General features: G+C 53.5%; 53 protein-coding genes, 2 tRNA genes and 1 other annotated feature (1 of these 56 only partly in view). Of the genes, 26 read left to right on the top strand and 29 right to left on the bottom strand.

Annotated features, from left to right (window positions below):
• A protein-coding gene (locus KGP16_RS14340; RefSeq protein WP_223499886.1) for a DUF1496 domain-containing protein crosses the window boundary here: on the top strand, positions 1-110 show its end. 172 nt of this gene lie to the left of the window's left edge; 110 of the gene's 282 nt are visible here — the last part of the coding sequence; its start codon lies off the left edge, out of view; its stop codon occupies positions 108-110.
• Positions 111-140: 30 nt separating this feature from the next.
• On the opposite strand, the gene KGP16_RS14335 is transcribed toward KGP16_RS14340, so the two are convergent.
• The 7 genes from KGP16_RS14335 to KGP16_RS14305 form a co-directional block, all read right to left on the bottom strand.
• Positions 141-536, bottom strand: a complete 396-nt coding sequence (locus KGP16_RS14335; protein ID WP_223499885.1) for a pyrimidine (deoxy)nucleoside triphosphate diphosphatase — start codon at positions 534-536, stop codon at positions 141-143.
• A 44-nt stretch (positions 537-580) separates the two neighbouring features.
• Positions 581-1,384 carry an exodeoxyribonuclease III gene (gene xthA / locus KGP16_RS14330; protein ID WP_021806607.1) on the bottom strand — a complete coding sequence of 268 codons (804 nt, stop codon included), beginning with the start codon at positions 1,382-1,384 and terminating at the stop codon, positions 581-583.
• A 102-nt stretch (positions 1,385-1,486) separates the two neighbouring features.
• Positions 1,487-2,059 carry a TIGR00730 family Rossman fold protein gene (locus KGP16_RS14325; RefSeq protein WP_179247562.1) on the bottom strand — a complete coding sequence of 191 codons (573 nt, stop codon included), beginning with the start codon at positions 2,057-2,059 and terminating at the stop codon, positions 1,487-1,489.
• 620 nt (positions 2,060-2,679) lie between these two features.
• Positions 2,680-2,764: transfer RNA gene (locus tag KGP16_RS14320), tRNA-Tyr, on the bottom strand.
• Between the two features lie 127 nt (positions 2,765-2,891).
• Positions 2,892-2,976 (bottom strand) — tRNA-Tyr (locus tag KGP16_RS14315).
• 212 nt (positions 2,977-3,188) lie between these two features.
• Positions 3,189-4,037: a formyltetrahydrofolate deformylase gene (gene purU / locus KGP16_RS14310; protein WP_021181219.1), complete on the bottom strand. Its 849-nt coding sequence runs from the start codon at positions 4,035-4,037 to the stop codon at positions 3,189-3,191.
• Between the two features lie 37 nt (positions 4,038-4,074).
• Positions 4,075-4,533 carry a YchJ family protein gene (locus tag KGP16_RS14305; protein WP_059200970.1) on the bottom strand — a complete coding sequence of 153 codons (459 nt, stop codon included), beginning with the start codon at positions 4,531-4,533 and terminating at the stop codon, positions 4,075-4,077.
• Between the two features lie 146 nt (positions 4,534-4,679).
• Here KGP16_RS14305 and rssA point away from each other — a divergent pair, with 146 nt between their 5' ends.
• The 4 genes from rssA to KGP16_RS14285 all read left to right on the top strand — a co-directional run bounded on the left by rssA (position 4,680) and on the right by KGP16_RS14285 (position 9,455).
• Positions 4,680-5,591 carry a patatin-like phospholipase RssA gene (gene rssA, locus KGP16_RS14300; RefSeq protein ID WP_223499884.1) on the top strand — a complete coding sequence of 304 codons (912 nt, stop codon included), beginning with the start codon at positions 4,680-4,682 and terminating at the stop codon, positions 5,589-5,591.
• 105 nt (positions 5,592-5,696) lie between these two features.
• Positions 5,697-6,710: a two-component system response regulator RssB gene (gene rssB, locus KGP16_RS14295; RefSeq protein ID WP_037376114.1), complete on the top strand. Its 1,014-nt coding sequence runs from the start codon at positions 5,697-5,699 to the stop codon at positions 6,708-6,710.
• A gap of 381 nt (positions 6,711-7,091) precedes the next feature.
• Positions 7,092-8,435: a UDP-glucose/GDP-mannose dehydrogenase family protein gene (locus KGP16_RS14290; protein ID WP_021806602.1), complete on the top strand. Its 1,344-nt coding sequence runs from the start codon at positions 7,092-7,094 to the stop codon at positions 8,433-8,435.
• Between the two features lie 9 nt (positions 8,436-8,444).
• A complete protein-coding gene (locus tag KGP16_RS14285; protein ID WP_021806601.1) occupies positions 8,445-9,455 on the top strand; it encodes an NAD-dependent epimerase in 1,011 nt (336 codons plus the stop codon).
• A 169-nt stretch (positions 9,456-9,624) separates the two neighbouring features.
• Here the strand turns inward: KGP16_RS14285 and hns are convergent, their stop codons facing one another.
• Positions 9,625-10,032: a histone-like nucleoid-structuring protein H-NS gene (gene hns / locus KGP16_RS14280; protein ID WP_021181225.1), complete on the bottom strand. Its 408-nt coding sequence runs from the start codon at positions 10,030-10,032 to the stop codon at positions 9,625-9,627.
• An 880-nt stretch (positions 10,033-10,912) separates the two neighbouring features.
• Between hns and KGP16_RS14275 the strand changes: the two genes are divergently transcribed.
• Positions 10,913-11,497 (top strand): thymidine kinase, encoded by a 585-nt coding sequence (locus tag KGP16_RS14275; RefSeq protein ID WP_021806600.1) that lies wholly within the window; start codon positions 10,913-10,915, stop codon positions 11,495-11,497.
• A gap of 164 nt (positions 11,498-11,661) precedes the next feature.
• Here KGP16_RS14275 and adhE read toward each other — a convergent pair whose 3' ends face one another.
• Positions 11,662-14,337, bottom strand: a complete 2,676-nt coding sequence (adhE, locus tag KGP16_RS14270) for a bifunctional acetaldehyde-CoA/alcohol dehydrogenase (RefSeq protein WP_021806599.1) — start codon at positions 14,335-14,337, stop codon at positions 11,662-11,664.
• A gap of 519 nt (positions 14,338-14,856) precedes the next feature.
• Between adhE and KGP16_RS14265 the strand changes: the two genes are divergently transcribed.
• The 7 genes from KGP16_RS14265 to oppF all read left to right on the top strand — a co-directional run bounded on the left by KGP16_RS14265 (position 14,857) and on the right by oppF (position 23,531).
• Positions 14,857-15,501 (top strand): YchE family NAAT transporter, encoded by a 645-nt coding sequence (locus KGP16_RS14265; protein ID WP_021181228.1) that lies wholly within the window; start codon positions 14,857-14,859, stop codon positions 15,499-15,501.
• Positions 15,502-16,180: 679 nt separating this feature from the next.
• Entirely contained in the window at positions 16,181-17,818 is a 1,638-nt protein-coding gene (locus tag KGP16_RS14260; protein WP_223499883.1) for an ABC transporter substrate-binding protein, read from the top strand.
• A gap of 152 nt (positions 17,819-17,970) precedes the next feature.
• Entirely contained in the window at positions 17,971-19,608 is a 1,638-nt protein-coding gene (gene oppA / locus KGP16_RS14255) for an oligopeptide ABC transporter substrate-binding protein OppA (RefSeq protein WP_094981329.1), read from the top strand.
• A gap of 82 nt (positions 19,609-19,690) precedes the next feature.
• On the top strand, positions 19,691-20,611 hold the full coding sequence (gene oppB, locus KGP16_RS14250) for an oligopeptide ABC transporter permease OppB (RefSeq protein ID WP_021181231.1): 921 nt from the start codon (positions 19,691-19,693) through the stop codon (positions 20,609-20,611).
• A 15-nt stretch (positions 20,612-20,626) separates the two neighbouring features.
• Positions 20,627-21,532, top strand: a complete 906-nt coding sequence (oppC, locus tag KGP16_RS14245) for an oligopeptide ABC transporter permease OppC (protein WP_021181232.1) — start codon at positions 20,627-20,629, stop codon at positions 21,530-21,532.
• Positions 21,533-21,543: 11 nt separating this feature from the next.
• Positions 21,544-22,536, top strand: a complete 993-nt coding sequence (locus KGP16_RS14240) for an ABC transporter ATP-binding protein (RefSeq protein WP_021806595.1) — start codon at positions 21,544-21,546, stop codon at positions 22,534-22,536.
• The gene (oppF, locus tag KGP16_RS14235) at positions 22,533-23,531 is read left to right on the top strand and encodes a murein tripeptide/oligopeptide ABC transporter ATP binding protein OppF (protein WP_021181234.1); all 999 of its coding nucleotides are present in this window, start codon (positions 22,533-22,535) and stop codon (positions 23,529-23,531) included. Before KGP16_RS14240 ends, oppF begins: the two co-directional genes overlap by 4 nt.
• 60 nt (positions 23,532-23,591) lie before the next feature.
• Here the strand turns inward: oppF and KGP16_RS14230 are convergent, their stop codons facing one another.
• Complete coding sequence (locus KGP16_RS14230) at positions 23,592-23,915, bottom strand: HI1450 family dsDNA-mimic protein (RefSeq protein ID WP_021181235.1); 324 nt, start codon at positions 23,913-23,915, stop codon at positions 23,592-23,594.
• Positions 23,916-23,971: 56 nt separating this feature from the next.
• Positions 23,972-25,432, bottom strand: coding sequence for a cardiolipin synthase (gene cls, locus KGP16_RS14225; RefSeq protein ID WP_021806594.1), 1,461 nt, complete (start codon positions 25,430-25,432; stop codon positions 23,972-23,974).
• A 236-nt stretch (positions 25,433-25,668) separates the two neighbouring features.
• On the opposite strand from cls, the gene KGP16_RS14220 reads away from it, so the two are divergent.
• The gene (locus KGP16_RS14220; protein ID WP_004945296.1) at positions 25,669-25,845 is read left to right on the top strand and encodes a YciY family protein; all 177 of its coding nucleotides are present in this window, start codon (positions 25,669-25,671) and stop codon (positions 25,843-25,845) included.
• 48 nt (positions 25,846-25,893) lie between these two features.
• Here the strand turns inward: KGP16_RS14220 and KGP16_RS14215 are convergent, their stop codons facing one another.
• Together KGP16_RS14215 and KGP16_RS14210 are read right to left on the bottom strand one after the other, a co-directional pair.
• Positions 25,894-26,385 carry a Dps family protein gene (locus KGP16_RS14215; protein ID WP_021181236.1) on the bottom strand — a complete coding sequence of 164 codons (492 nt, stop codon included), beginning with the start codon at positions 26,383-26,385 and terminating at the stop codon, positions 25,894-25,896.
• A gap of 214 nt (positions 26,386-26,599) precedes the next feature.
• Positions 26,600-28,084, bottom strand: coding sequence for an MFS transporter (locus KGP16_RS14210; RefSeq protein ID WP_021806593.1), 1,485 nt, complete (start codon positions 28,082-28,084; stop codon positions 26,600-26,602).
• 121 nt (positions 28,085-28,205) lie between these two features.
• Between KGP16_RS14210 and KGP16_RS14205 the strand changes: the two genes are divergently transcribed.
• Complete coding sequence (locus tag KGP16_RS14205; RefSeq protein ID WP_021806592.1) at positions 28,206-28,763, top strand: TetR/AcrR family transcriptional regulator; 558 nt, start codon at positions 28,206-28,208, stop codon at positions 28,761-28,763.
• A gap of 115 nt (positions 28,764-28,878) precedes the next feature.
• Here KGP16_RS14205 and KGP16_RS14200 read toward each other — a convergent pair whose 3' ends face one another.
• Positions 28,879-29,175 carry a YciI family protein gene (locus KGP16_RS14200; RefSeq protein WP_021806591.1) on the bottom strand — a complete coding sequence of 99 codons (297 nt, stop codon included), beginning with the start codon at positions 29,173-29,175 and terminating at the stop codon, positions 28,879-28,881.
• 318 nt (positions 29,176-29,493) lie between these two features.
• On the opposite strand from KGP16_RS14200, the gene tonB reads away from it, so the two are divergent.
• Entirely contained in the window at positions 29,494-30,240 is a 747-nt protein-coding gene (gene tonB, locus KGP16_RS14195; protein WP_223499882.1) for a TonB system transport protein TonB, read from the top strand.
• A 48-nt stretch (positions 30,241-30,288) separates the two neighbouring features.
• Here the strand turns inward: tonB and yciA are convergent, their stop codons facing one another.
• Positions 30,289-30,711 (bottom strand): acyl-CoA thioester hydrolase YciA, encoded by a 423-nt coding sequence (yciA, locus tag KGP16_RS14190; RefSeq protein WP_021181241.1) that lies wholly within the window; start codon positions 30,709-30,711, stop codon positions 30,289-30,291.
• Entirely contained in the window at positions 30,711-31,250 is a 540-nt protein-coding gene (locus tag KGP16_RS14185; RefSeq protein ID WP_021181242.1) for a septation protein A, read from the bottom strand. Before KGP16_RS14185 ends, yciA begins: the two co-directional genes overlap by 1 nt.
• 222 nt (positions 31,251-31,472) lie before the next feature.
• Here KGP16_RS14185 and KGP16_RS14180 point away from each other — a divergent pair, with 222 nt between their 5' ends.
• Entirely contained in the window at positions 31,473-33,176 is a 1,704-nt protein-coding gene (locus KGP16_RS14180) for a SulP family inorganic anion transporter (RefSeq protein ID WP_059200958.1), read from the top strand.
• Between the two features lie 49 nt (positions 33,177-33,225).
• Here KGP16_RS14180 and KGP16_RS14175 read toward each other — a convergent pair whose 3' ends face one another.
• Both KGP16_RS14175 and KGP16_RS14170 read right to left on the bottom strand, forming a co-directional pair.
• On the bottom strand, positions 33,226-34,020 hold the full coding sequence (locus KGP16_RS14175; protein WP_039996069.1) for a YciC family protein: 795 nt from the start codon (positions 34,018-34,020) through the stop codon (positions 33,226-33,228).
• Between the two features lie 41 nt (positions 34,021-34,061).
• Positions 34,062-34,502: a YkgJ family cysteine cluster protein gene (locus KGP16_RS14170; protein WP_024529249.1), complete on the bottom strand. Its 441-nt coding sequence runs from the start codon at positions 34,500-34,502 to the stop codon at positions 34,062-34,064.
• 296 nt (positions 34,503-34,798) lie between these two features.
• Here KGP16_RS14170 and ompW point away from each other — a divergent pair, with 296 nt between their 5' ends.
• Positions 34,799-35,440, top strand: coding sequence for an outer membrane protein OmpW (gene ompW, locus KGP16_RS14165; RefSeq protein WP_021806586.1), 642 nt, complete (start codon positions 34,799-34,801; stop codon positions 35,438-35,440).
• Positions 35,441-35,482: 42 nt separating this feature from the next.
• Here the strand turns inward: ompW and KGP16_RS14160 are convergent, their stop codons facing one another.
• From KGP16_RS14160 to KGP16_RS14130, 7 genes are all read right to left on the bottom strand, one after another.
• Positions 35,483-35,797, bottom strand: a complete 315-nt coding sequence (locus KGP16_RS14160; RefSeq protein WP_021806585.1) for a BON domain-containing protein — start codon at positions 35,795-35,797, stop codon at positions 35,483-35,485.
• 224 nt (positions 35,798-36,021) lie between these two features.
• Positions 36,022-36,828 carry a tryptophan synthase subunit alpha gene (trpA, locus tag KGP16_RS14155; protein WP_059200957.1) on the bottom strand — a complete coding sequence of 269 codons (807 nt, stop codon included), beginning with the start codon at positions 36,826-36,828 and terminating at the stop codon, positions 36,022-36,024.
• On the bottom strand, positions 36,828-38,018 hold the full coding sequence (trpB, locus tag KGP16_RS14150; protein WP_021806583.1) for a tryptophan synthase subunit beta: 1,191 nt from the start codon (positions 38,016-38,018) through the stop codon (positions 36,828-36,830). Before trpB ends, trpA begins: the two co-directional genes overlap by 1 nt.
• 38 nt (positions 38,019-38,056) lie before the next feature.
• Positions 38,057-39,418 (bottom strand): bifunctional indole-3-glycerol-phosphate synthase TrpC/phosphoribosylanthranilate isomerase TrpF, encoded by a 1,362-nt coding sequence (gene trpCF, locus KGP16_RS14145; protein WP_172413911.1) that lies wholly within the window; start codon positions 39,416-39,418, stop codon positions 38,057-38,059.
• A gap of 3 nt (positions 39,419-39,421) precedes the next feature.
• On the bottom strand, positions 39,422-40,420 hold the full coding sequence (gene trpD, locus KGP16_RS14140) for an anthranilate phosphoribosyltransferase (RefSeq protein ID WP_223499881.1): 999 nt from the start codon (positions 40,418-40,420) through the stop codon (positions 39,422-39,424).
• A 16-nt stretch (positions 40,421-40,436) separates the two neighbouring features.
• Entirely contained in the window at positions 40,437-41,018 is a 582-nt protein-coding gene (locus KGP16_RS14135; RefSeq protein WP_021806581.1) for a gamma-glutamyl-gamma-aminobutyrate hydrolase family protein, read from the bottom strand.
• The gene (locus KGP16_RS14130) at positions 41,018-42,577 is read right to left on the bottom strand and encodes an anthranilate synthase component 1 (protein ID WP_223499880.1); all 1,560 of its coding nucleotides are present in this window, start codon (positions 42,575-42,577) and stop codon (positions 41,018-41,020) included. The genes KGP16_RS14135 and KGP16_RS14130 overlap by 1 nt, the downstream gene beginning before the upstream one ends.
• A 28-nt stretch (positions 42,578-42,605) precedes the next feature.
• Positions 42,606-42,710 (bottom strand) — a sequence feature (Trp leader region).
• Positions 42,711-42,950: 240 nt separating this feature from the next.
• Between KGP16_RS14130 and KGP16_RS14125 the strand changes: the two genes are divergently transcribed.
• From KGP16_RS14125 to rluB, 3 genes are all read left to right on the top strand, one after another.
• Complete coding sequence (locus KGP16_RS14125; RefSeq protein WP_021806579.1) at positions 42,951-43,838, top strand: PHP domain-containing protein; 888 nt, start codon at positions 42,951-42,953, stop codon at positions 43,836-43,838.
• A 48-nt stretch (positions 43,839-43,886) separates the two neighbouring features.
• Positions 43,887-44,507, top strand: a complete 621-nt coding sequence (locus KGP16_RS14120; RefSeq protein WP_021181255.1) for an L-threonylcarbamoyladenylate synthase — start codon at positions 43,887-43,889, stop codon at positions 44,505-44,507.
• A 153-nt stretch (positions 44,508-44,660) separates the two neighbouring features.
• Entirely contained in the window at positions 44,661-45,569 is a 909-nt protein-coding gene (gene rluB / locus KGP16_RS14115; RefSeq protein ID WP_021806578.1) for a 23S rRNA pseudouridine(2605) synthase RluB, read from the top strand.
• A gap of 47 nt (positions 45,570-45,616) precedes the next feature.
• On the opposite strand, the gene cobO is transcribed toward rluB, so the two are convergent.
• Positions 45,617-46,207: a cob(I)yrinic acid a,c-diamide adenosyltransferase gene (gene cobO, locus KGP16_RS14110; protein WP_021806577.1), complete on the bottom strand. Its 591-nt coding sequence runs from the start codon at positions 46,205-46,207 to the stop codon at positions 45,617-45,619.
• Positions 46,208-46,220: 13 nt separating this feature from the next.
• Positions 46,221-46,982 carry a YciK family oxidoreductase gene (locus KGP16_RS14105; protein ID WP_021806576.1) on the bottom strand — a complete coding sequence of 254 codons (762 nt, stop codon included), beginning with the start codon at positions 46,980-46,982 and terminating at the stop codon, positions 46,221-46,223.
• A 394-nt stretch (positions 46,983-47,376) separates the two neighbouring features.
• Between KGP16_RS14105 and sohB the strand changes: the two genes are divergently transcribed.
• Positions 47,377-48,423, top strand: coding sequence for a protease SohB (gene sohB / locus KGP16_RS14100; RefSeq protein WP_021806573.1), 1,047 nt, complete (start codon positions 47,377-47,379; stop codon positions 48,421-48,423).
• Between the two features lie 49 nt (positions 48,424-48,472).
• Here the strand turns inward: sohB and KGP16_RS14095 are convergent, their stop codons facing one another.
• The gene (locus KGP16_RS14095; protein ID WP_021806572.1) at positions 48,473-48,724 is read right to left on the bottom strand and encodes a YciN family protein; all 252 of its coding nucleotides are present in this window, start codon (positions 48,722-48,724) and stop codon (positions 48,473-48,475) included.
• A gap of 426 nt (positions 48,725-49,150) precedes the next feature.
• Here KGP16_RS14095 and topA point away from each other — a divergent pair, with 426 nt between their 5' ends.
• The 3 genes from topA (at position 49,151) to acnA (ending at position 55,997) form a co-directional block, all read left to right on the top strand.
• A complete protein-coding gene (gene topA, locus KGP16_RS14090; RefSeq protein WP_021181262.1) occupies positions 49,151-51,760 on the top strand; it encodes a type I DNA topoisomerase in 2,610 nt (869 codons plus the stop codon).
• 361 nt (positions 51,761-52,121) lie between these two features.
• Positions 52,122-53,096, top strand: coding sequence for an HTH-type transcriptional regulator CysB (cysB, locus tag KGP16_RS14085; protein ID WP_021181263.1), 975 nt, complete (start codon positions 52,122-52,124; stop codon positions 53,094-53,096).
• 228 nt (positions 53,097-53,324) lie between these two features.
• Entirely contained in the window at positions 53,325-55,997 is a 2,673-nt protein-coding gene (acnA, locus tag KGP16_RS14080; protein WP_037375987.1) for an aconitate hydratase AcnA, read from the top strand.
• Positions 55,998-56,030: 33 nt separating this feature from the next.
• Here the strand turns inward: acnA and ribA are convergent, their stop codons facing one another.
• Positions 56,031-56,624: a GTP cyclohydrolase II gene (gene ribA / locus KGP16_RS14075; protein ID WP_021182092.1), complete on the bottom strand. Its 594-nt coding sequence runs from the start codon at positions 56,622-56,624 to the stop codon at positions 56,031-56,033.
• Between the two features lie 277 nt (positions 56,625-56,901).
• Here ribA and pgpB point away from each other — a divergent pair, with 277 nt between their 5' ends.
• Positions 56,902-57,666, top strand: coding sequence for a phosphatidylglycerophosphatase B (pgpB, locus tag KGP16_RS14070; protein ID WP_223499878.1), 765 nt, complete (start codon positions 56,902-56,904; stop codon positions 57,664-57,666).
• Positions 57,667-57,671 lie beyond the last annotated feature (5 nt).

Here is a 57,671-nt window from a genome sequence, read left to right as displayed (position 1 = left end):
ACTATTCTGAAGGTGCGTTGCTGAAAGTGGGTGACGAGATGATGCAGTGCGCACGCGACCCTAACGTCACGGGCACCAATCCGTTAATCTGGATCCGCCTCAAGCGGTGATTGCAGAGTGTGTAGGGGCACTGGCTGCCCCTAGTCGGATAGTAAGCGGATATAGCTTTCCAACAAGGGAATATCGGCGGGGGCTAGCGGGTAGTTTCTGGCCTGTTCGGGAGTAACCCAAGCAAATGCGCTATGGCAATGTAGCTGTAATTCCCCGCTAAAGGAGACAACCTGCCAAGCATGTAGCCGAATAATCCTCTCCTTTTGCGGCCACTGATTGCTGGCCAAAAAACTCCCCACTTTGGCGATAATGCCCAGCTCTTCCCTCAGTTCACGGGCGAGCGCCTGGGGCTGGCTCTCAGCCATTTCGACCTTACCGCCGGGAAACTCCCATAGGCCAGCCTGATCGCTGCTGCTATCGCGTTGAGCGAGCAGGATCTTGCCGTCTTGTTCGATAATGGCGGCAACGACATCAATGATTTTCATAGCTTGGATTCTATATCGCCCCGACGTGCATCGGGGCAGGGGGATTACAGTGCAAACTCGGCCCAGACGGGAGCATGGTCTGAGGGTTTTTCCATACCACGGATCTGATAATCAATGCCGGTGGCGGTACAGCGCGCAGCCAATGAGGTGTTAGCCAACAGTAGATCGATACGCAGACCACGGTTTTCATCGAAACCTCGCGAACGATAGTCAAACCACGAGAACTCATCGTTACGCTCAGGGTTGGCATGCCGGTAGGTATCTACCAGACCCCAGTCCAGCAGGCGGCCCATCCACTCACGCTCTTCCGGCAGGAAGGAGCATTTGCCGGTGCGCAGCCAACGTTTGCGGCTCTCTTCACCAATACCGATGTCCAGATCGGTTGGACTGATGTTCATATCGCCCATGATCAATACCTGCGACTCTGCCGGCAGTTGTTGCAGATAATTTTGCAGGTCTTGATAAAAGCGGGTTTTGGCTGGGAATTTGATCGGGTGGTCGCGGCTTTCTCCTTGCGGGAAGTAACCATTAATCACCGTCAATGTGCCTTGTGGCGTTGCCAGGTCGGCCATGATGATACGACGCTGCGCATCTTCTTCATCAGTAGGAAAACCACGGCGTACGGCAAGAGGTTCATCTTTAGTCAGCAACGCCACGCCGTAATGGCCTTTCTGCCCATGATAGAACACGTGATAGCCGTGTTGGCTGACTTCTTCCAGCGGGAACATATCGTCGTGGACTTTGGTTTCCTGCAGGCCGATCACATCCGGCTGATGCTGCTCGATAATTGCTGCCAACTGATGCGGACGTGCACGCAGTCCATTGATATTAAAAGAAACAAACTTCATGAGCGCTGCCGTTTTTATCCGAAAAAATGTGTTCAGATAGTAGCAGAGTTTGGCCGAAAATGTAACGCGGACCAGCGGCAGTATGCCGCTGGTGGCCAGGGATTATTTCGCCCAGCGGTCGTAATTCTGCGGTTGATAGTCATCAAACTGCTGGATTAAGGCTGCCGGAGAATCGCTGATATGCAGGGTCTTGAGATAATCATGTCGCATAAAGCCTTGATCGGCGACGTGCTGTAAAAACTGGCTTAGCGGGTGGTAAAAACCGTTAACATCCAGCAGCCCGACCGGCTTGCTGTGGTAACCGATTTGCCCCCAGGTCCAGATTTCGAACAGCTCTTCCAGCGTACCGATACCGCCAGGCAGGGCAATAAAGCCGTCGGCCAGTTCAGCCATCCGCGCTTTACGGGTGTGCATGTCAGGGACGATTTCCAATTCGGTCAGGCCACGGTGTGCCGTTTCGGCCTCGACCAATCGCTGGGGAATGATGCCTATTGCTTCGCCACCGGCCTCTAGCACCGCGTCCGCTACCACACCCATTAACCCTTTTTTACCACCGCCATACACCAGACGCCGCCCTTGGGTGGCAAGCAGATGACCTAATTGGCGGGCATGTTCGACATAGGCTGGATTATTACCCTCGCTGGCACCACAAAAGATACAAATGTTGTTACGCATGACTTTCCCTTGCTGCTTTTAACGAAGCCAGTGGTATAGCGAATTGTAGGGTTTAGTTCAAGGGGAATTGGTATTGCGATGGTGGTGGGAAGGATAACTTCGTAGGGATGAAACTAGGTAGTGTTTTATACCGCTACACCCAGGCTTGAGACAGGTGGGAGTCATTGCAGGTTAGCCGACCGTTGAGCGCATGGATGCGCGATTGCGAGCCCCCAGGGACGGGTTTACGGCGTGTCGGCGTTCTGCATGACTTCCACCTGTAGCACAATAAGGAGCAGCTATTTGGTTCGGTGGTACATGATGATTTGACGGAAATATTTAGTCTGTGAGGGGTATACAAGGATGGTGGTGGGGAGGATGACCGCGCAAGCGCGTTGTCCACTGCGTGGACTCGAACCTTGGTCGAAGCTTCTCATCCTCCCCTGCTCAGTGCTGTATGGGAATGAGATGATGATTTAAAACTGGGGAGGTATATAAGAGATGGTGGTGGGGAGGATGACCGCGCAAGCGCGTTGTCCACTGCGTGGACTCGAACCTTGGTCGAAGCTTCTCATCCTTCCCTGCTCAGGGCTGTATGGTAATGAGATGATGATTTAAAACTGGGGAGGTATATAAAGAGATGGTGGTGGGGGAAGGATTCGAACCTTCGAAGTCTGTGACGGCAGATTTACAGTCTGCTCCCTTTGGCCGCTCGGGAACCCCACCATGGTATTCATGGTTGCTAATTTTGAACAGAAAGTTGGCAAATTCTCTCTGGTACTACTGAAACAACTTTACTTTGAGTGATTCATGAGGCTTCAGATTTCTCTGTTTGCTCATTGCCATAAAATAATGGTGGTGGGGGAAGGATTCGAACCTTCGAAGTCTGTGACGGCAGATTTACAGTCTGCTCCCTTTGGCCGCTCGGGAACCCCACCATGATGCTCATGGTTCACTACTATTTACTGGGAATCGGCTAGATCCCTTTGTACTACATCATTGCTTGCGAAACGTCTGTCTCGGTAAGCGGGGCGCATCATATCAAATGAAGCGCTTGTGTAAAGCATTGAAATGCAGAAAATGAATTGTTTGTCGCTTTTTTATTCTCAGCGGTGCTTCCGTGAACGAAAGACACCGCTTTGTTAACCAATTACAAGATCACCGTGCGGTTACCGTAGACGAACACGCGTTGAGCCAGTACACGATACAGTGCGCGGCTAAGCACGTTTTTCTCCACGTCACGCCCGGCACGCATCATATCTTCTGCCGAATAGGTGTGATCGACATGAATAACGTCCTGCATAATGATTGGGCCTTCATCCAGGCTGTCGTTCACATAGTGCGCCGTTGCCCCGATGATCTTCACACCACGCTCATAAGCCTGGTGATAAGGGCGTGCACCGATAAAGGCTGGCAGGAACGAATGGTGAATATTGATCACCTGGTTTGGGTAATGCTGAACAAAAGCCGGGGTCAGCACGCGCATATACTTGGCCAAGACTACGTAATCAGGCTGATATTGGTCGATCTGCGCGATCATCTGTTGATCATGTTGCTCACGCGTCAGCCCTTCGTGGCTGACCAGATGGAACGGAATGTCAAAGCGTTCAACCAGCGTCTGCAACGTGGTGTGGTTGCCAATGACGGCGGCAATCTCAACGTCCAGGCCGCCATAGGCGCTTTTCATCAGCAGATCGCCCAGGCAGTGGGCTTCTTTGGTGACCAGCACCACAATACGGCGGCGGCCTGCGCTGTGCAGTTCGCGCTCCGAACCCTCTGGTAACGCGCCGTCCAGATCGGCCAACAGCGTCGTATCATTGAAGATCCCTTCCAGCTCGGTACGCATAAAGAAACGACCGGTGAGGTGATCGACAAACTCATTGTTCTGCACAATGTTCAATTCGTGCTTGTAACAAATGTTGGTGATCTTGGCGATCAGCCCTTTGGCATCGGGGCAGATGGTGCGTAAAATTTTTCTTTGTACGTTTTGCTGTGGCATGAGTGTGTCGATTCCGTCTGATTCTGAACCCGCAGGCTTATTGCCCGCAGCACTTTTTATATTTTTTGCCTGAACCGCAGGGGCAAACGGCATTTCTGCCCGGTTGAGGTTTGGTTCCGTCGATATAGTACCAGCGTTGTTCAAGACGAAGGAAGCGGGAACGCTCATGCATGGCACTCTCGCTTTCTCCATCGCGCGAACGGGCGATGAATTCCACGAACCCTTCATCGGCGCTATTGCCAGCGGTTTCCGCTACCACCGTCAGCCCAAGCCATTCGGTATCGCCAAAGCTGCTGCTGATGGCGCTGCGCCACTCTTCGGGGTTGCAGTCTGGGTGCCAGGTCGCAATTAGATAATCCACATCCCGTTTTACATAGGCGGAATATCTCGAACGCATTAATATGCCCGGCGACATAGCGTATTGAGTACCTGTTATATAGGGCGCACAGCAAGCGCTGTAGTCCTGCCCGCTGCCGCAGGGGCATAGCTCAGTCAAAATAACGCCTCTCAGTAGTTAGCTCGCACGATGTATAGCCGCGGCTAAAATCAATTTAACGCATATGTTACCTAACATCATTCGTTGATGACAATGTACCCTGCGATTGGGTTGAGTGAATTCACCGAGCAAAGGATAGGCAAAGCATGCGGAAAGTTAAAATCGGGTTGGCATTAGGGGCCGGTGCCGCCAAGGGGTGGGCGCATATCGGCGTGATTAACGCACTGCGTAAGCTGGGTATCGAAGCCGATATTGTTGCAGGATGTTCCGTGGGAGCACTGGTTGGGGCGGCGTTTGCCAGCTATCGGTTGCCAGCGATGGAGAAGTGGGTACGATCATTCAGCTACTGGGACGTAATCAGACTGATGGATCTGTCCTGGCAGCGCGGTGGTTTATTACGCGGTGAACGCGTATTTAACGTCGTTGGCCAAATACTGAAAATTAACGACTTTACCGACTGCTCATTGAAATTCGGTGCGGTGACCACCAACCTCAGTACCGGCCGTGAGCTGTGGATGACCAAAGGGGATATCCACCAGGCCATTCGTGCCTCCTGCAGCATGCCGGGTTTGTTGGCACCGGTCTGGTTTGACGGATATTGGTTGGTGGATGGTGCCTTGGTCAACCCGGTTCCTATTTCATTGGCCAGGGCGATGGGGGCAGACATCGTGATTGCCGTGGATTTGCAACATGACGCGCACCTGATGCAGCAGGATCTGTTTTCGGTACGCAATGATGCTCGCGAGCAGAGTGAAACAAGCATTAGCGATGCCAATAACTGGCGCGACCGCCTGCGGGAACGCATGAATAAAATGATGCTGAAGAAAACCACCTTCACCCCCACGGCGATGGAAATCATGAGCACCTCGATTCAGATGCTGGAGAATCGAGTGAAGCGAACCCGTATGGCCAGTGACCCGCCGGACGTACTGATCCAGCCGTATTGCCCACAGATATCTACCCTGGATTTCCATCGCGCCAGCGAGGCGATAGAGGCGGGCCGCTTGGCAGTCGAAAAACAGATAGATGTTTTGGCACCATTGATAAAAAATAAATGATTACCATTTGTTAGGGTGGAATGATGCTATTGGGCGTGTTTTCGACAGGCACAAGTGCTCATTATGAGCCACTATTACAACATCAAAAGGGAAGAGGCTGGGTCGATGGCATTACCACTGATAAGCAAGCGCATCTTAATCGTTGAGGACGAACAGGTTTTCCGTTCTGTGCTTGTAGGTTATCTTGCATCCTTGGGAGCACAAACCAGCGAGGCGGCCAATGGCCTTGTGGCGTTGAGTGCGGTTGAAGAGTTCGCTCCCGATCTCATCCTGTGCGATCTCGCCATGCCGGAAATGGACGGCATCGAGTTTGTTGAGCATCTGCGCTTGCAAGGGATAAAGATCCCGGTATTGGTGATCTCGGCGACCGATAAAATGGCGGATATCGCCAAGGTGCTGCGGCTCGGCGTTCAGGATGTGCTGCTGAAACCGTTGAGCGATCTCAATCGGCTGCGCGAAGCGGTACTGGCTTGCCTCTATCCTAATATGTTTACTTCGCAGGCGATCGAAGAGGCTGAGCTGTTTCAGGATTGGCAGGCATTAAGCCAAAACCCCTCCGAGGCCGTGAGATTACTCAAGCAGTTACAGCCACCCGTGCAGCAGTCTATTGCCGGTTGCCGTATTAATTATCGGCAATTAACCACCAGCGAAAATCCGGGGTTGGTGCTGGATATCGCGGCGCTATCGGATAAAGACCTGGCGTTTTATTGCCTGGATGTCACCCGTGCGGGAGATAATGGCGTGATGGCTGCCTTGCTGTTGCGTGCTTTATTCAACGGCTTACTACAAGATCATTTAGCCAATCAACAGCATCGCCTGCCGCAAATGTCTGCATTGTTAAAACAAGTTAACCAATTATTGCGCCAAGGCAAGTTGGAAGGCCAATTTCCGCTGTTGGTGGGCTATTATCATGCCGAATATAAGAATCTGGTGCTGGCCTCTGCCGGTTTGCATGCCAATGTAAATACAGGGGATAACCTGATTCAATTAAGTAATGGCGTCCCCTTGGGCACGCTTGGCACCACTTACATGAATCAAATAAGCCAACGCTGTGATGCCTGGCAGTGCCAAGTCTGGGGGAGCGGCGGTCGGTTACGTCTGATGCTGAGTGCTGAATAAATCATCAATGGAACTCCAGCAATTGCCTCTGCCTATTCTCCATTAACGTCGTTTCCATAGGTAGTTGTCTTAATTTATTGCTATTTGAGCTTGGGGTAATACTCAGCGGATTTAAGCTGGTATACTTTGCGGGTTTTTCGTATGGCGGAGTAAGTGCGCAATTTGAGAGCGAAAAGAGAGCTACTTAGAAAGATCGTCAGGACTTCAGTAGCCATTTGCGGGTGATAAGCTCGTTGGTGAGCTCTTTGACCCATAGCGTGTCGAGACGAAAAGACCACCCAACACGGGTAAAGAATTGTTGGTTTGGCTGCGGCCTAGGGCGGCGGACAAACAGAAGTAGCTTGATAACTTTTTGTTAAATTTGAAAATTAGGACTTCCCGATGAAAGTAACCGTTTTCGGTATTGGCTATGTTGGCCTGGTACAGGCAGCCGTGTTGGCTGACGTGGGTCATGATGTCATGTGTATCGACATCGATGAACAGAAGGTCGAAAACCTCAAAAAAGGCAATATTCCGATCTTTGAACCGGGCCTGACCTCGTTGGTACAGCAAAACTATGAAGCCGGTCGTCTACATTTCACTACCGATGCAAAAGCCGGTGTTGCTCATGGCGCTATCCAGTTTATCGCCGTGGGAACGCCACCGGACGAAGATGGTTCTGCCGATCTGAAATATGTCACCGCCGTGGCACGCACCATCGCCGAACATATGACAGACCGCAAAGTGGTGATCGATAAGTCAACCGTACCGGTAGGTACCGCTGATAAAGTTCGTGAAGTGATGACCGAAACGCTGCGCAAGCGCGGCAGCGACTTGGCGTTTGATGTCGTCTCCAACCCAGAGTTCCTCAAGGAAGGGGCCGCTGTTGCCGATTGTATGCGCCCTGAGCGTATTGTGTTGGGCACAGACAACAAAGACGTCATTGAGCCGTTGCGTGAGCTGTATGAGCCGTTCAACCGTAATCACGACCGCATGATCCTGATGGATATCCGCAGCGCAGAGCTGACCAAATATGCCGCCAACTGCATGCTGGCGACCAAAATCAGCTTTATGAACGAAATCTCCAATCTGGCAGAGATGCTGGGTGCGGACATTGAAAAAGTGCGTCAGGGGATCGGTTCGGATTCACGTATTGGCTATCACTTCATTTATCCAGGCTGTGGCTACGGCGGCTCCTGCTTCCCGAAAGACGTTCAGGCGTTAATCCGCACCGCAGAACATATCGGTTATCAACCGAAACTGTTGCAAGCGGTAGAGCAGGTGAACAACCAGCAGAAATATAAGCTGACCCAGTTCATCAAGCATCATTTTGCTGATGATATAAAAGGGAAAACCTTCGCGCTGTGGGGCCTAGCGTTTAAACCTAATACTGACGATATGCGTGAAGCTTCAAGCCGCGTGCTGATGGAAACCTTGTGGGAGTTAGGCGCCAGCGTGCAAGCCTATGACCCGGAAGCCATGGCTGAAGCGCAGCGTATCTATGGGCAACGTGCCGATCTGAAACTGATGGGTACCAAGGAGGCGGCGTTACAGGGAGCCGATGCGTTGGTGATCTGTACCGAATGGCAGAATTTCCGTGCTCCGGATTTTGATGCGATTAAGTCAGCCTTGAAGCAGCCTGTCATTTTTGATGGCCGTAACCTGTATGATCCAGAACGACTGCAAGCTCGCGGTTTTACTTATTATGGTATTGGTCGTGGCGCATCGATTAAGCCGGTCATTTAAGAGGTGAGCATGAAATTCCTGGTTACAGGCGCTGCAGGGTTTATTGGTTATCACGTAACGGAGCGCCTGCTAGCCATGGGGTATCAGGTTGTCGGTATCGACAACCTGAATGATTATTACGCTGTCAGCCTGAAACAGGCACGGCTCGACATGCTGGCTAATCAGCCAGCATTTCAGTTTATCAAACTGGATTTGGCCGATCGCAATGGAATTGCCGAGCTGTTCGCTGAACATCAGTTTGAGCGGGTCATTCACCTCGGCGCCCAGGCCGGGGTGCGTTATTCGCTGGATCACCCTTTGGCTTATGCGGATTCTAACCTGATTGGCCATTTGAACATTCTTGAAGGGTGTCGGCATAATAAGGTTGGGCATTTGCTGTACGCGTCCTCCAGCTCGGTTTATGGCCTGAATCGCAAGCTACCGTTTTCGACGGATGACTCTGTCGATCACCCAATATCCCTGTATGCTGCGACGAAAAAAGCCAATGAGCTTATGTCGCACAGCTATTCGCATTTATATGGTCTGCCAACCACTGGCCTGCGCTTTTTCACCGTATATGGCCCTTGGGGGCGTCCTGACATGGCGCTGTTTAAATTCACCAAGGCGATATTGGCCGGTGAGAGCATTGATGTATATAACCACGGTGAGATGCATCGTGATTTTACTTACATTGATGATATTGCCGAGGCGGTAGTGCGCTTGCAGGCCATTGTTCCTCAACCCAATGCCAATTGGACGGTGGAACAAGGGTCTCCAGCCAGCAGTTCTGCGCCTTACCATGTCTATAATATCGGCAATAGTAGCCCTATTAAGTTAATGGAATATATTCATGCCCTGGAGGCTGCGTTAGGTATCACGGCGCGCAAAAATATGCTGCCGATGCAGCCTGGTGACGTTTTGGATACCAGCGCGGATACCGAGGAGCTGTACCAGACTATCGCGTTTAAACCTGAGACTAGCGTTGATGAAGGGGTTAAACGGTTTGTTGATTGGTATCGGGCGTTTTATAACGTTCAGTAACCGAACGATAGAAGGGTAGAATAAAGGGGCTTTGGCCCCTTTTTCTTTTCCTGTACATGAGAATTTTGCTAGTCAACCGGAATAACTCGTGTGAAGGTCAGGGGGATTACCGTGGCTGCAAAGCAAAAAGGCTCCCATAGGGAGCCTTTTGAAGGTAACTAAAATGCTATTACAGCAGGAAATCGTCCAGAGATTTGCCTTGCTCTTCGATAGCTTTTTTAATCACGGCTGGAGTACGGCCCTGGCCAGTCCAGGTTTTCATTTCGCCGTTTTCGTCTTTATACTGGTATTTAGCTGGGCGTGCAGCACGCTTTGCTTTACCAGCGGCTTTGGTAGCAGCCATAGTTTGCAGCAGTTCGTTTGGATCAATACCGTCTGCAATCAGCATTTCGCGGTATTGTTGCAGTTTACGAGTGCGCTCTTCAATTTCTGCTTGAGCCTGGCTGTCTTCTTCGCGGCGTTCGTTAACAACAACTTCCAGCTTCTCCAGCATCTCTTCCAGTGTTTCCAGGCTGCATTCTCTTGCCTGTGCACGTAGAGTACGGATGTTGTTCAAAATCTTCAATGCTTCGCTCATTGTTCTAGCTCTCAAATTATATTGGTGGGGGGGCGTGACGATAATAATAGAGTGCTCCTTTCTTTTCTGCAATAGCCAAATTGAAAGAGTGACTAAATTTATCTTTAAAAAACCGATATTGAGAACTGTCCGACTAATAACATAGGGGGATCAGGCTTTAATCCCCCCTGGTTTTTATGCCAAATTGTCCAACCGGATGGCATAATCGCCGAGCTTAAAGTCATTTTGGTCCGCTCGTCATAATTATGCTCTATAACAGTATCGGGAAGGATTTGTGTCCATAATCACTTCCCCAAAAGGACTAGTACTGTAAAGAATGGGGGTATAGCGGTAAACAGCCTGACAGGAGAGAGTAAGTTGTTAAGCGTTCCAATTAACCGGGTAGTCATCGCTCAAAACACATTTAATTGCATTGTTGGCGGGAGGGACTGGGCAGGCTGTTTGCTCGCTGGCAGGACATATCCGTTTGAGCATTAATGAATTTAGTTAATCATTAACAAAAATTAATTGTGCTTGATAAACCACAGTAATCTGTAAATAGATGTAAAAGTGTCCGTTGCGCGTGTAAAATGTTTCACATGAAACTTGGCTTATGGCTATTTTCTTAGGTCAAGATAATGTCAGCCCGCTTGCTGAGTCTGACCAGGGTCTATGCTACACTGTCAACCTGCACCTTCCGACAGTATATACCCGTCGTCTTTCAGGCCGCAGCGTTGTTAACCGCAACAGAGACTCATCAACCGGGGGCGAATATATTCTCCCTTATTGGCAAGGGCGCAGTGAAGCGCGCCAGCTAGACCAGATGATGAGTCAGCGGGGGGCTCAGCTACAACCAGAAAGTCTTAGGGTATATATTTTAAACCATTGGAGTCGCGGCCACATGGCTCAGCTTTATTTTTATTATTCCGCTATGAACGCGGGGAAATCGACGGCACTGTTACAATCTTCATATAATTATCAAGAACGTGGTATGCGCACGCTGGTGTTCACCGCGGAAATCGACCACCGCTTCGGCGTGGGCAAAGTGAGTTCGCGGATTGGGTTGTCGTCGCAGGCACAGCTTTATAATAACGCCACCCAGCTGTATGCCATGATTAATCAGGAACATCAGCAGCAGCCCGTGCATTGCGTGCTGGTGGATGAGAGCCAGTTTCTGACCAAAGAGCAGGTTGAAGAACTTTGCGAGGTGGTCGACCAACTGGATATTCCTGTGCTGTGTTATGGCTTACGTACGGATTTTCTTGGGGAACTGTTTGTTGGCAGCCATCATCTGCTTGCCTGGGCCGATAAACTGGTCGAACTGAAGACCATTTGTCATTGCGGGCGTAAGGCCAATATGGTGCTACGCCTGGGGGACGATGGCAAGGCGATGCATATGGGGGAGCAGGTGGTGATCGGGGGTAACGAAAGCTATGTTTCGGTATGCCGCAAACACTACAAGGAAGCGATCAAGACCCCAGAGTGATATTGCGCCAGAAGCGCCGCAGAAGGCCTATGCGGCGTTTTTGAATGCCGACCTGTGGGGTAGGGTAGTATCGTTGTCAAAATCGTGTGGTGCTCATTGGGAACAATTTGTCTCACGCATAAAAAAACCCGCCTTTCGGCGGGTTTTGACCATTCAGAGAACGGTTATTTCTTGGACTTTTTTTCCGCTTTGGCTGCAACTGGTGCCGCAACTACCGCCTCTTCTTCAGTCGCTTCGCTGAATTCGCGACCGTAGAAGGTATCCATCAAGATTTGCTTGAGTTCGGCAATCAGCGGATAACGTGGGTTAGCACCGGTACATTGGTCATCAAACGCATCTTCAGACAGTTTGTCGACCTTGGCCAGGAAGTCGGCTTCCTGTACGCCAGCTTCGCGGATCGAGGTTGGAATACCCAGCTCTGCCTTGATTTCGTCCAGCCATTTCAGCAGTTTTTCGATCTTCTGCGCGGTACGGTCACCGGCAGCGCTCAGGCCGAGGTGGTCTGCGATTTCCGCGTAGCGACGACGAGCCTGAGGGCGGTCATACTGGCTGAAGGCGGTCTGCTTGGTCGGGTTGTCGTTGGCGTTATAACGAATAACGTTAGAGATCAACATGGCGTTAGCCAGGCCGTGCGGGATGTGGAACTCAGAACCCAGTTTGTGGGCCATTGAGTGACAGACACCCAGGAAGGCGTTGGCAAACGCGATACCGGCGATGGTAGCGGCGTTGTGTACACGCTCACGAGCAACCGGGTTTTTCGCCCCTTCGTGATAGCTGGCTGGCAGATATTCTTTCAGCAGTTTCAGCGCTTGCAGCGCCTGGCCGTCGGAATATTCGTTAGCCAGTACGGAAACGTAGGCTTCCAGGGCGTGAGTGACCGCATCCAGCCCGCCGAAGGCGCACAGGGATTTAGGCATGTTCATCACCAGGTTGGCATCGACAATCGCCATGTCCGGGGTCAGAGCATAGTCAGCCAGTGGGTATTTCTGGCCGGTGGCGTCATCGGTTACTACCGCAAACGGCGTGACTTCTGAACCGGTACCTGAAGTGGTTGTGACGGCGATCATTTTCGCTTTCACGCCCATTTTCGGGAACTTGTAGATACGCTTACGGATGTCCATAAAGCGCAGCGCCAGATCTTCGAAGTGGGTTTCAGGATGTTCGTACAGCACCCACATGATTTTCGCGGCGTCCATTGGTGAACCACCACCCAGCGCGATGATCACGTCTGGTTTGAAGGAGTTCATCTGCTCGGCACCTTTACGTACGATGCTCAGCGTTGGGTCAGCTTCAACCTCAAAGAACACTTCAGTTTCAATACCGTGCGATTTCAGAACCTTGGTGATCTGATCGGCATAGCCGTTATTGAACAGGTAGCGGTCGGTAACGATGAAGGCACGTTTTGCCCCGTCGGTAGCCACTTCTTCCAGCGCGATTGGCAGTGAGCCACGGCGGAAGTAGATTGATTTCGGAAGTTTGTGCCACAACATGTTTTCTGCTCGCTTCGCTACAGTTTTCTTGTTGATCAAATGTTTTGGACCGACGTTTTCAGAGATGGAGTTACCCCCCCAGGAACCGCAGCCCAACGTCAGTGACGGAGCGAGTTTAAAGTTGTACAGGTCACCGATACCCCCCTGAGAAGCCGGGGTGTTGATCAGAATACGTGCGGTTTTCATTTTGTCGCCAAAATATTCCACGCGTGCAGTCTGGTTGTCTTGATCGGTGTACAGACAAGAGGTGTGACCGATACCGCCCATGGCGACCAGTTTCTCGGCTTTGCTGACGGCGTCTTCAAAGTCCTTGGCCCGGTACATCGCCAGGGTAGGTGACAGTTTTTCGTGAGCAAACGGCTCAGATTCGTCAACCAGTTTCACTTCACCAATCAGGATTTTGGTGTTGGCTGGCACTTTGATACCGGCCATTTCAGCGATTTTTGGTGCAGACTGGCCAACGATAGCGGCGTTGAGGCCACCGTTTTTCAGGATGATGTCCTGAACGGCTTTCAGCTCTTTGCCCTGCAGCATGTAGCCGCCGTGGGAAGCGAAGCGTGCGCGCACTGCATCGTATGCGGAATCCACCACAATCACGGACTGTTCAGACGCACAGATCACACCGCTGTCGAAGGTTTTTGACATCAGGATAGAAGCAACAACGCGTTTGATGTCGGCAGTTTCATCGACGACAACTGGAGTGTTACCGGCACCAACACCGATAGCGGGTTTACCAGAGCTGTAAGCGGCTTTAACCATGCCTGGGCCACCGGTTGCCAGGATCAGGTTGATGTCTGGGTGATGCATCAGCTGATTGGACAGTTCCACCGTTGGCTGGTCGATCCAACCGACGATGTCTTTCGGCGCGCCAGCAGCAATGGCAGCCTGCAACACGATATCAGCGGCTTTGTTGGTGGCGTTCTTGGCACGTGGGTGCGGAGAGAAGATAATGCCGTTACGGGTTTTCAGGCTGATCAGCGCTTTGAAGATCGCGGTAGAAGTTGGGTTGGTGGTTGGCACGATACCGCAAATCAGGCCAATTGGCTCTGCAATGGTGATGGTACCGAAAGTGTCGTCTTCGGAGAGGATCCCGCAGGTTTTTTCGTCTTTATAGGCGTTATAGATGTATTCGGAAGCGAAGTGGTTTTTGATGACTTTGTCTTCAACGATACCCATGCCTGATTCTTCAACGGCCATTTTAGCCAGAGGAATACGGGCATCTGCGGCGGCGAGGGCAGCGGCGCGGAAGATCTTATCAACTTGCTCTTGTGAGAAGTTGGCATACTCGCGCTGGGCTTTTTTGACACGTGCAACTAGCTCGTTCAATTCAGCGACATTCGTTACAGCCATGATGCTCTCCTGATAAATGTTAAACTCTTTCAGTAAATAAGCCGTTCGAGGAACTAGTATAGACATCTGTCAGGAAGGCGTCTGTTAGATCATGAGACTTTTCCCGCAGTTAGCGACCCATACTGCTGATTTACTTAAAGAGCTTTACCAAGTGCAAGTTGGTAGTAGGCAAGCGAGACGGAAATCGGTATCCATACCTCGTACTCCCTTTTGACTACGACTAAGAGCTTAACTATTCCTGAGTAGATATTTCGTGATGTACATCATAAAAATCGCAAGCTGACACCTTTCAGCTGGTGTTTGTTGAGAGTAATTATCAACAAGGTGCTTGACGATGACGCGATGATACTTGATAACAGCATGCAACACACAAAGCATTAACAATAGCGAATTGTTTTGTAACATTCTGTTGGGGTAGGGAAAAATGCTGGTCGAGTGGATGGATTAGCTGGCGCAATTCCATTACATTAGCGCGCATCGGCAGTGTCTCTTTATACAGCTATTTATGCGGAGTTTTTCGTGGGCCAATCTCTGTTGGATTTTTCCGGCTACATCAAGTTCTTTGTCGGCCTGTTTGCGCTGGTCAACCCGGTAGGTATTCTGCCGGTGTTTATCAGTATGACCAGCTATCAGGCCGAGGTCGGGCGTAACAAAACCAACCTGACGGCTAACCTGTCGGTGGCGATTATTTTGTGGACCTCGCTGTTCCTGGGCGAGGGTATATTGCGTATGTTTGGTATCTCCATCGATTCTTTCCGTATTGCTGGTGGCATTCTGGTGGTGACCATCGCCATGTCGATGATCAGCGGCAAGCTGGGTGAAGACAAACAGAACAAGCAGGAAAAGTCAGAGAGCGCGATCCGTGAAAGCATCGGGGTTGTTCCCTTGGCTCTGCCGCTGATGGCCGGGCCGGGTGCTATCAGTTCCACCATTGTCTGGAGCTCTCGTTACCACAGCTGGCAGAACCTGTTAGGTTTTACCGTGGCGATCGCCTTGTTCGCTTTCTGTTGTTGGCTATTGTTCCGGGCAGCTCCGCTGCTGGTGCGTCTGCTGGGGCAAACCGGCATCAACGTCATTACCCGTATCATGGGGTTATTGTTGATGGCGCTGGGGATCGAATTTATTGTCACCGGCATCAAAGCCATTTTTCCTGGGTTGTTATAACCTTAATAAAGCCGCGGATAATCCTGTTTGCGGCTTAAGTTATTTTTAATTTTTCAAATTATCCCAGCTGATGCATTATTAAAGTGCATCAGCTGCCTGCTTTTTATTCTATTGCCCCACCCTGTGGCACAAATCTCACTTTATCGGTTGATAAAGCACCAAGATGTTATTTTCTCCACTTTTAAAAACCGCGTGACGGGGTTTTTGTCTCCCTATGGGTAAAATTGTTGTTAATTTAATCACATCATTCTGTAGGGCTTGTCTCCGTTTCACACAGGTGTTATTAGTGATTAACCACGGATAGGCAGGTGTTTATTCTCTGAACGGCATTTTTGTTAACTGAATGTTTCTTTTGAGTGGTTTTTTTCATCCGTGAAGAAAAGGTTAAAAATGAAGCTGTTACTTATCCAGTAAAATCATGGTGTTAATCGGTTTTCGGGCAGGTAGGAAGGCTAGGTGTCTGTAGGGCCATGGGATAATAAAAGAGAAATGCTTAACATTTCTGTAAAAATTATTAGCTATGAATTTTTGCTTCTGCTAATTTCCGAGCAACTCGTTGGAAAGAAAAATCTTATCTTTGGCGCGCCAAGTAGGAATGATTTTTGCTGGTATCCGTATATTTAGCCCGCTTGATAACTATTTCACAATTATTGCTTAGCCGTGAAAAGGAGCCTGTAGTATGCCGCAAACCACGAAGCATCAACCGTTGGCCGTTATCATCGCCGCCGTGTTGGGGATGAGCGCCAGCCAAAACCTGCAGGCCGTTGAGGTTCCGGCCGGGGTGCAATTGGCACCACTGCAGCGCATGGTGATCAACAACGGTTCAGAAGTCGCTTCATTGGATCCGCATAAGGTCGAAGGAACGCCTGAAAGCAATATTATCCTCAACCTGCTTGAAGGGTTGGTCAGCACCGATGCCAATGGTCATCTGGCCCCTGCAGTGGCGGAAAACTGGGAAAATACCGATTACCAGACGTGGACCTTCCACCTGCGTCCAGGGGCGGTATGGAGTGATGGCTCTCCGGTGACCGCACAGGATTTCGTATACAGCTGGCAGCGGCTGGCGGATCCCAAGACCGGTTCCCCTTATGCCAGCTATCTGCAATACGCCCGAATTGAGAATATTGACGCTATTCTTGCCGGTAAAAAACCGCCTGAATCGCTTGGCGTAAGCGCCATTGATGATAAAACGTTGAGGGTGACGCTCAGCGAGCCGGTGCCCTATTTTGTCAGCATGCTGTCCCATACCTCAATGAAACCGGTGAAACAGTCCGTGGTTGAGAAATTTGGCGATAAGTGGACACTGCCACAAAACTACGTGGGCAACGGGGCATATCGCTTATCCGAGTGGGTCGTCAATGAACACATCATGCTCGAACGCAGCCCGAGCTACTGGAATAACAGCAAGACGGTAATCGAGCAGGCCACGTTCCTGCCGTTGTCTTCAGAAGTCAGCGATATTAACCGCTACCGCAGCGGTGAAATCGATATTACCAATAGTGCCATCCCGCCGAATCTGTATGCCAAAATGAAGCGTGAGATCCCGGAACAGTTGCACGTTAACCCTTACCTGTGCACCTTCTATTACGAGATCAACAATCAGCGTGCGCCGTTTACCGACGAGCGCGTACGTGCGGCAGTCAAGTTGACGCTGGATCGCGACATTATTGCCAACAAGATCATGGGCCAGGGCCAAATCCCGGCCTACAGCTTTACGCCAACCTTTACCGAGGGGGGCAACTTCAGCCAGCCAGAATGGGCTGGGTGGACGCAGGAAAAACGCAACGAAGAAGCGAAGAAACTGCTGGCGCAGGCCGGGTTCACCGCTGAGAAACCGCTCAAGTTTACCTTGTTGTACAACACCTCCGATCAAAATAAACAGCAGGCCATCGCTGCTGCCTCAATGTGGAAGAAGAACCTCGGCGCACAGGTCACATTGCAAAATCAGGAATGGAAAACCTCGCTGCAGAGCCGCCATGAAGGGCAGTTTGATGTGGCTCGTGCCACCTGGTGCGGCGATTACAATGAACCGAGCGCGTTTCTGAATATGCTGCTTTCCAACAGCAGCAATAACACCTTCTTCTATAAAAGCCCGGCGTTCGATGCGCTGATGGCCAGCACCCTGCAAGCACCGGACGCCGCTGCACGAGGGGCGATTTATCAGCAGGCGGAGACCTTGCTGGACAAAGATTCTGCGTTGGTCCCGGTTTATTATCGGGTCAGTGCGCGGCTGGTCAAACCTACGGTTGGCGGTTTCACCGGCAAAGATCCGCAAGACTATATCGATCTGAAAAACTTTTACATCATCAAACAGTAATGAAGGGTGTTACCGGCGGTGATAGCAGCCGGTAATACACAGGAAAGGCAGCGTCGTTTCGTTCCACGACGTCCAGCCAAAGCAACCCCCGGTTAACGGGCAACGCAGCTCCCACGACGGAGTTGTGATAATAAAAACTGGAGTTTAACCACATGACCAACATCACGAAGAAGTCCCTGCTGGCAGCAGGCATTATTGCGGCGCTAGGCTTGACGGTGGCAGGAACTGCTTTTGCGGCCGATGTGCCAGCGGGCGTTCAGCTGGCAGACAAGCAGGAAATCGTCAAGAACAACGGTTCCGAAGTACAATCCCTTGACCCGCACAAGATCGAAGGCGTGCCTGAAAACAACGTCACTCGCGATCTGATTGAAGGTCTGGCAAATAACAGCCTGGACGGTTCAGTGGTGCCGGGTGTCGCAGAAAGCTGGGATAACAAAGATTTTAAAGTGTGGACCTTCCACCTGCGTAAAGACGCCAAATGGTCGAACGGTGAGCCGGTAACGGCACAAGATTTCGTGTATAGCTGGCAGCGTTTGGTTGACCCGAAAACCGCCTCACCTTATGCCAGCTATCTGCAATATGCTCATGTAGAAAACGTGGATGACATCATCGCGGGTAAGAAAGACAAATCGACGTTGGGCGTCAAGGCCATCGACGATCATACCTTCCAGGTAACGCTGACCGAGCCGGTGCCGTATCTGGTAGAAATGACTCCGCACTACGCCATGAAGCCGGTGAATAAAGAAGCGGTAGAGAAGTTTGGTGAGAAGTGGACCTTGCCACAGAACTACGTCAGCAACGGCGCGTACAAGCTGAAAGACTGGGTAGTTAACGAACGTATCGTGCTGGAACGTAACCCGCAATACTGGGATAACGCCAAAACCGTCATTAATAAAGTCACCTTCTTGCCGATCGCGTCAGAAGTCACCGACGTCAACCGCTATCGCACCGGCGAAATCGACATGACCTATAACAACATGCCGATCGAACTGTTCCAGAAGCTGAAGAAAGAGATCCCGAACGAAGTGCACGTCGATCCTTACCTGTGTACTTATTACTACGAAATCAACAACCAGAAAGCCCCGTTCACCGATGCTCGCGTACGTGAAGCGCTGAAGCTGGGGATGGATCGCGATATCATCGTCAACAAGGTGAAGAACCAGGGCGACCTGCCAGCTTACAGCTTTACTCCTCCTTACACCGATGGTGCCAAGTTGACCCCGCCAGAATGGTTTGGCTGGACGCAGGAAAAGCGTAACGAAGAAGCCAAGAAGCTGCTGGCCGAAGCCGGTTATGGCCCTGGTAAACCGCTGACCTTCTCACTGTTGTACAACACCTCCGATCTGCACAAGAAACTGGCCATTGCCGCTGCGTCTATCTGGAAGAAAAACCTGGGCGTGGACGTGAAGTTGGTGAACCAGGAGTGGAAAACCTTCCTGGATACACGCCATCAGGGCACCTATGACGTGTCACGTGCTGGCTGGTGTGCGGACTACAACGAACCAAGCTCCTTCCTGAACATGATGCTGTCCGACAGCAGCAGTAACACCCCGCACTATAAGAGCGCAGAATTCGACAAGCTGATGGGCAACGTCTTGACGGCGAAAACCAAAGAAGAGCGTGCCGATCTGTATCAGAAAGCCGAAGTTCAGCTGGATAAAGACTCTGCCATCGTTCCGCTTTATTACTATGTGAATGCTCGCCTGGTGAAACCTTACGTGGGTGGTTACTCAGGCAAAGATCCACTGGATAACGTTTACGACAAAAACCTGTACATCATCAAACATTGATGCGGCAAGGGCTGGCGGCACAGGTCGCCGGCCCATTTCAAGACAATAAGCCGTTATCAGGCTGAAGCACAGGGCTAGGGCAATGCTTAAATTTATCTTTCGTCGCCTGTTAGAGGCGATCCCGACACTATTTATACTTATTACCATCTCTTTCTTTATGATGCGCCTCGCACCCGGCAGCCCGTTTACCGGTGAGCGTGCGCTGCCACCCGAAGTGTTGGCCAACATTGAAGCCAAATATCACCTTAACGATCCGATCTGGAAACAATACGGACACTATTTGGTGCAGCTGTCGCAGGGCGATTTTGGCCCTTCATTCAAATACAAAGATTATTCGGTTAATGACCTGGTCAAGGCTTCGTTTCCCGTTTCAGCCAAACTGGGTTTTGCCGCTTTTGTTCTGGCGGTGGTGCTGGGGGTGAGCGCTGGGGTTATTGCCGCGTTGAATCAGAATACCAAGTGGGACTATACGGTGATGGGGTTCGCCATGACCGGTGTGGTGATCCCCAGCTTTGTCGTGGCCCCTTTACTGGTGCTGATTTTCGCCATTACCTTGAAGTGGTTGCCCGGTGGAGGCTGGAACGGTGGGGCGCTGAAGTTCATGATCCTGCCGATGGTGGCGCTGTCTTTGGCCTATATCGCCAGCATCGCGCGTATCACCCGTGGCTCGATGATTGAGGTGCTGCACTCCAACTTTATCCGTACCGCCCGTGCCAAAGGTTTGCCGATGCGCCGCATCATTCTGCGTCACGCATTAAAACCCGCGCTGCTGCCGGTGCTGTCGTATATGGGGCCAGCGTTTGTTGGGATTATCACCGGTTCGATGGTGATTGAGACTATTTACGGCCTGCCAGGAATTGGTCAACTGTTCGTTAACGGTGCATTGAACCGTGACTATTCGCTGGTGTTGAGCCTGACCATTCTGGTCGGCGGCTTGACCATCCTGTTTAACGCGATCGTCGACGTGCTATATGCCGTGATCGATCCGAAAATCCGTTACTAAGCTGGAGCACGCAAGATGTTGACGAAAAAGAACAGCGAAGCTCTGGAAAACTTCAGCGAACAGCTGGAAGTTGAAGGGCGCAGTCTTTGGCAGGACGCTCGCCGCCGCTTTATGCACAACCGTGCGGCGGTGACCAGCCTGTTTGTGTTAGCGCTGATCACCCTGTTTGTGATCTGTGCCCCCTGGCTGTCGCAGTTTGCTTATGATGACACCGATTGGGCCATGATGTCTGCCGCGCCTAACCTGGAGTCCGGGCACTATTTCGGTACCGATTCCTCAGGGCGTGACCTGCTGGTGCGCGTGGCCATTGGTGGGCGTATCTCGCTGATGGTGGGGGTTGCTGCGGCGCTGGTGGCCGTGGTATTGGGCACCTTGTACGGTTCACTTTCTGGCTATCTGGGCGGCAAGACCGACTCGGTGATGATGCGTTTGCTGGAGATCCTGAACTCCTTCCCGTTTATGTTCTTTGTGATCCTGCTGGTGACCTTCTTTGGGCAAAACATCCTGCTGATCTTTGTGGCGATCGGCATGGTGTCGTGGCTGGATATGGCGCGTATTGTGCGCGGGCAGACGCTCAGCCTGAAACGTAAAGAGTTTATCGAAGCAGCGCTGGTGTGCGGCGTATCGACTCGCAATATCGTCCTGCGGCATATCGTGCCAAATGTACTGGGCGTGGTGGTGGTATACGCCTCGCTGCTGGTGCCGAGCATGATCCTGTTTGAATCCTTCCTCAGCTTCCTGGGGCTAGGTACTCAGGAGCCGTTGAGCAGTTGGGGCGCATTGTTGAGCGATGGCGCCAACTCAATGGAAGTATCACCGTGGTTGCTGCTGTTCCCAGCCTGTTTCCTGGTTATCACTCTGTTTTGTTTCAACTTTATCGGCGATGGCCTGCGTGATGCCCTCGACCCGAAAGATCGTTAAGGAGTGCAACCATGAGCATTAATTCTCAACCACAAGACGGACTGCTGCTGGACGTCAAAGATCTGCGTGTGACGTTCGGTACGCCAGACGGCGATGTTACCGCGGTGAACGATCTCAATTTCGATCTGCGCGCGGGTGAAACCCTGGGCATCGTCGGGGAGTCGGGTTCCGGCAAGTCACAGACGGCATTTGCGTTGATGGGCCTGCTGGCCAGCAATGGCCGCATCGGTGGCTCGGCAAAATTCAACGGCCGTGAAATTCTCAACCTGCCAGAAAGCCAGCTCAACAAGCTGCGGGCCGAAGAGATCTCGATGATCTTCCAGGACCCGATGACTTCATTGAACCCTTATATGCGGGTTGGTGAGCAGCTGATGGAAGTGCTGATGCTGCATAAAAAAATGAGCAAAAGCGAGGCGTTTGAAGAATCGGTACGCATGCTGGATGCGGTCAAAATGCCGGAAGCCCGTAAGCGTATGCGGATGTATCCGCATGAGTTCTCCGGCGGGATGCGCCAGCGCGTGATGATCGCCATGGCGTTACTGTGTCGGCCAAAACTGCTGATTGCCGATGAGCCAACCACCGCGCTGGACGTTACCGTGCAGGCACAGATCATGACGCTGCTTAACGAACTGAAGCGTGAGTTCAATACGGCGATCATCATGATCACCCATGATTTGGGCGTGGTTGCCGGGATCTGTAACAAGGTTTTGGTGATGTATGCTGGCCGCACCATGGAATACGGTAGCGCCCGCGATGTGTTTTATCATCCGAGCCACCCATATTCTATCGGGCTGCTTAACGCGGTGCCGCGTCTGGATGCTGAAGGTGAAGCGTTGATGACCATCCCCGGTAATCCGCCGAACCTGCTGCGTTTGCCGAAAGGCTGTCCGTTCCAGCCGCGTTGTCCGCATGCGATGGAGCAGTGCGCGAGTGCTCCGCCATTGGAGCAGTTTGGTGAGGGGCGCCTGCGCGCCTGTTTCAAGCCGGTGGAGGCGTTGGTATGACCGCAACCGATAAAAGAGTGCTGCTGGAAGTCGCAGACCTGAAAGTTCACTTCGATATTCATGATGACAAGCAGTGGTTCTGGCAGGCACCGAAAACCCTGAAGGCGGTTGACGGTGTCACCGTGCGCCTGTTTGAAGGCGAAACGCTAGGGGTGGTAGGGGAGTCAGGCTGCGGTAAATCCACCTTCGCACGGGCAATTATCGGCCTGGTGAAGGCGACCAGTGGCCGCGTTGCCTGGTTGGGCAAAGATCTGCTGGGCATGAGCGATGCCGACTGGCGCAAGACGCGCAGCGATATTCAGATGATTTTCCAGGATCCGTTGGCCTCGCTGAACCCGCGTATGACCATCGGTGAGATCATCGCCGAACCGCTGCGTACCTATAATCCGAAAATGCCGCGTCAGGAAGTGAAGGATAAGGTCAAAGCGATGATGTTGAAGGTGGGCCTGCTGCCGAACCTGATCAACCGTTATCCGCATGAATTCTCCGGCGGGCAGTGCCAGCGTATTGGCATCGCCCGCGCCTTGATCCTAGAGCCGAAACTGGTGATTTGTGATGAGCCGGTCTCCGCCCTGGACGTGTCTATCCAGGCACAGGTGGTGAATCTGCTGCAGCAGTTGCAGCGTGAGATGGGGTTATCGCTAATCTTTATCGCCCACGATCTGGCGGTGGTTAAACACATTTCCGATCGGGTGCTGGTGATGTATCTGGGCCATGCGGTGGAGTTGGGAACCTATGATGAGGTCTATCATAACCCGCAGCATCCTTACACCAAGGCACTGATGTCGGCGGTTCCGGTGCCGGATCCTGACAAGGAGAAGGAAAAGCAGATCCAACTGCTGGAAGGGGAACTGCCATCACCGATCAATCCGCCTTCGGGCTGTGTGTTCCGCACCCGTTGTCCGATTGCCGGGCCGGAGTGCGCTAAAACTCGCCCATTGCTGGAAGGCAGCTTCCGTCATGCGGTATCGTGCTTGAAAGTCGATCCGTTGTAATGTATTGATTAATAATAAAAAACCTGCCATTTGGCAGGTTTTTTTGTACCGTTCACCGGCTTATTCTTTCCACAAAATGTGGCACAGCTTGTTATCTTTCTCGCGGCAGATCAGCACGCGGGCAAAGACATCGTTGATAGGCTCGCCATCGCTGTCCGCCAGGCCGATCACCACCTCGGCAAAGAAGTCCGGATTCAGATCGTAATCCACGTGTTCCTGCCAGTCTTCTGCCGGATCGTACAGCTCGGCACCGCCGCGCTCTTCAAACTGTAAATTGAACAGCAGAATATCCGCGGGATCCAGATTGTCGCCTGCCAGCTCAAGGAAGATGTCGTAGGCTTGTTCCAGCGTTTCATCTTCGGTAAGGCGATTATTCAAGTCCATATAAAAATCCTGATAACAAATGATTTGAGGCTATTAAACCATGCTCGTTGCCGCTTTTACAGCAACGGGCTGAAAAAGTAAAACAGGCGTTCGACCAGGCGGTGCCAGTACGGGCGCTTCAACCATTGCTCGGCATCCAGCAGCTGCGAGCGGGCGATGTAATCATCTTGCACACAGGCCAGATCGGCACCAAAGCCGCTGTCGTCAATCACCAGGGTGATCTCAAAGTTCAGCCACAGGCTGCGCATATCCAGATTGACCGTGCCGACCAGGCTGAGCTGGCCATCGACCAACACGCTCTTGGTGTGCAACAGCCCGCCTTCAAACTGATAAATCTTCACGCCCGCTTCCAGCAGCTCTGAGAAGAAGGCACGGCTGGCCCAGCGCACCATCATTGAATCGTTGTCGCGTGGAACGATAATGCTGACGTCAACGCCACGCAGCGCAGCCGTGCAGATGGCATGCAGCAGATCGTCGCTTGGTACCAGGTAGGGAGTGGTCATGATCAACTGCTCACGCGCGGAATAGACCGCCGTCAACAGCGCCTGATGGATCATCTCTTCCGGGAATCCCGGGCCAGAGGCAATAACCTGGATGGTGTGGCCGCTTTCCTGCTCAAACGGCATGATATTCACGTCTGGTGGCGGTGGCAAAATGCGTTTGCCGGTCTCAATCTCCCAGTCACAGGCGTAAACGATACCCATCGTGGTTGCCACCGGGCCTTCCATGCGTGCCATCAGGTCGATCCATTGACCAACCCCGGCATCTTGCTTGAAGAAGCGTGGATCGACCATATTCATACTGCCGGTGTAGGCGATGTAATTGTCGATCAGCACCACTTTGCGATGTTGCCTCAGGTCCATACGCCGCAGGAATACGCGGAACAGGTTCACCTTGAGTGACTCAACCACCTCAATACCGGCGTTACGCATCATGCTGGGATAAGGGCTGCGGAAGAACTGTACGCTGCCAGCCGAGTCCAGCATCAAACGGCAATGTACGCCACGGCGTGCGGCGGCCATCAATGATTCGGCGACCTGATCGACCAGCCCACCTGGCTGCCAGATGTAAAACACCATCTCGATATTATGGCGTGCCAGTTCGATATCCCGCACCAGGGCATTCATCGTTGAATCGGTGGTCGTCAGCAACTGTAGCTGGTTGCCTTTGACGCCATCAATCCCTTGGCGGTGGTGGCAAAGCTGGAACAGCGGGCGGGCCACTTCACTGTACTCGGTAGCAAAAATCCGGCTGCTTCCTTTAAGCTCATTCAGCCAGCGAGCGGTTGAGGGCCACATGGCTTTGGCTCTCTCTGCGCGGCGCTTGCCCAGGTGCAGTTCGCCAAAGGATAAATAAGCGACGATACCGACCAAGGGCAGAATATAGATCACCAGCAGCCAGGCCATGGCCGAAGGCACGGTGCGTCGTTTCATCAGAATACGCAATGTGACCCCGGCGATAAGCAGCCAGTAGCCAAACACCAAAAGCCAACTAATTACGGTATAAAAGGTTGTCATAAAGGCAAAAATTTCCGTTGGTAAGCCACCAATAATGAGTGTACGCACAGAACAACAAAGGTGAAACCTTTTCTCGGTAGTTAAGTTACATAAAAATGATTGACCAAAGGAACTTGCTGAAAATAAAAACCGTACTTTTTGTCGTCTCTGATAGAGCTAATGTGGTGAAAGGGCGACTTGGATCGTACGTTGAAAGGGATATAATGCCCGCGGTTGGCATTGATGGGTAACGTAAAATGAGACGCAGTAGAAATGAAGTGGGCCGCTGGAGGATGTTACGGCAGAGCCAGCGGCGCAGGCACCGTTGGTTAGAGCGCCAGTCGTGCAGTAATCGGCATATCATTCGTGTTCGCCGTCGTTTGGACGATCAACACCGCAGAGCCTTATTGTTCGTTGTGGCTTACGAGTGGTAAAACAAGAACAGCCCGTTATGGGCTGTTCTGCTATTGGCTGGACCTGGGTTATTTACCCAGATAGGCGTTCAACATCCACACCTGTTTTTCCTGCTCTTTGATGTAATCGCTCATCAGCGAAGAGGTACCCTCGTCACCGGCCTCTGCGGCCAGCGTCAGCAGTTCGCGCTGCTGTTGCAACAAAATGGCGTAACCTTCCAGCAAGCCGCGCAGGGTGCCTTTATCGTCGGTGACATTGGTGTCTTCCTTGATATCCGCCGTTTTCAGATAGTCACTGAAGGCGTGGCGAGGCTGTGAACCCAGAGTCAGAATACGCTCTGCCAGTTCATCCACCTTGGTCAGCAGGTCATTGTAGGTTTCTTCAAACTTGACGTGCAGTTCAAAGAAGTGCGGGCCGGAAATATTCCAATGGTAGCCGCGCACGTTCATGTACAGCACCTGGTAGTTAGCCAGTAGGGCGTTCAGTGCTTCAGAGAGTTTTGCTGATTGTTTGGTGTCCAGGCCGATATGAGTCTTGGTCGCTTTCTTTGCCGTTGCCATAATAATCTTCTCCTGATTATTTGTTTCGATTATCTAGATTGATATCCATACAAAACAGGTTAACCGCATCTATCATAAGGTTAAAGTTGCTACTAAGCATCAATTCAATCGTTCAAACCAATTTACCCGTCATCTTTCAAGCTGCTTACATTCATCAATTGGCTAATCGGGTAGGGGCGCTGCATGCTGCGCCCACTTAACCTCATCGATTAAATTACACCTGCGCCCTTTTGCGCAAAGCAAATTTTAGCACACCGGCGCTCAGGCTGGTGAGCAATGCGGCGGCGATCAGCACGGCAATAAAGGCCTGATCAAAGGCGCCTCTAGCCAGCTGGATCAGCCTTTCTGCGCTGTCTGCGCCCATATTTCCGGCTAACCGTAGCGCCTCATCAATGCTGTCATATGCGAGATCGCCTGCAGGAAGATTGGCAGGCAATATCAGGCTGTGACTATAGACCGCCGTCATCAACCCGCCCAGCAGCGTGACGCCTAACACGCCACCCAACTCCCACGAGACGTCTTCAATGGCGGCGACCATGCCCGCCTTGTCTTCCGGGGCGTTGAGCATAATGGCCGTTGAGGCGGCTGTGATGGCACCGCCGAGGCCAAAGCCCACCACAAACAGGCAGACCAACTGCATAATGACGTTGCCTTGATACCACAGCGCGACACCCGCAATGCCTAAGGCGGTGAGAATAAAGCCGCCAACCAACATGGAGCGCTCGCCATAACGCGGTAGCAAGGCCCCAGCCAACGGGCCAGCCAGAGCCGAGGCTACCGGAATGGGTAAAATAAACAACGCGGCCAGCAGCGGCGTCATGCCTAGCACCAACTGTAACCGCTGGCTTAACACCAGCTCGACCCCTATCAGCGCGATCATTGAAACGATCGCCACACCGACACCGCTGGCAAACAGCCGATTGCGGAACAGTGAGAAATCGATCATGGGGTATTGCGACCGCTGCTGACGGCGGACAAACAGCGTCAGGAACAGCGTACCGAGCGCCGCCGCAATGGCGAAGTCACTCAGGGAGAACGCGGGTTTGCTCAGCTCTTTCAGCGCATAGATCGACGCCACCAGGCCGAACATGATCTGTAGCGAACTGATAAAGTCGCAGGGGCGTTGACTGTCTCCACCGCAACGAGGGATCAGATAGACCGCCAGCGGCAGAACCAGCATCACCACCGGCACGTTGATCAGAAATACCGAGCCCCACCAGAAATAGGACAGCAGAACGCCGCCTACCACCGGGCCAAGTGCGGCGGCGCCGGAGGCCACGGCGGCCCAGATGCCAATCGCCAGCGCACGTTCACGCTCATCGGTAAAGACGTGGCGCACAATGGATAGCGTGGCTGGCATCATCATCGCAGCCCCGATGGCCAGGAAAGCCCGTGACGCAATGAGCAGCTCGGCACTGGGGGAGAACGCGGCGCACAGTGAGGCCAAGGCAAAGACCGGCAAACCGGCGATAAACATTTTCTTGTGGCCAAGACGGTCGCTTAACATGCCAGCGCCGGGCAGCAGGCCAGCAACCACCAACGGGTAGGCGTTAACGATCCACAGCTTTTGTGAGGCTGTGGCATCCAATGCCTGGGTCAGGCGCGGCAACGCGGTGTAAAGCACCGTCATATCGGTAATGATTAAAAATAGCGCACTGGAGATCATTGCCAGGATCAGCCAGCGGTTTTGGGCGTGCATAAAGAGTATCCTAGTAAACCGATGACGCGGCTGCGTCACCTTACGGTAACCACCCGGTAGTACCGGTGGTATACTGCTATAATATAAATCCATACGTACGTATTGAAAAGGGGCTTTCTCAATGGGGCGTCAACGGAGTATCGATCGTGACAAGGTGCTGGATACCGCAGAAGAGATTGTGGCGACCCAAGGTGCGGCAGGGTTGACCATCGATTCGGTGGCTAAAGCCATGGGGATCTCCAAGGGGGGAGTGCAATATTGCTTTGGTAGCAAAGATGCGCTCATCGATGCGATGTTTGACCGTTGGGGTAAGGTTTATGAGCAGGTTTTTGACGATATTGCGGGCAGCGATCCGGACCCATTAACCATTGTCCAGGCGCATATGCAGGCTACCCGCAGTTCCGATCAGGCTTCCAGCGCCAAGGCGGCCGGGTTGATGGCGACGTTAATTCAGACGCCAGAACACCTGGACAGTACGCGAGAATGGTATCGCAGCCGCATAGCAGGTTTGGATCTGACTACCGAGGCGGGGAGAAAGGCGCGATTGGCCTTCCTGGCCACCGAGGGAGCCTTCATGCTGCGCTTCTTCGGCTTTATGGATATCACTCAGCAGGAATGGGAAGCGATGTTTACCGATCTGCAAAAGTGGGTTCTTAACGATACGGCTCGCAATGGTTGACCTATTGCAGTGATAGATGGCGGTCACCTCGCTCGGCGAGTATGTTTAGCGAATAAAGATATTCCCTCGAAGAACCCACTTTTAGCCAGCCACCTCCGTGCTGGCTTTTTTTTGCTTAAAATACCTGCTTGAAGGGTTTCACCGTGACTTCGCCGTATACTCCAGCGTCCACGTACGGGTCTTGTGCTGCCCAGGATTTTGCCGCCTCCAGCGAAGGGAACTCGGCGATCACAGTAGAACCGGTAAATCCAGCCTGGCCTGGATCGTTGCTATCGATAGCCGGGTTAGGGCCAGCGACCACCAACCGGCCTTCATCACGCAGTGCCTGCAGGCGAGCCAGATGGGCGGGGCGAACCGCCATTCGCTGTTCCAGCGTGCCAGGTACGTCTTGTGCGTAGATCAGATAAAGCATATTTCACCTTTAAAATCATTGCCATACAACGGTAATCACAAAGTAGCGCAAAACCTGTGACAAGGGAATGCCAATCCAGATAAAAATTCATTACCGTGTTGAGGATAGCTGCGTGTGCTGCGATTGACGAGTGAGGGAACACATTGGTTAACAATCCGTATGAAAGCTCAATAAAAGGCTAATTAAACGTTAATATCCCTATGAGTTTGCTGGTTTTAGCGCCTAATGATGCCGATTAAAGCGATAGTTTGTCTTTCGTTATTGAATATGATTGCTATTTGCATTTAAACTTGGCGCACCAGAGGAAACAGAATCATTATGCCGCTAAACAAAATGTTCCTTATTCGCCGAATTTCCGTGCCAATTGTCCTCTCCGTTGGTTTGCACAGTGCCCTGGTGGCCGCCTTGCTCTACGCTTCCGTCAACGAAGTGTTGGAGCTGCCGAAGCAGGAAGATGCCCCTATCAGCGTAATGATGGTGAATATGACCGCGCTGGCAGAACCGCCACCGCCGGCTGCGGCGGAACCGGAGCCACAGGTAGAACCTGAGTCTGAGCCAGAACCAATCCCGGAGCCAGAGCCGCCACCGCCGGTACCGGTAGCCATCCCTAAACCGGAGCCGGAGAAACCCAAGCCGAAGCCAAAACCTAAGCCGAAGGTAGAGAAGCCGGTCAAGCGTGAAGTGAAGAAGACCGAACCGCGTGAACCTTCGCCGTTCGACAATCAATCCGAAGCCAAGCCGATCGACAAGGCACCGGCTAAACAGGCACCATCAGCACCTGCGCCGGGAACTTCCCGTGAGTTGGGGCCGAAAGCTCTGAGTATCGGCAAGCCGATGTATCCACCGCGCGCCCGGGCATTGCAGATTGAAGGCAATGTCAAGGTTCAGTTCGATGTCGATAGCGACGGGCGGGTCACAAACGTGCGTATTCTGTCTGCGGAACCACGTAATATGTTCGAACGTGAAGTGAAGCAGGCAATGCGTAAATGGCGTTATGAAGCCAAAGCCGCGCAGAACCTGACGAAGACCATCGTCTTCAAAATGGAAGGTTCGACGGTTGAGTAAGCAATAAAAAAGGTCGCATTTGCGACCTTTTTGCTATCTGACGTAGGCTTACTCACCAACGCGGAAGTTCATCTTACCGTCTGGCAGGGCACGAGGGCTGCCGCCATCATCTACCGCTACATAGGTAAAGACCGCTTCCGTGGCACGGTAGCGCTGGCCGATCGGGGCAGAAGACACCTTCTTGACCCAAACTTCCACATTGATGGTAATGGAGCTGCGGCCACTGCGGATACAGTTAGCATAGCAGCACACCACGTCACCCACAGCGACCGGCTTGAGAAAGGTCATGCCGTCTACCCGCACGGTAACCACGCGCCCTTCGGCAATCTCTTTGGCCAGGATCGCGCCGCCGATGTCCATTTGCGACATCAGCCAGCCGCCAAAGATATCGCCGTTGGCATTGGTATCTGCCGGCATGGCCAGCGTGCGCAGCACCAGCTCACCGCTAGGCAAAGGTCGTTGTTCGGTCATTATTTCTTCTGCTCTTCTGGCATATGACGGTAAATATAGATACCGCTCAACAGGGTGAAGACCAGCGTCAGCACGGTCAGGCCGAATACCTTGAAGTTAACCCAAACGTCCTGCGGCATCCAGAATGCCACATAGATATTGGCCAAGCCGCAGGCCAGGAAGAACAGGGCCCAGGCAATGTTAAGGTGGTTCCAGACGCTGTCCGGCAGGGTCAGCTCTTTACCCAGCATGCGTTGGATCAGCGGCTTTTTCAGGATCAGCTGGCTGATCAGCAGCGCCAGGGCGAACAGGGTGTAGATGACCGTGACCTTCCATTTGATAAACAGGTCGTTGTGAAACACCAGAGTCAAGGTGCCGAATACGGCGACCATGGCAAAGGTGATCAGCGTCATCTTCTCAACCTTGCGATATTTCAGCCAGGTAAAGACCAATGCCAGGGCGGTGGCGACGATCAAGGCACCCGAGGCGACGTAGATATCGTAAAGCTTATAAAAGGCAAAAAAGACAATCAGGGGTAAAAAATCAAGAAACTGCTTCATAAATCAATCCATCATAGGTTCATCGGGCGACTATACCGGATTTGGCGCGCTCTGTGTATCGCACTAAAGGGCAGATTATCGGTGTTCGTCCGGTAGATTGCTGCTGTAAACGCCAGAATTTGCATAAACTTACGATTGTTACCCTCGGTTATTTGCAAGCGCTGGGTGTACCACGCATATTAAGCATAATAATAGCCGCATAATTTACCCTGGAAAATAGCTATGCAGTGGAAGTCTCTGCGGGCGTGGACGCCCGGTTTGACGCATTTGTTAGGATATGAACGCAGTTGGTTGAAGCCGGATATTCGTGCGGGGTTATCGGTCGCAGCGGTAGCTTTACCGGTGGCGATCGCCTATGCCGAATTGGCCGGTGTCAGCCCGGTGGTCGGGCTTTACTCCTGTATTTTACCGATGATCGCCTATGCCATTTTTGGCTCGTCGCGGCAGCTGATTGTTGGGCCGGATGCGGCCACCTGTGCGGTGATCGCCGCCGTGGTGACTCCGCTGGCCGCAGGAAGTATGGAGCTGCACTGGCAGCTCACCATCATGATGACCGCCATGACGGGGGCTTGGTGTCTGCTGGCTAGCCGCTTCCGGCTCGGGGCCTTGGCAGACCTGCTTTCGCGCCCGATCCTCAGCGGATTGCTGAATGGCGTAGCGGTGACCATCATTGTCGATCAGATCGGCAAAGTGCTGGGGTTCGGTACGCCACCGGCGCAGCTGATTGAACGTATTTATGCCTTGCCCGGTAACATTCTGCATAGCGATTGGCCGACGATGGGCATTTCATTGCTTACGCTGACAATGCTGGTGGGGGTTAAAAAATTGCGGCCTAACTGGCCTGCGCCGTTGTTTGCCATCGTGCTGGTCGCCTTCATCACCTGGGCGGCTAATTTGCAGCAGCACGGTATTATTACCGTAGGGGGCTTCAGCGGCATGCTGCCTATCGTCCAGTGGCCGGATTTTCAGCCGGGCTTACTGCGTGACATGGTGATACCGGCGCTCAACCTGGCGGTGGTCAGCTTTGTCAGCATGATGCTAACGGCGCGCAGCTTTGCGGCGAAAAATGGCTACGAGGTCAATGCCGATGCGGAGTTCCGTGCGCTGGGGCTGGTCAACATTGTTTCTGCGCTGTCGCAAGGGTTTGCCATCAGCGGGGCCGATTCGCGTACGGCGGTAAACGATGCCAACGGCGGCAAGAGCCAACTGGTATCAATTATTGCCGCCATCGTCATCGGCATTGTGCTGCTGTTCCTGACTTCTCCGCTGCAATTTATTCCGGTAGCCGGATTAGGCGTGGTGCTGATGTACGCTGCCTGGTCGTTGATCGACATTCGCGGCATCTGGATCCTGCGCAAGCGCAATGCCCAGGCGTTCAGGCTGGCAGCCTTCACCTTCGTCAGCGTGCTGCTGGTGGGGGTGATCAGCGGAATTGGCTTAGCGGTATTGCTTGGCCTGATGCAGTTTCTGCGCACCGTGTTCCGCCCCACGGAGCAACTGCTGGGGGTCAATGAGGAAGGCATGATCCACTCAATGGGCAACAACAACGGGGTGAAGGCGGTGCAGGGCGTGATGATGTACCGCTTTAACTCCCCGCTGACCTATTTTAACGTGGCTTACTTCAAACGGCGCATCCTCAATCTGGTCGACAGTACGCCGTTCCAACCACGTTGGGTGGTAGTGGATGCGGTGGCCAGTTTTACCCATGCGGATATCAGCGTGCTGGCGGCCATTGACGAGTTAAAGCGTGACTTGTTACAGCGTAACGTTAAGCTGGTGTTGGCCGGACGGCGCACCGAGTTAACGCGCTGGTTCCGTATCAATCAGGTGGGGCGCGATAAGGATCTGATCCTGGTGCCCGACCTTTATCTGGCACTCAAGCTGATACAAAGTAAGGAACAGGCCGAACCGGGCACAGCACAGTAAATAAAAAGGGCACGCTAAAAGCGTGCCCTTAAACGTCAACCGACCCTATTTATCTTTTATCTAAGGACACGCCAGAAGTGGGCGCTGTGTCCCGCAGCAGCATATACAGCCGGAACAGATAAATCAGCAGTAAGGCAGAAACCAGGTTGCTTAATGCAGTCAGAACGATGCTGGCAACGTGTGGCGTCAACACCGACAAGTGGCTGACCATAAACAGCACCAGTAGTTTGGCCGCCAACCACAGCATCATCGCCGGTACGATCACCCGCGCGTTAGCAAAGGCCAGCTTGCAGCTCAGTTTCAGTGAGGCAAACATGCCTTTCCCATCGGCTACGGAAATCACCGGGGCCAACGAGAACGAGATCGCCATGATCACACCGGGCACGACAAACAGCGTCAGGCCAAGCTGGGTCAGCAAGGTGCAGACAAACAGCAGCAGCAGTAAACGCGGCAATAGCGGGGCAGATATCCCGATAGCCCGTAGCGCACTGGTACGCTGGCCTTCAGAAACCAGGCGGATCAGCGTCAACATGCCCCCCACCAGCAGCACGTTACCCACTAAAGCGGAAATCGTCGCGGCGGCGGACACTTTCAACAGCACCATCTGCTGTTCAGGCGTCATTTGCTGAATGATTTCCTGGATCCCCATGCCGGCACCGGCGTTGGAGGCCAGATCACTTTCCGTCGCGGTCAGGATCTTCAACTGCTCAATATCGGGGCTAAACGCCTGATTAAGCAGCACAGAAATGAATGCGGTCAGCAGTGCCAACAGCACAATGCTGGCAACCTGATTACGGAAAAAGTTAAAACTGTCACGGTACAACGTGTTGGCCGTAATTGGCATGCTTGGCATGCAGACTCCTTGGCGTCGGGAACGTAGTTAAATCAGTGGGCGATTGTACCCTGTTCCGCGCCGCTGTGGCACCCCGCGAATGGCACTGTGCTGATTTCTTGGGCGATTATGGTCTCTGACAATGATAATGGCAGGGGAACCGGCAAGGGCGGCAGGCCGTAGCGCTCACGGGCCCGATCGCAGGCTTCATTGCGTAGGCCGTTTTCCCCGGATTGATCGAATTCGCGGCAGGGGCTGGGGCGATTGGGGTAGATCGAACAGGACACCGCCTGACCAATCTCACCTACCAGCGAGGTGCAGCGTGGTGACTTGCTGTTGGTCCCTTGCATACAGCGCAGAAAGGGGCTCAAGGGTTCAGTTAAGGATATAGGTACCACGCCGCCGCCATCTTCCGCTTCGGCCCAATAGAATGATACTCGAAAATAACCGCAGCAGGCGCCGCAGCTGGTGCAGGGATTTTGAATTTCGCTCATCTTGATTGCCACCGACTCCTTACCGGCCCAACCAAAACCAACAGGAATAATGAAATTACGCAGTGGCATTTTTTTTAGCAACTTTTTTTCGGTAACAGAAATTCAAACATGCATCATATTTGCAACAAAAGGCGTTTATTGATTCAGATCAATTATCGATTTATTAACACCTTAGGTGGCTTTGTTTTTGGTGGGATTTTAAATTTTTACACTTAAGATGTGATCTCGATGGGATCATAAATACCTGTTAATAGGTATATTCATCGGGACTGTAAACCACACAAATGGAATGGATAATGAAAAAGACAACTCTGGTGGTGTTAGGGGCTCTGATGGCTCCTATGGTAGCAAGCGCGCATCAAGCGGGTGATTTCCTGTTCCGTGCAGGGACTGCAACAGTTCGTCCTAATGCAGGTTCGGACAACGTTTTAGGCCAAGGATCGTTCAACGCCAATAACAACACCCAATTGGGTCTGACTTTTGGCTATATGGTGACGGACAATATCGGCGTCGAGTTACTGGCTGCAACGCCGTTCCGCCATAAAGTTTCTCTGGGTGGCCCAGCGGTCAACGGGGATATTGCAACCGTTCGTCAACTGCCACCAACGCTGATGGCGCAGTACTACTTTGGCGACAAGCAAGACAAGCTGCGTCCATACCTGGGCATCGGTGTGAACTACACCATGTTCTTCGACGAGAAATTCAACGACAACGGCAAGGATGCGGGTTTAAGCAACCTGGATCTGAAAAATTCCTGGGGCGTAGCCGGGCAGGCGGGTCTGGATTACAACCTGGATGAGCACTGGATGTTGAACATGTCGCTTTGGTGGATGAATATCGAAACCAAGGTACGCTTCGACGCTGGCGATCAACATCAGAGTATTGACACTCGTCTGGACCCATTTGTCTTTATGTTTGGTGCAGGCTACCGCTTCTAAGCCAGCAGTAAAGGAGGCGCTGTTCGGCGCCTCCCTCTTCAGTTATTTAATGCGCATATCGTTTTCGACAGATTTAACCCCTGCCACGCCGCGAGTCACCTGAACGGCGCGATTGGCATCGGCGCTAGAGCTGACGAAACCGCTTAACTGAACCTTGCCTTTAAAGGTCTCGACGCTAATCTCGGTGGATTTGATGGTTTTATCCGCCAGCAGTGCTGACTTCACCTTGGTAGTGATGACCGTATCGTCAATATAACCGCCAGTCCCCTCTGATTTTGCCGTTGGAGCACAGGCAGAAACTGCCATCGCCAAAATAGCTGCCATGCACAGCGCCGAAAGGGTTTTAAATAGCTTCATAAATGACTCTCCTTGCAAATGTTATTGTTGAAATTAAATGCTGATTTCAATCAGCTAACGAAATCGTATGCACTGAGCCACTGAATATTTAGCGGCAAATATGATTGTGGGGCAGGTTGCTGGTTTGTTCAAATTGTTTGCAAAAATATCTTTGGCAAGAATGAGGCTAAACAATGTGTTATCACCGGATACTTTCGTAGTATCCGGTGATTGAGAGCGGGAGATTAAACGCGGGTAGCGGCTTTCATTTCACGTACAAACTTGCCCAGCTTGGCCAGCATTTCTGCCGGTTGTGCCTGATTCTGTTCGATGATCTTAACAATTGCCGAACCGGAGATTGCCCCGGCGGCCCCGGCTTGCAACGCATCCTTGACCTGTGAGGGTTCAGAGATGCCAAAGCCTTGCAGCGGCGGTGCCGCATGATACTCGCGCAGCTTATTGACCAGGTGGTGCAGCGGTAACTGCGCCCGGCTTTCCGTCCCGGTTACTCCTGCGCGTGACAGCAGGTAAGTGTAACCCCGGCCGTGGGACGAGATTTCACGCAGTAAATCCTCATCCGCATTTGGTGGGCAGATATAGATTGGCGCGATGCCGTGGCGAGTTGCTGCCGCGCGGAAAGGTGCGGACTCCTCGAAAGGTACGTCCGCGATCAACACCGAATCTACACCGGCCTGCGCACAGCGCTGATAAAATGCGTCAATGCCGCCGTGGAACACCAGGTTGGCGTACATCAGCAGGCCAATCGGAATATCAGGGTGCTTCTGGCGGATTGCCGTCAGCATTTCAAAACAGTGCGTTGGCGTAACGCCAGAAGCGAAAGCACGCAGTGCTGCACTTTGAATGGTTGGGCCATCGGCCAACGGATCCGAGAAGGGGATCCCCAACTCCAAGGCATCTGCACCGTTCTCCACCAGCGTATCGATAATCTGTAACGATAGCGTCGGGTTTGGGTCGCCGAGGGTGACAAACGGCACGAAGGCGCCTTCTTTATTATTTTCCAACCGTTTGAACAGTTGCTGATAACGTTCCATCAGATTTCTCCCCGTGCTTTCAGAATGTCGTGAACGGTAAATATGTCTTTGTCGCCGCGGCCGGACAGGTTAACCACCAGGATCTGTTCTTTCTGCGGCTCTTCACGGATCATTTTCAGCGCGTGTGCGAGGGCATGGGAAGACTCCAACGCCGGGATAATTCCTTCGTGGCGGGAAAGCGCTTTGAAAGCCTCCAGCGCTTCATCATCGGTGATCGACACGTATTCTGCGCGGCCGATGCTGTTCAGATAGGCGTGTTGCGGGCCAACGGAAGGGAAGTCCAAACCGGCGGAAATCGAGTAAGACTCCTCGATCTGGCCTTCAGAGGTTTGCATCATCGGCGATTTCATCCCGAAGTAAATCCCCACCTTGCCATGTTTCAGCGGCGCACCATGCTGGCCGGTTTCGATCCCCAGGCCAGCGGGTTCAACGCCGATCAGGCCAACGCTGTCATCATCGATAAAGTCGGCAAACATGCCGATGGCGTTGGAACCACCGCCAACGCAGGCCAATACGGCATCCGGCAGACGGCCTTCACGCTCCAGCACCTGAGCTTTGGTTTCTTCACCGATCATGCGTTGGAATTCACGCACTATGGTCGGGAACGGGTGTGGGCCTGCGGCAGTGCCCAGCATGTAGTGGGCCTTATCGTAAGAGCCAGACCAGTCGCGCAGCGCTTCGTTACAGGCATCTTTCAGCGTGGAAGAACCGCTGTGCACCGGGATCACTTCAGCCCCCATCAGGCGCATACGGAATACGTTAGGTGACTGGCGTTCAATGTCCTTGGCACCCATGTAGATACGGCATTTCAGACCGAGCAGGGCGCACGCCAGCGCAGAGGCCACACCGTGTTGGCCAGCGCCGGTTTCCGCGATGATCTCGGTTTTGCCCATGCGTTTGGCAAGCAGCGCCTGGCCCAATACCTGGTTGGTCTTATGGGCACCGCCGTGCAGCAGATCTTCACGCTTTAGGTAGAGTTTGGTTTTGCTACCGGCAGTCAGGTTTTTGCACAGCGTCAGTGCCGTTGGGCGGCCCGCATAGTTTTTTAGCAGATCGATAAACTCTGCCTGGAACTCAGGGTCACGCTGGGCGCTGACGAAGGCTTCTTCCAGTTGTTTCAGGGCTGGCATCAAAATTTGCGGCACGTACTGACCGCCAAATTCGCCGAAGTAAGGGTTAAGCAGCGTCATTATTTTTCCCGTTATTATCCGTTAAATGAGGTTCGCAATCAGTAGGCGCGCAGGGTCTGGAACACCGCCGCGAGACGCTCGGCATCTTTGATGCCGGGTTGGCTCTCTACGCCAGAGTTGAAATCGAGGCCCGCACAGCCCAGTTGGGCCGCATCTAGGCAGTTGTCTGCACTCAGGCCGCCAGCCAGCATCACGTTGTCCAGCGTTTGGCCCTGCAACACCGACCAGTCAAAGCGAACTCCGGTACCGCCAGCGCCGTTATCCAGCAGGTAACGATCGACCTGTTGCAGATCGCGAGCGGGCAGGCTGTCTTTTACGCTCAAGGCTTTCCAGATCTGACAGGTGGCAGGCAGCTCGGCGCGCAGGGCGTTAATATAAGCTTGGTCTTCCGCTCCGTGCAGTTGCACCGCATACAGACCAAGGCGCTCAGCAGTTTGCGCTACCGTAGCGATGGGCGCATCACAGAAAACACCCACGTATTTCAACGGCGCTCCGGCGATCACTTCCCTGGCGCGGGCAATGTCCACGTTACGTGGGGAACGGCCAACGAAGATCAGACCGCCGTAGTTGGCACCTGCCTGATAAGCGGCGGCGGCATCTTGCGGCCGGGTCAGGCCACAGACTTTGTTGTCACCGAGGATCACGCGGCGTACCGCGCTGCGCAGGTTGGCCTCCGACATCAATGCGCTACCGATCAGAAAACCGTTGGCATAGCGGCTGAGTTCACGGATCTGGCGATAGTTATTGATGCCGGACTCGCTGATCACCGTCACGCCATGTGGCACTTTTGGAGCCAGGGTGCGGGTGCGATCCAGATCGATAGACAGATCGCGCAGATCGCGGTTGTTGATGCCAATCACTTTGGCTTCCAGCTGTACCGCACGCTGTAATTCTTCTTCGCTTATCACCTCGGTCAGCACGCCCATATTCAGGCTGTGTGCCACCGCAGCAAGTTGGCGGTACTGTTCGTCATCGAGCACTGACAGCATCAACAGAATGGCGTCGGCCTGGTAGTGACGTGCCAGATAGATTTGGTAAGGGTCGATCATAAAGTCCTTACACAGCACCGGCTGGGTCACGGTTTTACTCACCAGCGGCAGAAAATCGAAGCTGCCCTGGAAGTATTGCTCATCGGTCAGCACCGAGATCGCCGAGGCGAAGTCCTTATACACCGAGGCGATTTCCATCGGGTCAAAATTCTCGCGGATCAGCCCCTTGGAAGGAGAGGCTTTTTTGCATTCGAGAATAAATGCCGTTCTGGCGCCTTGTAGCGCATGATAAAAGCTACGCTCGCTTGGCACGATTTCGTTTTGAAAGCTGGCTAATGGCTGTTGTTGCTTACGTGCCGCGACCCACTGCGCCTTGTCACGAACAATCTTGTTGAGCACGGTTTCCTGCATCATTTATCCTCTTGCTGCCAAAGCAGTGACACGCTGGTAAGCCTGCCCACTGTGGATCATTTCCAATGCCTGCTGCGCGTTCTGGCGCAGGTCTTCCTGTCCGAATAGTTTCAGCAACAGTGCGACGTTGGCGGCGACCGCCGCGGCGTGCGCTGGCTCACCTTTACCTTGTAACAACCTTGCCAGAATGTCACGGTTTTCTTCCGGCGACCCTCCCAGCAGGGAGCCCAGCGGGTAGCTGTCCAACCCAAAAGATTTAGGTGTCAGCTGATAACTTTCAATTTCGCCGTCATTCAGCTCGGCGACGTGAGTGGTGGTGTGGATCGCCACTTCATCCATACCGCCACCGTGCACGACGGCGGCGCGCTGATAACCCAATACGCGCAGGGTTTGGGCGATTGGCAGCACCAGCTCCGGGCTGTAGACCCCAATCAACGCCAACGGTGGGCGAGCCGGGTTAATCAACGGCCCGAGTACGTTGAACACCGTGCGGGTCTTCAACTGTTGGCGTACCGGCATCGCATGGCGAAAACCGGTGTGATACTGCGGCGCAAACAGGAAACATACGCCCAGTTCATCCAAAGCCCTGCGGGATTCTTCCGCAGGCAGATCCAGACGGATCCCGAAGGCGGCCAACAGATCGGATGAACCGGAACGGCTGGAGACGCTGCGGTTGCCGTGCTTGGCCACCTTGACCCCACAGGCTGCGGCGACAAAAGCGCTGGCCGTAGAGATATTGATGCTGTTGGTGCCGTCACCGCCGGTGCCGACGATATCCGCGAAGGCATAGTCCGGGCGTGGGAACGGTAGAGCATCGGCCAAGAGTGCCTTGGCAGCTCCGGCGATTTCTTCCGGGTGCTCACCGCGGATCTTCATGCTGATTAAGGCCGCCGCAAGTTGGCTAGGTTCCAGCTCACCGCGCACGATAGCGCTGAATAACTGCTGGCTTTCTTCCTGGCTCATCGACTCCGATCGATACAGTTTTTCAAGAATAGGTTGCATAGTCGGTTCCCCTTGATTATTTCGCCAACGCCCAGGCCAACGTCTGCTCAAGCAAACGCGCGCCTTGGGTGGTCAGAATGGATTCTGGATGGAATTGGAAACCACATACGCGGTGTTCATCGTGACGCACTGCCATCACCATGTCGCCGAAGCGAGCATTGACGGTCAGCCCTTCAGGGATATTGCTGCCGACCAGCGAGTGATAGCGGGCGACCGGCAGCGGGTTGGCCATACCGGCAAACATCCCCTGGTTATCGTGAGTAATGGAAGAAGCCTTGCCGTGCAAAATCTCACCGGCCTGGCCAACGTGGCCGCCATAGGCTTCCACAATCGCCTGATGGCCGAGACAGATCCCGATGATTGGCATCTGGCCGCGCAGGCGTTGCAACAGCTCTGGCATACAACCAGCGTCGGCTGGAGTACCAGGGCCTGGGGACAGCATTAAAATAGGCTGCTCCATCTGTTGCAGGCGCGCGATGATGATCTCGGCGGCAATCTGGTTACGATAAATGACTACCTGATGACCGCTGGCACGCAGTTGATCGACCAGGTTGTAAGTAAAGGAGTCGACGTTGTCGAGCAGTAAGATATCGGCCATTAGAAAATCTCCTTGGCCTGGTGCGCGCTGGCGATGGCACGCAGCACGGCACGTGCCTTGTTACGGGTTTCATCGGCTTCTGCCTGCGGAACGGAATCCAGCACCACACCGGCACCGGCCTGCACGGTGGCAACACCGTCCTCAACATACGCGGAACGAATGACAATACAGGTATCGAGATCTCCGTGAGCGGTAAAGTAACCCACTGCGCCTCCGTAGCTGCCACGACGGGTGCCTTCAGAGGCGGCAATCAGTTGCATGGCGCGTACTTTCGGCGCGCCGCTCAGCGTGCCCATATTCATACAGGCCTGATAGGCATGCAGCACGTCGAGATCGCCACGCAGCTTGCCGACCACGCGGGAGACCAGGTGCATCACGAATGAGTAACGGTCTACCTTAGTCAGGTCGGCAACATAGCGGCTACCAGCCTCACAGATGCGGGCCAGATCGTTGCGGGCCAGGTCGACCAGCATCAGGTGTTCCGCCAGCTCTTTATGGTCGGTACGCATTTCCAGCTCAATGCGGCTGTCGAGATCCAGATCCAGCGAACCGTCGGCGCGGCGTCCGCGAGGACGAGTACCGGCGATCGGGTAGATTTCAATTTGGCGACTGGTGGCTTCATATTTCAGCGCGCTTTCCGGCGAGGCACCGAACAGCGTGAACTCGTCGTCCTGCATAAAGAACATGTAAGGGCTTGGATTGTTTTCCTTCAGCGTCTGGTAAGCCGCCAGCGGATTAGGGCAAGGCAGAGAGAAGCGACGAGAAGGCACCACCTGGAAAATCTCACCGTGGCGGATGGCCTGCTGCAACTGGCTGACTACCGCGCCGTACTCTTCATCGCTCTGATTGCAGCTTAGCTGCATGTCTTCCAGTTTCTGATGAGGAATGGCGATCGGAGTTTGCTGCAATTGCACCTGAAGCTGTTCGAGACGCTGCTGCAAACGCAGGGTTTCAGCGTTGTCACCGTTAAATACGCTGGCTTGTAAACGAGCTACGCCGCGTTGGTGATCCAGCACCAGCAGCGTTTCCGCCAGATAGAAACAGAAGTCCGGGCAGCGTTGGTCTTGGCGCAGCTCTGGCAGGTCTTCAAAGCCAGCAACCAGGTCATAGGCAAACAGGCCGCCGAGCAACATCGCTTCACGTTCATTGGCAGGAGCATCGACCAGCGTCAGCATCGTGCGCAACGCATCAAACACTGACAGTGAACGCAGGCGGGCATCTTCGTCTTGTACCGTATCAATTGCCGGGAAGGTCAGCTCACGGCCATTAGGGCGAGCCTGGATTTGTACGTCGGTAGGCAAGGCTTCATCCAACAGTGGCAGCAGGGCTGCACCGTTAGCAGTCAGTGCCTGAAGGCTGACTTTACGGCCCAAGGCGGTAATGCGCAGGGCACTGTCGACAATCAGCAGGCTTTTCAGGTTTTGCTTGCTGTTGATTTCCGCCGAGTCCAGCAACAGGGTGGCAGGGCGCGCGCCACACAGCTGATGAAAAATTGCCGTCGGATCGCTGCGGTAACCGGCCTGTGCCGTGAGGAGTTTGAGCTGTGGTTTGATGTTCATCTTCGGTAGTTCCAGTCAAATCTTGTCCATAAAAAAGCCCGCTGTAATGAGCGGGCCTAGGGAATCTGCAGTGTCAGATGACAGGTATGCGTGATTACTCGACCCTTGATTGGGAAGTACGCCACCAGCGAAGAAGAGAAGTGTGCTTAGTCATCATGTTGCTCTCTGTATTTTCATCCAACACGGTTATTGCCGTGAACTTGTGTACTAGTTAACTGGAACGAAGGGGCAATGTCAACTCTCTTTTTGCACAATATGTTAGCGGCCAGCGTGGAATCGTTAATCTGGCGGGAGCGCCATCGGCAGAATAGATTTCCGTCCGGCCAACCATAACGGGTATGATAGAAAGCCAAGCCATCGCAGGATATCCCTTTTGACAGACAGCAGCCCACAATCCTCCGCTTTTACCCTGTACGATCTCCACAGCCACACCACCGCTTCGGACGGTTACTTAACGCCGACTCAACTGGTGCAGCGAGCCGTTGAGATGCGCGTTGGCGTGCTGGCTATTACCGATCACGACACCACCAACGGATTGGCAGAGGCCGCGGCCGCGATAGCCGATCTTGCCTTGCCCTTGCAGTTGGTTAACGGCGTGGAGATTTCTACGCTGTGGGAAAACCATGAGATCCACATTGTTGGGCTGGGGCTCGATATCACCCATCCGGCGCTGTTACAGCTGCTGGTCGAACAGACCGAGCGCCGTAATCTGCGGGCGCAAGAAATCGGCGTTCGGTTAGCAAAAGCGCGCATTCCCGATGCCTATGCCGGAGCGCAACTGCTGGCGGGGGATGGGGCGGTTACCAGAGGGCATTTTGCCCGTTTTCTGGTGCAGCAGGGCATAGCTGGTAACATGGCGCAGGTGTTCAAGAAGTATCTCGCCAAAGGGAAAATCGGCTATGTTCCGCCACAGTGGTGTACAATAGAACAAGCCATTGATGTCATTCATCAATCCGGTGGCCAAGCGGTGATGGCGCATCCGGGCCGTTACGATCTGACGGCAAAATGGCTGAAACGTCTGTTGGCCTATTTTGCCGAACACGGCGGTGATGCGATGGAGGTGGCGCAGTGTCAACAAGCCCCCCATGAGCGTACGGTGTTGGCTAAATATGCGCAGGACTACCAATTATTGGCGTCTCAGGGTTCGGATTTCCATCAGCCCTGTTCGTGGATTGAGTTGGGGCGCAAACTGTGGTTACCCGGCGGTGTTGAACCGGTTTGGCGTGATTGGCCACAGCCCCAACAGAACTTAGTCGATTGATTTAACGCGGGCGTTGTTTTGCGCGTGCATCATTTTCAGGAGTTAGAGATGAGCCAGCTATTTTATATTCACCCGGACAACCCGCAGCCGCGCCTGGTCAATCAGGCCGTAGAGGTGCTGCGCAAGGGTGGCGTGATCGTCTATCCAACAGACTCTGGCTACGCGCTGGGCTGCAAACTTGAAGAGAAGACGGCGTTGGAGCGTATCTGCCGCATTCGCCAGTTGGACGGTAACCACAACTTCACGCTGATGTGCCGCGATTTGTCCGAGCTGTCGACCTATGCCTATGTGGACAATTCGTCGTTTCGCCTGATCAAGAACAATACGCCTGGCAATTACACCTTCATCCTGAAAGCGACCAAAGAAGTGCCTCGTCGCCTGATGAATGACAAGCGTAAAACCATCGGTTTGCGCGTGCCATCCAACCCGATCGCTCTGGCATTGCTGGAAGTGCTCAATGAGCCAATGATGTCGACCACGCTAATGCTGCCAGGCAATGACTTTGCCGAATCCGATCCGGAAGAGATCAGCGAACACCTTGGCAAGCAGGTGGATCTGGTGATCCACGGCGGTTTCCTGGGCCAGCAGCCAACCACGGTTATCGACCTGACAGAATCCTCCCCAGAAGTGATCCGTGAAGGTGCGGGCGATCCAGCGCCTTTCCGCTAAACTGCCGGACGAAGTCAGTGCCAAGGAGGGATAAAGCCTGTATAATAAGCGGTTGGTTTTGACCAAGTGCTAATCTTTGCGGCCGTCTCTCCTTGCTGAGAGTGGCGGCAAAGTCCCCCCGACGCCTGTGAAGGCGACATTAGAGGTTGCTCAATGAGCGAAAAGTTACAGAAAGTATTAGCGAATGCTGGCCATGGCTCGCGTCGTGAAATAGAAACCATGATTGAGGCAGGTCGCATCAGCGTCGACGGCAAGATCGCCAAACTGGGCGACCGCGTTGAAGTGGTCGCCGGGATGAAAATTCGCCTGGACGGTCATGTTGTCTCGATCAAAGAATCCGAAGAAGCGGTTTGCCGCGTGCTGGCTTATTACAAGCCGGAAGGTGAACTCTGTACCCGTAGCGATCCAGAAGGTCGCCCAACGGTCTTCGATCGCCTACCAAAACTGCGTGGTTCTCGCTGGGTAGCGGTAGGGCGTTTGGACGTGAATACCTCAGGCTTGCTGCTGTTTACCACTGACGGTGAACTGGCTAACCGCCTGATGCACCCAAGCCGCGAAGTTGAACGCGAATACGCCGTGCGCGTGTTCGGCCAGATCGACGACGAAAAGCTCAAGCAACTGAGCAAAGGTGTCCAACTGGAAGATGGCCCGGCGGCATTCCGCACCATCACCTTCCAGGGTGGCGAAGGGATCAACCAGTGGTACAACGTCACGCTGACCGAAGGCCGTAACCGTGAGGTGCGTCGCCTGTGGGAAGCCGTTGGCGTGCAGGTAAGCCGCTTGATCCGCGTGCGTTACGGCGATATCGATCTGCCAAAAGGCCTGCCTCGTGGCGGCTATACCGAGCTGGATCTGAAGGCGATCAACTATCTGCGTGAGCTGGTGGAACTGCAGCCGGAAACCGTCAGCAAACTGCCGGTAGAACGCGATCGTCGCCGTGTGAAGGCCAACCAGATCCGCCGTGCGGTAAAACGTCACAGCCAGGTCGCTCCCGGCAGCCGTCGTGGTGCACCAGGCAGCAGCAAACCGGGTAAACCGGCCAAGCCTTCCAAGCGTAGCTAAATTTATCACCGTGGCCTTGCCTTCTGGCTTGGCCACGGGTTATTCAGTTACCAGTCAATACCCTGCTGAGCCTTGATCCCCGCTTCAAACGCGTGCTTCACCGGCCGCATCTCCGTCACGGTATCCGCCAGCTCCAGCAAATCGCGATGACAGCCACGCCCGGTGATAATCACCGTCTGGTGTGCAGGACGCTGCTCAAGGGCTTCCAGCACCTCTGACAGCTCTAAATAGCCGTAGGTGACCATATAGGTCAACTCGTCCATCAGCACTAGATCCAGGCTGCTGTCGGCCAGCATCCGCTTACCGTGTTGCCAGACGGCCTGGCAGGCGGCGGTATCGCTTTCCCGATCCTGGGTTTCCCAGGTAAAGCCGGTTGCCATGACCTGAAATTCCACGCCGTGCTGTTGCAGCAGGTTTTTCTCGCCGTTGGGCCACTGGCCTTTGATAAACTGGATCACTCCGGCCTTCATCCCGTGGCCGACGGCACGAGTGACGGTGCCAAATGCAGCGGTGGTCTTGCCTTTGCCATTGCCGGTAAAGACCAGCAACAGACCGCGGGTTTCCTGCGCGGCGGCAATGCGGGCATCCACCTGTTCTTTCAGCCGTTGCTGGCGTTGTTGGTGACGATCTTCAGCCATGTTAAATGCTTCCTTATTCGGCAGCGCCGGGTTTACGGTTGGGTTGAGCATCGAAGCTCATGCCGGTTTTACGGCGGCTGTCATCGCCCATCAAATACAGATAGAGCGGCATGATATCGGCCGGTGTTTTCAGCTTGTTTTTATCTTCCTGTGGGAATGCAGATGCGCGCATTTTGGTGCGAGTTCCGCCAGGATTGATGCAATTTACCCGCAAGTTTCGGTTTTTATACTCATCGGCCAATACCTGCATCATCCCTTCGGTAGCAAACTTGGAAACGGCATAGGCCCCCCAGCCAGCACGGCCGGTGCGGCCGACGCTGGAGCTGGTGAACACCAACGATCCCGCATTGGATTTCAGCAGCAACGGCAGCAGCGCCTGGGTAAGCATGAAGGTGGCATTCACGTTGACCTGCATCACTTCGTTCCACATGGTCATCGAAAGCTCGGCCATTGGGGCGATGTCGCCCAACAGACCAGCGTTTTGCAATACGCCGTCCAGACGTGGCACCTTGGTGGCCAAGTCTTCCGCCAGGGTTTGGCACTGCTCTGGCGTGGTGTGTAACAAATCCAGCGTTACGATATGCGTCGGGGCGCTGGAGATGGCGGCAATTTCGGCCTGGACGCCCTGCAGTTTGCTTTCCGTGCGGCCAAGCAGCACTAGCTGTGCGCCGTAACGAGCGTAAGTCAGCGCCGCTTCACGGCCAATGCCGTCGCCCGCCCCGGTGACCAGAATAATGCGTTGTTCGAGCAGATCCTGCTTAGGTTGGTAATGCACAATAATTCCTCGCGCCTGTTTGGCGGCTCCCGCGCTATGGCTGGGAGCTTGGGTGGATTGCGGATCGCTGGCAGGAGCAGGGTTGCTCAACCACAATGGCGATCCGCTGCGAATTTTTGTCAGTAATTTAATGAATAATGTCTGTTATATGCCTGAAATGGATCGCATTTTCAATGAGTAACCTACAGAAACGGCATTCTTTTGTAACAAAAACGGTACAATAGCGGCTTGGTTACCGCTGCGGGCAACCCCATAGCACAGAGGTGTGCCGCATGCTCATCAATCTGAATTTTCATTTAGGCGCGACAGCCGTGGTGCCATTTGCTAAAAAGTACGTAGGGGCGCTGCATGCTGCGCCCGCTCAACTAACAAACTGTAAATAAAGGCGGTATCTGTGGAGTTTATATCTGTTTATGGCCTTTTCCTGGCCAAAGTTGCCACGGTGGTGATTGCTATTGCCGCGCTGGCGTTGCTGGCGGTGAGCCTCGGGCAGCGCAAGAGCCAGCAGAAAGGGGAACTACAGCTTACCGACCTGGGTGAGCAATATCGTGAAATGCAGCGGGAAATGCGCCTTGCCCGCATGGGGGCGGCAGAGCAGAAGGCCTGGAGCAAGCAGTTCAAAAAGCAGAACAAGGCCGACGACAAGCTGAAAAAACAGCGTGCCAAGGCCGGTGCGGTAGAGGCCGTCAAACCTTGCCTGTATGTACTGGACTTCAAGGGCAGCATGGATGCCCATGAGGTCAGCTCACTGCGTGAAGAGATCTCTGCCGTGTTGGCAGTAGCTACGGCTAAGGACGAGGTGTTGCTGCGTTTGGAGAGCCCTGGTGGGGTGGTGCACGGCTATGGTCTGGCAGCGTCGCAACTGGAGCGTCTGCGCAAGGGGGGTATCCGCCTGACGGTGGCGGTGGATAAGGTCGCGGCTAGCGGCGGTTATATGATGGCCTGTGTGGCCGACCGCATTGTGGCAGCACCGTTCGCCATCATTGGTTCGATCGGCGTGGTTGCGCAGATCCCCAACTTCCATCGCTTGCTGCAAAAGAGCAATATCGATGTGGAATTGCACACCGCGGGCCAGTTCAAACGCACCTTGACCCTGTTTGGTGAGAATACCGAACAAGGGCGGGAAAAGTTCCGTGAAGATCTCAACGAAACCCACGAGTTGTTCAAACAGTTTGTTCATCAGCAACGCCCTTCATTGGCTATCGAAGAGGTCGCGACCGGTGAGCATTGGTATGGCACTCAGGCAAAAGATAAAGGGCTGGTTGACGCGGTCGGCACCAGTGACGATCTGCTGATTGCCGAGATGGAAAACCATGAAGTGGTGGGGGTACGCTATGCCCGCCGAAAACGCCTGATCGATCGCTTTACCGGCAGTGCGGCAGAGAGTGTCGATCGTCTGCTGTTGCGCTGGTGGCAGCGCGGTGAGAAACCGCTGTTGTAAGCCGGTAAATCGGTGAATGCACGGGGCCTGATGGCCCCGTTTTTAATGGTTAACCCACCAGATGGTATTTCTCGGAAAGCACATGAGCCAGGTGCTTAAACATATTAAATACGGCGGTGGTTTTTGCCGTTGGCAGACCCTCGGGATCTAAAAAGAACTCGCCGCGGAAAACCAACACGCTGCCTTTCTGCTCAACGTCGGTGGCCACCATGCCGTGCATATAATCTTCATGTTGGCGGATGATGTTATTTGCTTCAGTAAGCAGATCTGCTCGTTCGATGGGTTGAGTGTTGTTACGCATTTATTTCTCCTGCTAGCGAAAATTCTGAACGTATTCTAGCGCGGGTTCGCGTTTATCCGCAAACCAGCTAAGGTTTAATTGCCGTCTGGACAGCCAGTGATTTGACCGTCCGTGGCGAAATGAGGTTTTCCGCGCTAATTAAGTTGCGTCGCGTTTGTTATCAGGTAGAGTGTGGGATTTTGCGGCTTCCGGTGGAAGGATTTGTTTACGCTCAACGCAGGTCATAGCTGGCCTGGCTTCTGGGGTTTGGCGTGAACAGGTTAGGCTGGTGAAATGCGTTCAGGTTGACCAGTTAGGCAACCATTAGAAAAAAACAGGTTGATCTCTTGCCAGAGTACCGCAATATAAATAAGAGATACGAATTGCCGCGGTACGGCGAGACAAATGGCTTCTTTTTAGAAGTATTAAATTCAGGTAAAGGTAATTATGGGCAAAGCTCTCGTAATAGTTGAGTCCCCGGCAAAAGCCAAAACTATTAATAAATATTTAGGTAATGACTACGTGGTGAAGTCCAGCGTCGGTCATATCCGTGATTTGCCGACCAGTGGCTCAGCTAGCAAAAAGAGCGCTGAGTCAACCGAAGACAAAACCAAAGACAAAGCCAAAAAGAAAGTCAAGAAAGATGAAAAGACCGCGCTGGTCAATCGCATGGGCGTCGATCCTTACCACGGGTGGGAAGCGCAATATGAGATTTTGCCCGGTAAGGAAAAAGTGGTCGCCGAGTTAAAGTCGTTAGCCGAAAATGCTGACCACATTTACCTCGCAACCGACCTTGACCGCGAAGGGGAAGCCATCGCCTGGCACCTGCGGGAAGTGATCGGTGGGGACGACAAGCGCTTTAGCCGCGTGGTGTTTAACGAAATCACCAAAAACGCGATCCAGCAGGCGTTCCAAGCGCCAGGCGAGCTGAATATCGATCGTGTCAACGCACAGCAGGCGCGTCGCTTTATGGACCGCGTGGTGGGCTACATGGTGTCGCCACTGCTGTGGAAAAAAATTGCTCGTGGCCTGTCCGCTGGCCGGGTGCAGTCCGTTGCGGTTCGGCTGGTGGTGGAGCGTGAACGCGACATCAAGGCGTTCGTACCCGAAGAGTACTGGGAACTGCATGCCGATCTGCTGGCGAAAGGCGAAATCGCGCTGCAGATGGAAGTCACCCACGCCCACGATAAGCCGTTCAAACCGGTTAACCGTGAGCAGACTCATGCCGCGCTTAACCTGCTGGAAAAAGCCCGTTATACGGTGCTGGATCGTGAAGACAAGCCAACCAGCAGCAAACCGGGTGCACCGTTCATCACCTCCACGCTGCAACAGGCTGCCAGTACCCGCCTGAGCTTCGGCGTGAAGAAAACCATGATGATGGCGCAGCGTCTGTATGAAGCCGGTCATATCACCTATATGCGTACCGACTCCACCAACCTGAGCCAGGACGCGGTCAACATGGTGCGTGGTTATATCGGTGACAACTTCGGCGACAAGTACCTGCCGAAGGCGCCTAACCAATACAGCAGCAAAGAAAACTCCCAGGAAGCGCACGAAGCGATCCGTCCTTCCGATGTCAGCGTATTGGCTGAACAGCTGAAAGATATGGAAGCGGATGCGCAGAAACTGTATCAGCTGATCTGGCGTCAGTTTGTCGCCTGTCAGATGACACCAGCGCAATACGACTCCACCACGCTGACGGTGAAAGCGGACGACTTCCTGCTGCGTGCCAAAGGTCGTACGCTGCGTTTCGATGGCTGGACCAAGGTGATGCCTGCGCTGCGTAAGGGCGATGAAGATCGCACCTTGCCGTTTGTGGAAGTGGGCAGCGAGCTGGATCTGCAAAAGCTGATCCCGAGCCAGCACTTTACCAAGCCACCGGCGCGTTACAGTGAAGCTTCACTGGTTAAAGAATTGGAAAAACGCGGGATTGGCCGTCCATCTACTTACGCCTCGATCATCTCGACCATTCAGGATCGTGGCTATGTGAGGGTAGAGAGCCGCCGGTTCTACGCGGAAAAAATGGGTGAGATCGTCACCGACCGCCTGGAAGAAAACTTCCGTGAGCTGATGAATTACGACTTCACCGCGCGCATGGAAAATGGCCTGGACCAGGTCGCCAACAACCAGGCGGAATGGAAAGCGGTGCTGGACGAATTCTTTGCCGAATTCAGTGAGCAGTTGGAAACCGCCGAGAAAGACCCTGAAGAGGGCGGTATGCGCCCGAACCAGATGGTGATGACCAGCATTGACTGTCCGACCTGTGGCCGCAAAATGGGTATCCGCACCGCCAGTACCGGCGTGTTCCTTGGTTGCTCCGGTTATGCGTTGACGCCGAAAGAGCGCTGTAAAACCACCATCAATCTGGTGCCGGAAGCGGAAGTGCTGAACATCCTGGAAGGGGATGATGCAGAAACCAACGCCCTGCGTGCCCGTAAGCGTTGCCAGAAGTGCGGCACCGCGATGGACAGCTACCTGATCGACAACCAGCGCAAGCTGCACGTGTGTGGTAACAACCCGGCCTGTGACGGCTACGAAATCGAGCAAGGCGAATTCCGCCTGAAAGGTTACGACGGCCCGATCGTTGAGTGTGAAAAATGTGGTTCCGAAATGCACCTGAAAATGGGGCGCTTTGGCAAGTACATGGGCTGCACCAACGAAAACTGCAAGAACACCCGTAAGATCCTGCGCAGCGGTGAAGTTGCGCCGCCGAAAGAGGATCCGGTCCCGCTGCCAGAGTTGCCGTGCGAGAAATCGGACGCCTACTTTGTGTTGCGTGATGGGGCGGCAGGCGTGTTCCTGGCGGCCAACACCTTCCCTAAATCGCGCGAAACCCGTGCGCCGTTAGTGGAAGAGTTGCTGCGCTTCAAAGATCGTTTGCCGGAGAAATTGCGCTATCTGGCCGATGCGCCGGTGGCCGATCCGGAAGGCAACAAGACGATGGTGCGCTTCAGCCGTAAAACCAAGCAACAGTATGTCTCATCAGAGAAAGACGGTAAGGCCACCGGCTGGTCCGCATTCTTCGTTGATGGCAAATGGGTTGAAGGCAAGAAGTAACCCGTACGCAAGGCAACAGCAAAAAACCAGCTCACTGAGCTGGTTTTTTATTGGCGTAAATCGGCTGGCGGATCTATTCTTCTCTGCTTTTTCTTATTTTTATCGGCAAGGCTCGGCGTTGATAATCATGCGAAAAGATCGTTATCATCTTGTGAAGCGGCTCTATACTTGGTCGCGCGACATGATATAATGGTTATATAAAAATGTTTTTTATGATTAAAGCTTATTAGCAACGGCGTTTTCATCAGCATCTGGGCGAAATCACTGTGTTTAAGGCTTGTGAGAATTAAGCATACCGGGCAACACCGAGATACCTGGCTGCGGCAAGCCGCAGTGTTTTAACCTAGGATGGTATTCAAATATGAAATTGCAGCAGCTTCGTTACATCGTAGAAGTGGTGAATCATAACCTCAACGTCTCTTCCACGGCTGAGGGGCTCTATACCTCGCAACCGGGTATCAGCAAGCAGGTGAGGATGCTGGAGGATGAGCTCGGCATCCAGATTTTCGCCCGTAGCGGCAAGCACCTTACCCAGGTGACGCCTGCTGGCCAGGAAATTATCCGCATTGCTCGCGAAGTGCTGTCCAAAGTGGAGGCCATCAAGGCCGTTGCCGGGGAACATACTTACCCGGACAAAGGTTCGCTGTATGTGGCAACCACCCATACCCAGGCACGCTACGCCTTGCCCAATGTGATCAAAGGCTTTATCGAGCGTTATCCGCGCGTGTCGCTGCATATGCACCAGGGCTCGCCAACGCAGATTGCCGAAGCGGTTTCCAAAGGCTCGGCAGACTTTGCCATCGCTACCGAAGCATTGCATCTGTATGACGACTTAATCATGCTGCCGTGCTACCACTGGAACCGGGCGGTAGTAGTGAAGCCCGATCATCCTTTAGCGGGAAAGAGCCACATCACCATTGAAGAGCTGGCCGAGTATCCTATCGTTACCTACACCTTCGGCTTTACCGGGCGCTCAGAGCTGGATACTGCGTTTAACCGGGCGGGGTTGACGCCGCGCATCGTATTTACCGCTACCGATGCCGACGTGATCAAGACTTATGTACGCCTGGGGCTGGGGGTTGGCGTGATCGCCAGCATGGCGGTCGATCCGGTGCAGGATCCGGATTTGGTGATGGTGGATGCCCGCGATATCTTTACCTATAGCACCACCAAGATCGGTTTCCGTCGCAGTACCTTCCTGCGCAGCTATATGTACGATTTTATCCAGCGTTTCGCTCCGCATCTGACGCGCGACGTGGTCGATACCGCCGTGGCTTTACGCACCAATGATGAGATCGAAGCCATGTTCAAGGACATCAAACTGCCGACCAAATAGGCCGTTAACTTGAGCCGCATTACACCATTTAAACCGCCGAAGGGCGGTTTTCCATTGTCTGATACCTGCTAACTCATTGACCTACCAGTAGCTTCCCGCCTTTGATTGCTCTTGCCTATCGTTATGATCAATACGTGTTGTTATCAAAACGTTACATGGCGTTTGTGTTATCTTTAAATAACACCTCAGAAATCACCCTGGTTTGACATAATAAAAAATGGAGGAGCTATGTCGTCCGATCTTCGTAAAACGAGTATGGATAAGCTGGTAGCACTGGGTAGTGAGTATCACTATTACAGTTTGCCACTGGCGGCCAGACAGTTAGGGGATATTGACCGGCTGCCGAAATCGATGAAAGTGTTACTGGAAAACCTGTTGCGCCATGTGGATGGTGATACGGTACAGGTTGACGATCTGAAGGCGATCGTAGGCTGGTTGCAAACCGGCCATGCCGATCGCGAAATTGCTTATCGCCCGGCGCGGGTGCTGATGCAGGACTTCACCGGCGTGCCTGCCGTGGTGGATTTGGCGGCAATGCGTGAGGCCGTTCTGCGCCTGGGCGGGAAAGTCGATCAGGTGAATCCGCTGTCACCGGTCGATCTGGTTATTGACCACTCGGTCACTGTCGATGAGTTTGGCGACGATGACGCCTTTGGCGAAAACGTGCGTATCGAAATGGAGCGCAACCACGAGCGCTACACCTTCCTGCGCTGGGGGCAAAAGGCCTTCAACCGCTTCCGCGTGGTGCCACCCGGCACCGGCATCTGCCATCAGGTGAACCTGGAGTATCTGGGGCAAACCGTTTGGCATACCGAAGAGAATGGCCAACGCATTGCTTACCCCGATACCCTGGTGGGGACCGACTCCCACACCACCATGATTAACGGCCTTGGTATCCTCGGTTGGGGCGTTGGCGGTATTGAGGCCGAAGCTGCCATGTTGGGCCAGCCGGTCTCGATGCTGATCCCGGATGTGGTGGGCTTTAAACTCAGCGGTAAGTTACCTGAGGGGATTACGGCCACCGACCTGGTGCTGACGGTCACCCAAATGCTGCGTAAGCATGGCGTCGTCGGCAAGTTTGTTGAGTTTTATGGTGATGGGCTGGCCGATTTACCGCTGGCGGACCGGGCAACCATTGCCAACATGTCGCCAGAGTTTGGGGCAACCTGTGGCTTCTTCCCGGTGGATGACGTGACGCTGAGCTACCTGCAGTTAAGTGGTCGTAGCGCTGAGCAGATCGCATTGGTGGAAGCCTATGCTAAGGCTCAGGGGATGTGGCGCAATCCAGGCGATGAACCGGTGTTTACCAGCACGCTGTCGCTGGATATGTCAACGGTTGAGGCAAGCCTAGCAGGGCCAAAACGCCCGCAGGATCGCGTCGCGCTGCCGCAGGTGCCAACAGCATTCACCGCCGCGACCGAGCTGGAAATTGGCGGTCAGAAAGATAAGCAGGAAGTGAAAAGCTTCACGCTGGGTGGCAAAAACCTGGAGCTAAATGCTGGCGCGGTGGTGATCGCAGCCATTACCTCCTGTACCAACACCTCCAACCCGAGCGTGATGATGGCCGCTGGCCTGTTGGCCAAAAAGGCCGTTGAAAAGGGTTTGAAGACCAAGCCTTGGGTGAAAACCTCACTGGCACCGGGTTCCAAAGTGGTGACCGAATACTTCGACCGCGCCAAACTGACGCCGTACCTGGAACAGTTGGGCTTTAACCTGGTTGGCTATGGTTGTACGACCTGTATTGGTAACTCTGGCCCGTTGCCCGAGCCGATTGAGCAGGCGATCAAGGAAGGGGATCTCACCGTCGGGGCCGTGCTGTCCGGTAACCGTAACTTTGAAGGGCGCATCCATCCGCTGGTAAAAACCAACTGGCTGGCTTCGCCGCCACTGGTGGTTGCCTATGCGCTGGCAGGTAACATGAAGGTTGACCTGACCAAAGATGCGTTGGGCGTAGGTCGCGACGGGAAACCGGTCTATCTGAAGGATATCTGGCCTACCAGCCAGGAGATTGCCCAGGCCGTGGCCGAAGTCAGCACCGAAATGTTCCATAAGGAATATGGTGCAGTGTTTGATGGCGATGCCAGTTGGCAAGCGATCCAGGTGACCGGTTCCGCGACCTACGAATGGCAAGCCGACTCTACCTATATTCGCCATCCGCCATTTTTCAGTACCATGAAGGCGCAACCGGATCCGGTGCAGGACATTCACGGCGCGCGTATTCTGGCAATCCTGGCAGACTCGGTGACCACTGACCATATCTCGCCTGCGGGCAACATCAAGCGTGACAGCCCGGCGGGACGCTACCTGAGCGAACGTGGTGTCGAGGTGAAAGAGTTCAACTCTTACGGTTCGCGCCGCGGTAACCATGAAGTAATGATGCGGGGCACTTTCGCCAACATCCGTATCCGTAACGAAATGGTTCCGGGCGTGGAGGGCGGTTATACCCGCCATCTACCTTCGCAGAATCAGATGGCGATCTATGATGCCGCCATGCAGTATCAGCAGGAGCAGGTACCACTGGCGGTGATTGCGGGTAAAGAGTATGGCTCTGGCTCCAGCCGCGACTGGGCAGCCAAAGGCCCGCGTTTATTGGGGGTGCGAGTGGTGATCGCGGAATCCTTTGAGCGCATCCACCGTTCCAACCTGATCGGTATGGGCATCTTGCCGTTGGAATTTCCGCAGGGTATAACGCGCAAAACGCTGGGTTTGACGGGGGAGGAACTGATCGACGTGAGTGGTTTGCAGGCGTTGCAACCCGGCCAGACGGTACCGGTCAATATCACCTATGCCGATGGTCGGCAGGTGGTGGTGAATACCCGTTGCCGTATTGATACCGGCAATGAGCTGACTTATTACCAGAACGACGGCATCCTGCACTACGTTATCCGTAAAATGCTGTAGAGAGAACAAGGGCGCCAAAAGGCGCCCTTGTTGTTATTTTTTGTCCAGCAAGTGGCCCATTTTAGCGGCCTTGGTGGCCAGATAACGTTCGTTCTTCGGGTTACGGCCGACGATCAACGGCACGCGCTCGGAGATATTAATGCCCGCTTCGCTCAGGATCTCGACCTTCTTCGGGTTATTGGTCAGCAGGCGCACTGCATCCACCCCCAGCAGTTTGAACATATCGGCGCACAGGGTGAAGTCTCGCTCATCGGCGGCAAAGCCTAGCTGATGGTTGGCTTCCACCGTGTCCGCTCCTTTATCCTGCAAGGCATAGGCGCGTATCTTGTTCAACAGACCGATATTACGGCCTTCCTGGCGGTGATACAGCAGAATGCCGCGGCCTTCCTCGGCGATCTGTTCCAACGCGGCTTCCAGCTGAAAACCGCAGTCACAGCGCAGGCTGAACAGCGCATCACCGGTCAGACATTCGGAATGAACCCGTGAGAGGACCGGTGTTTCGCCGGTAATATCGCCGAAAACCAGTGCCAGATGATCGTGCCCGGTGGCCAGTTCTTCGAACCCCACCATCAGAAAATCACCCCATGGTGTTGGCAGTTTGGCTTCCGCCACACGTTTAAGCTGCATGTCACTCTCCAAAAACACTACCTGTCAAATCGCTGCGTGCATCCTACGACTGGAACAGGGGACTGACCAGCATTAAAACAGACGGCGACGATCGCTATTTCATTCATTGTCAGCTATTTTGCCATAACTTGTGGCCGAGCGGTGCTCAGCAAAGCAGCATATGGTGTTTTACCGCTCCTATTGTTGCAATAGGTCAGTTATCTATCTAATTTCTCTTGTTTTGCTGAGTTATCAAGATTGTTACACTGCGGGTTAACCACAGTGGAAGGATAATGGGATGTTAAAGATAGCAAAACGCACGGCGGGTGGAGCGATTGTGCTGATGTTGTTGCCGCTGGCGGTCTGGTTGTTTGGCTGGCACTGGCAACCCGGCGGTAATGACGGCCTGTTAAAAGCGCTGTTCTGGGTAACGGAAACCGTCACTGCGCCCTGGGGTATTCTCACCAGCCTGATCCTGTCGGCCTGGTTTCTGTGGTGTCTACGCTTTCGGCTGAAAGCGGCGGTAGGGCTGTTCATCCTGTTGTCTGCGGCAATCGGGATTGGGCAGGCGATCAAATCTTCCATCAAAGAGCAGGTACAGGCACCGCGGCCGTTTGTCGTATGGCTGGAGTCGACCCATCAGATTGACGAAAAATACTTCTACTCGCTGGACAGGAAGCAGCGTAGCGCGCTGGTCAAAGAGCAGTTGCTGGACCAGGCGCTGGTACCTGAATGGTTGAGTAAACACTGGCAGTTTGAAACCGGCTTCTCGTTCCCTTCAGGGCACACGATGTTTGCCGCTATGTGGGCATTGCTGGGGGTTGGGCTGTTGTGGCCGCGGCGGCATTATAAAACCGTAGCGGTGTTGATGATTTGGGCATTTGGCGTGATGGCGAGCCGCCTGATGCTCGGCATGCATTGGCCGCGGGATCTGGCGATGGCGATTGTCATTAGCTGGTTGCTGGTTACCCTGGCCAGTTGGTTGACTCAGCGTTGGTTTGGGCCACTCACCATTCCACCGAAGGAGCAGCAGGAAATCGGCGAGCGGGAAGGCGAGCAGTAATTTCG

It is taken from the genome of Serratia sp. JSRIV006, assembly GCF_019968685.1.
In the GTDB taxonomy this organism is placed as follows: domain Bacteria; phylum Pseudomonadota; class Gammaproteobacteria; order Enterobacterales; family Enterobacteriaceae; genus Chania; species Chania fonticola_B.
Note: the sequence above shows the minus strand (reverse complement) of the source record. Positions and strands in the feature narration are given on the sequence as shown.

Bases quoted from the DNA above. Each gene is read 5' to 3' on its own strand.
- KGP16_RS14335 (WP_223499885.1), bottom strand. From the start codon at position 536: ATGAAAATCATTGATGTCGTTGCCGCCATTATCGAACAAGACGGCAAG.
- xthA (WP_021806607.1), bottom strand. From the start codon at position 1,384: ATGAAGTTTGTTTCTTTTAATATCAATGGACTGCGTGCACGTCCGCAT.
- KGP16_RS14325 (WP_179247562.1), bottom strand. From the start codon at position 2,059: ATGCGTAACAACATTTGTATCTTTTGTGGTGCCAGCGAGGGTAATAAT.
- purU (WP_021181219.1), bottom strand. From the start codon at position 4,037: ATGCCACAGCAAAACGTACAAAGAAAAATTTTACGCACCATCTGCCCC.
- rssA (WP_223499884.1), top strand. From the start codon at position 4,680: ATGCGGAAAGTTAAAATCGGGTTGGCATTAGGGGCCGGTGCCGCCAAG.
- rssB (WP_037376114.1), top strand. From the start codon at position 5,697: ATGGCATTACCACTGATAAGCAAGCGCATCTTAATCGTTGAGGACGAA.
- KGP16_RS14290 (WP_021806602.1), top strand. From the start codon at position 7,092: ATGAAAGTAACCGTTTTCGGTATTGGCTATGTTGGCCTGGTACAGGCA.
- KGP16_RS14285 (WP_021806601.1), top strand. From the start codon at position 8,445: ATGAAATTCCTGGTTACAGGCGCTGCAGGGTTTATTGGTTATCACGTA.
- hns (WP_021181225.1), bottom strand. From the start codon at position 10,032: ATGAGCGAAGCATTGAAGATTTTGAACAACATCCGTACTCTACGTGCA.
- KGP16_RS14275 (WP_021806600.1), top strand. From the start codon at position 10,913: ATGGCTCAGCTTTATTTTTATTATTCCGCTATGAACGCGGGGAAATCG.
- adhE (WP_021806599.1), bottom strand. From the start codon at position 14,337: ATGGCTGTAACGAATGTCGCTGAATTGAACGAGCTAGTTGCACGTGTC.
- KGP16_RS14260 (WP_223499883.1), top strand. From the start codon at position 16,181: ATGCCGCAAACCACGAAGCATCAACCGTTGGCCGTTATCATCGCCGCC.
- oppA (WP_094981329.1), top strand. From the start codon at position 17,971: ATGACCAACATCACGAAGAAGTCCCTGCTGGCAGCAGGCATTATTGCG.
- oppB (WP_021181231.1), top strand. From the start codon at position 19,691: ATGCTTAAATTTATCTTTCGTCGCCTGTTAGAGGCGATCCCGACACTA.
- oppC (WP_021181232.1), top strand. From the start codon at position 20,627: ATGTTGACGAAAAAGAACAGCGAAGCTCTGGAAAACTTCAGCGAACAG.
- KGP16_RS14240 (WP_021806595.1), top strand. From the start codon at position 21,544: ATGAGCATTAATTCTCAACCACAAGACGGACTGCTGCTGGACGTCAAA.
- oppF (WP_021181234.1), top strand. From the start codon at position 22,533: ATGACCGCAACCGATAAAAGAGTGCTGCTGGAAGTCGCAGACCTGAAA.
- KGP16_RS14230 (WP_021181235.1), bottom strand. From the start codon at position 23,915: ATGGACTTGAATAATCGCCTTACCGAAGATGAAACGCTGGAACAAGCC.
- cls (WP_021806594.1), bottom strand. From the start codon at position 25,432: ATGACAACCTTTTATACCGTAATTAGTTGGCTTTTGGTGTTTGGCTAC.
- KGP16_RS14220 (WP_004945296.1), top strand. From the start codon at position 25,669: ATGAGACGCAGTAGAAATGAAGTGGGCCGCTGGAGGATGTTACGGCAG.
- KGP16_RS14215 (WP_021181236.1), bottom strand. From the start codon at position 26,385: ATGGCAACGGCAAAGAAAGCGACCAAGACTCATATCGGCCTGGACACC.
- KGP16_RS14210 (WP_021806593.1), bottom strand. From the start codon at position 28,084: ATGCACGCCCAAAACCGCTGGCTGATCCTGGCAATGATCTCCAGTGCG.
- KGP16_RS14205 (WP_021806592.1), top strand. From the start codon at position 28,206: ATGGGGCGTCAACGGAGTATCGATCGTGACAAGGTGCTGGATACCGCA.
- KGP16_RS14200 (WP_021806591.1), bottom strand. From the start codon at position 29,175: ATGCTTTATCTGATCTACGCACAAGACGTACCTGGCACGCTGGAACAG.
- tonB (WP_223499882.1), top strand. From the start codon at position 29,494: ATGCCGCTAAACAAAATGTTCCTTATTCGCCGAATTTCCGTGCCAATT.
- yciA (WP_021181241.1), bottom strand. From the start codon at position 30,711: ATGACCGAACAACGACCTTTGCCTAGCGGTGAGCTGGTGCTGCGCACG.
- KGP16_RS14185 (WP_021181242.1), bottom strand. From the start codon at position 31,250: ATGAAGCAGTTTCTTGATTTTTTACCCCTGATTGTCTTTTTTGCCTTT.
- KGP16_RS14180 (WP_059200958.1), top strand. From the start codon at position 31,473: ATGCAGTGGAAGTCTCTGCGGGCGTGGACGCCCGGTTTGACGCATTTG.
- KGP16_RS14175 (WP_039996069.1), bottom strand. From the start codon at position 34,020: ATGCCAATTACGGCCAACACGTTGTACCGTGACAGTTTTAACTTTTTC.
- KGP16_RS14170 (WP_024529249.1), bottom strand. From the start codon at position 34,502: ATGAGCGAAATTCAAAATCCCTGCACCAGCTGCGGCGCCTGCTGCGGT.
- ompW (WP_021806586.1), top strand. From the start codon at position 34,799: ATGAAAAAGACAACTCTGGTGGTGTTAGGGGCTCTGATGGCTCCTATG.
- KGP16_RS14160 (WP_021806585.1), bottom strand. From the start codon at position 35,797: ATGAAGCTATTTAAAACCCTTTCGGCGCTGTGCATGGCAGCTATTTTG.
- trpA (WP_059200957.1), bottom strand. From the start codon at position 36,828: ATGGAACGTTATCAGCAACTGTTCAAACGGTTGGAAAATAATAAAGAA.
- trpB (WP_021806583.1), bottom strand. From the start codon at position 38,018: ATGACGCTGCTTAACCCTTACTTCGGCGAATTTGGCGGTCAGTACGTG.
- trpCF (WP_172413911.1), bottom strand. From the start codon at position 39,418: ATGCAGGAAACCGTGCTCAACAAGATTGTTCGTGACAAGGCGCAGTGG.
- trpD (WP_223499881.1), bottom strand. From the start codon at position 40,420: ATGCAACCTATTCTTGAAAAACTGTATCGATCGGAGTCGATGAGCCAG.
- KGP16_RS14135 (WP_021806581.1), bottom strand. From the start codon at position 41,018: ATGGCCGATATCTTACTGCTCGACAACGTCGACTCCTTTACTTACAAC.
- KGP16_RS14130 (WP_223499880.1), bottom strand. From the start codon at position 42,577: ATGAACATCAAACCACAGCTCAAACTCCTCACGGCACAGGCCGGTTAC.
- KGP16_RS14120 (WP_021181255.1), top strand. From the start codon at position 43,887: ATGAGCCAGCTATTTTATATTCACCCGGACAACCCGCAGCCGCGCCTG.
- rluB (WP_021806578.1), top strand. From the start codon at position 44,661: ATGAGCGAAAAGTTACAGAAAGTATTAGCGAATGCTGGCCATGGCTCG.
- cobO (WP_021806577.1), bottom strand. From the start codon at position 46,207: ATGGCTGAAGATCGTCACCAACAACGCCAGCAACGGCTGAAAGAACAG.
- KGP16_RS14095 (WP_021806572.1), bottom strand. From the start codon at position 48,724: ATGCGTAACAACACTCAACCCATCGAACGAGCAGATCTGCTTACTGAA.
- topA (WP_021181262.1), top strand. From the start codon at position 49,151: ATGGGCAAAGCTCTCGTAATAGTTGAGTCCCCGGCAAAAGCCAAAACT.
- cysB (WP_021181263.1), top strand. From the start codon at position 52,122: ATGAAATTGCAGCAGCTTCGTTACATCGTAGAAGTGGTGAATCATAAC.
- acnA (WP_037375987.1), top strand. From the start codon at position 53,325: ATGTCGTCCGATCTTCGTAAAACGAGTATGGATAAGCTGGTAGCACTG.
- ribA (WP_021182092.1), bottom strand. From the start codon at position 56,624: ATGCAGCTTAAACGTGTGGCGGAAGCCAAACTGCCAACACCATGGGGT.
- pgpB (WP_223499878.1), top strand. From the start codon at position 56,902: ATGTTAAAGATAGCAAAACGCACGGCGGGTGGAGCGATTGTGCTGATG.